The organism is Haloplanus rubicundus (assembly GCF_003342675.1).
GTDB lineage: Archaea > Halobacteriota > Halobacteria > Halobacteriales > Haloferacaceae > Haloplanus > Haloplanus rubicundus.
Genome location: NZ_CP031148.1, coordinates 111,972 through 165,989, shown reverse-complemented (window position 1 = coordinate 165,989; position 54,018 = coordinate 111,972). Strand labels below are relative to the sequence as shown.

General features: G+C 66.5%; 63 protein-coding genes and 2 tRNA genes (2 of these 65 running past the window's edge). 32 read left to right on the top strand and 33 right to left on the bottom strand.

The annotated features are described in order from the left end of the window. The 4 genes from DU484_RS01735 to DU484_RS01720 all read left to right on the top strand — a co-directional run. Window positions 1-398, top strand: the 3' portion of a protein-coding gene (locus DU484_RS01735; protein ID WP_114584475.1) for an energy-coupling factor ABC transporter ATP-binding protein. The gene continues 304 nt to the left of window position 1, outside the view; 398 of the gene's 702 nt are visible here — the last part of the coding sequence; its start codon lies off the left edge, out of view; it ends in the stop codon at window positions 396-398. Then, window positions 395-1,099, top strand: a complete 705-nt coding sequence (locus tag DU484_RS01730; protein WP_114604943.1) for an energy-coupling factor transporter transmembrane component T family protein — start codon at window positions 395-397, stop codon at window positions 1,097-1,099. The genes DU484_RS01735 and DU484_RS01730 overlap by 4 nt, the downstream gene beginning before the upstream one ends. Before the next feature lie 45 nt (window positions 1,100-1,144). After that, the gene (locus tag DU484_RS01725; protein WP_114604942.1) at window positions 1,145-3,259 is read left to right on the top strand and encodes a (Fe-S)-binding protein; all 2,115 of its coding nucleotides are present in this window, start codon (window positions 1,145-1,147) and stop codon (window positions 3,257-3,259) included. A gap of 111 nt (window positions 3,260-3,370) precedes the next feature. Next, the gene (locus DU484_RS01720; RefSeq protein ID WP_114584472.1) at window positions 3,371-3,721 is read left to right on the top strand and encodes a hypothetical protein; all 351 of its coding nucleotides are present in this window, start codon (window positions 3,371-3,373) and stop codon (window positions 3,719-3,721) included. A 24-nt stretch (window positions 3,722-3,745) separates the two neighbouring features. Here the strand turns inward: DU484_RS01720 and DU484_RS01715 are convergent, their stop codons facing one another. Continuing rightward, on the bottom strand, window positions 3,746-5,029 hold the full coding sequence (locus tag DU484_RS01715) for an MFS transporter (protein ID WP_114604941.1): 1,284 nt from the start codon (window positions 5,027-5,029) through the stop codon (window positions 3,746-3,748). Between the two features lie 88 nt (window positions 5,030-5,117). Here DU484_RS01715 and DU484_RS01710 point away from each other — a divergent pair, with 88 nt between their 5' ends. Further along, window positions 5,118-5,597, top strand: a complete 480-nt coding sequence (locus DU484_RS01710) for a cupin domain-containing protein (RefSeq protein WP_114604940.1) — start codon at window positions 5,118-5,120, stop codon at window positions 5,595-5,597. 85 nt (window positions 5,598-5,682) lie between these two features. Here the strand turns inward: DU484_RS01710 and DU484_RS01705 are convergent, their stop codons facing one another. From DU484_RS01705 to DU484_RS01695, 3 genes are all read right to left on the bottom strand, one after another. Then, a complete protein-coding gene (locus DU484_RS01705; protein ID WP_114604939.1) occupies window positions 5,683-5,985 on the bottom strand; it encodes a DUF7853 family protein in 303 nt (100 codons plus the stop codon). Window positions 5,986-6,068: 83 nt separating this feature from the next. Beyond that, window positions 6,069-7,229: an acyl-CoA dehydrogenase family protein gene (locus tag DU484_RS01700; RefSeq protein ID WP_114604938.1), complete on the bottom strand. Its 1,161-nt coding sequence runs from the start codon at window positions 7,227-7,229 to the stop codon at window positions 6,069-6,071. A gap of 35 nt (window positions 7,230-7,264) precedes the next feature. After that, window positions 7,265-7,612 carry a hypothetical protein gene (locus tag DU484_RS01695; RefSeq protein ID WP_114604937.1) on the bottom strand — a complete coding sequence of 116 codons (348 nt, stop codon included), beginning with the start codon at window positions 7,610-7,612 and terminating at the stop codon, window positions 7,265-7,267. Between the two features lie 123 nt (window positions 7,613-7,735). Between DU484_RS01695 and DU484_RS01690 the strand changes: the two genes are divergently transcribed. The 4 genes from DU484_RS01690 to DU484_RS01675 all read left to right on the top strand — a co-directional run bounded on the left by DU484_RS01690 (window position 7,736) and on the right by DU484_RS01675 (window position 12,720). Beyond that, the gene (locus DU484_RS01690) at window positions 7,736-8,848 is read left to right on the top strand and encodes a tRNA (guanine(26)-N(2))-dimethyltransferase (RefSeq protein WP_114584466.1); all 1,113 of its coding nucleotides are present in this window, start codon (window positions 7,736-7,738) and stop codon (window positions 8,846-8,848) included. A gap of 96 nt (window positions 8,849-8,944) precedes the next feature. Then, window positions 8,945-9,463 carry a hypothetical protein gene (locus tag DU484_RS01685; protein WP_114604936.1) on the top strand — a complete coding sequence of 173 codons (519 nt, stop codon included), beginning with the start codon at window positions 8,945-8,947 and terminating at the stop codon, window positions 9,461-9,463. A gap of 53 nt (window positions 9,464-9,516) precedes the next feature. Further along, entirely contained in the window at window positions 9,517-11,907 is a 2,391-nt protein-coding gene (locus DU484_RS01680; RefSeq protein ID WP_114604935.1) for an amino acid permease, read from the top strand. Between the two features lie 132 nt (window positions 11,908-12,039). Further along, complete coding sequence (locus DU484_RS01675) at window positions 12,040-12,720, top strand: class I SAM-dependent methyltransferase (RefSeq protein ID WP_114604934.1); 681 nt, start codon at window positions 12,040-12,042, stop codon at window positions 12,718-12,720. Window positions 12,721-12,797: 77 nt separating this feature from the next. Here DU484_RS01675 and DU484_RS01670 read toward each other — a convergent pair whose 3' ends face one another. Next, the gene (locus DU484_RS01670) at window positions 12,798-13,895 is read right to left on the bottom strand and encodes a site-2 protease family protein (protein ID WP_114604933.1); all 1,098 of its coding nucleotides are present in this window, start codon (window positions 13,893-13,895) and stop codon (window positions 12,798-12,800) included. Window positions 13,896-14,027: 132 nt separating this feature from the next. On the opposite strand from DU484_RS01670, the gene DU484_RS19860 reads away from it, so the two are divergent. From DU484_RS19860 to DU484_RS01660, 3 genes are all read left to right on the top strand, one after another. After that, window positions 14,028-14,180: a hypothetical protein gene (locus DU484_RS19860; protein ID WP_187347743.1), complete on the top strand. Its 153-nt coding sequence runs from the start codon at window positions 14,028-14,030 to the stop codon at window positions 14,178-14,180. Between the two features lie 69 nt (window positions 14,181-14,249). After that, the gene (locus tag DU484_RS01665; protein ID WP_114604932.1) at window positions 14,250-15,485 is read left to right on the top strand and encodes a YihY/virulence factor BrkB family protein; all 1,236 of its coding nucleotides are present in this window, start codon (window positions 14,250-14,252) and stop codon (window positions 15,483-15,485) included. A gap of 42 nt (window positions 15,486-15,527) precedes the next feature. After that, the gene (locus tag DU484_RS01660) at window positions 15,528-16,400 is read left to right on the top strand and encodes a phosphatase PAP2 family protein (protein WP_114604931.1); all 873 of its coding nucleotides are present in this window, start codon (window positions 15,528-15,530) and stop codon (window positions 16,398-16,400) included. A gap of 58 nt (window positions 16,401-16,458) precedes the next feature. Here the strand turns inward: DU484_RS01660 and glnA are convergent, their stop codons facing one another. After that, window positions 16,459-17,838: a type I glutamate--ammonia ligase gene (gene glnA, locus DU484_RS01655; RefSeq protein WP_114584459.1), complete on the bottom strand. Its 1,380-nt coding sequence runs from the start codon at window positions 17,836-17,838 to the stop codon at window positions 16,459-16,461. A 126-nt stretch (window positions 17,839-17,964) separates the two neighbouring features. Between glnA and lrp the strand changes: the two genes are divergently transcribed. The 4 genes from lrp to DU484_RS01635 all read left to right on the top strand — a co-directional run bounded on the left by lrp (window position 17,965) and on the right by DU484_RS01635 (window position 19,949). After that, the gene (lrp, locus tag DU484_RS01650; protein WP_114584458.1) at window positions 17,965-18,426 is read left to right on the top strand and encodes an HTH-type transcriptional regulator Lrp; all 462 of its coding nucleotides are present in this window, start codon (window positions 17,965-17,967) and stop codon (window positions 18,424-18,426) included. Window positions 18,427-18,497: 71 nt separating this feature from the next. Next, window positions 18,498-18,839, top strand: a complete 342-nt coding sequence (locus DU484_RS01645; RefSeq protein WP_114604930.1) for a DUF7347 domain-containing protein — start codon at window positions 18,498-18,500, stop codon at window positions 18,837-18,839. A gap of 104 nt (window positions 18,840-18,943) precedes the next feature. After that, window positions 18,944-19,642: an AzlC family ABC transporter permease gene (locus tag DU484_RS01640; RefSeq protein ID WP_187347742.1), complete on the top strand. Its 699-nt coding sequence runs from the start codon at window positions 18,944-18,946 to the stop codon at window positions 19,640-19,642. Further along, window positions 19,635-19,949, top strand: coding sequence for an AzlD family protein (locus DU484_RS01635; protein WP_114604928.1), 315 nt, complete (start codon window positions 19,635-19,637; stop codon window positions 19,947-19,949). Before DU484_RS01640 ends, DU484_RS01635 begins: the two co-directional genes overlap by 8 nt. Window positions 19,950-20,128: 179 nt before the next feature. Here the strand turns inward: DU484_RS01635 and DU484_RS01630 are convergent, their stop codons facing one another. Then, window positions 20,129-21,217, bottom strand: a complete 1,089-nt coding sequence (locus DU484_RS01630) for an aminopeptidase (protein WP_114584457.1) — start codon at window positions 21,215-21,217, stop codon at window positions 20,129-20,131. 108 nt (window positions 21,218-21,325) lie between these two features. On the opposite strand from DU484_RS01630, the gene DU484_RS01625 reads away from it, so the two are divergent. Together DU484_RS01625 and DU484_RS01620 are read left to right on the top strand one after the other, a co-directional pair. After that, window positions 21,326-21,619 (top strand): GYD domain-containing protein, encoded by a 294-nt coding sequence (locus DU484_RS01625; protein ID WP_114584456.1) that lies wholly within the window; start codon window positions 21,326-21,328, stop codon window positions 21,617-21,619. Window positions 21,620-21,729: 110 nt separating this feature from the next. Next, complete coding sequence (locus tag DU484_RS01620; protein ID WP_114604927.1) at window positions 21,730-22,746, top strand: threonine aldolase family protein; 1,017 nt, start codon at window positions 21,730-21,732, stop codon at window positions 22,744-22,746. Here DU484_RS01620 and DU484_RS01615 read toward each other — a convergent pair. Further along, window positions 22,743-23,684, bottom strand: a complete 942-nt coding sequence (locus DU484_RS01615; protein WP_114584454.1) for a cation diffusion facilitator family transporter — start codon at window positions 23,682-23,684, stop codon at window positions 22,743-22,745. The two genes, DU484_RS01620 and DU484_RS01615, sit on opposite strands and share 4 nt — an antisense overlap. Window positions 23,685-23,759: 75 nt before the next feature. Here DU484_RS01615 and DU484_RS01610 point away from each other — a divergent pair, with 75 nt between their 5' ends. The 3 genes from DU484_RS01610 (at window position 23,760) to DU484_RS01605 (ending at window position 25,882) form a co-directional block, all read left to right on the top strand. Further along, window positions 23,760-24,320, top strand: a complete 561-nt coding sequence (locus DU484_RS01610; RefSeq protein ID WP_114584453.1) for a metallophosphoesterase — start codon at window positions 23,760-23,762, stop codon at window positions 24,318-24,320. Window positions 24,321-24,483: 163 nt separating this feature from the next. Next, window positions 24,484-24,639: a DUF7859 family protein gene (locus DU484_RS19855; RefSeq protein WP_187347741.1), complete on the top strand. Its 156-nt coding sequence runs from the start codon at window positions 24,484-24,486 to the stop codon at window positions 24,637-24,639. Window positions 24,640-24,709: 70 nt separating this feature from the next. Then, window positions 24,710-25,882, top strand: a complete 1,173-nt coding sequence (locus tag DU484_RS01605) for an inorganic phosphate transporter (protein WP_114584452.1) — start codon at window positions 24,710-24,712, stop codon at window positions 25,880-25,882. 6 nt (window positions 25,883-25,888) lie between these two features. Here DU484_RS01605 and DU484_RS01600 read toward each other — a convergent pair whose 3' ends face one another. Next, on the bottom strand, window positions 25,889-27,268 hold the full coding sequence (locus DU484_RS01600) for a hemolysin family protein (protein ID WP_114604926.1): 1,380 nt from the start codon (window positions 27,266-27,268) through the stop codon (window positions 25,889-25,891). 103 nt (window positions 27,269-27,371) lie between these two features. On the opposite strand from DU484_RS01600, the gene DU484_RS01595 reads away from it, so the two are divergent. The 3 genes from DU484_RS01595 to DU484_RS01585 are packed head-to-tail and all read left to right on the top strand — an operon-like array spanning window position 27,372 to window position 28,784. Next, complete coding sequence (locus DU484_RS01595) at window positions 27,372-27,653, top strand: glutathione S-transferase N-terminal domain-containing protein (protein WP_114584450.1); 282 nt, start codon at window positions 27,372-27,374, stop codon at window positions 27,651-27,653. Continuing rightward, window positions 27,653-28,165 carry a redoxin domain-containing protein gene (locus tag DU484_RS01590; protein WP_114584449.1) on the top strand — a complete coding sequence of 171 codons (513 nt, stop codon included), beginning with the start codon at window positions 27,653-27,655 and terminating at the stop codon, window positions 28,163-28,165. Before DU484_RS01595 ends, DU484_RS01590 begins: the two co-directional genes overlap by 1 nt. A 40-nt stretch (window positions 28,166-28,205) precedes the next feature. After that, on the top strand, window positions 28,206-28,784 hold the full coding sequence (locus DU484_RS01585; RefSeq protein ID WP_114604925.1) for an L-threonylcarbamoyladenylate synthase: 579 nt from the start codon (window positions 28,206-28,208) through the stop codon (window positions 28,782-28,784). Here DU484_RS01585 and DU484_RS01580 read toward each other — a convergent pair. Then, window positions 28,770-29,426, bottom strand: coding sequence for a CRISPR-associated protein Cas4 (locus DU484_RS01580; RefSeq protein WP_114604924.1), 657 nt, complete (start codon window positions 29,424-29,426; stop codon window positions 28,770-28,772). The two genes, DU484_RS01585 and DU484_RS01580, sit on opposite strands and share 15 nt — an antisense overlap. Before the next feature lie 140 nt (window positions 29,427-29,566). Here DU484_RS01580 and DU484_RS19850 point away from each other — a divergent pair, with 140 nt between their 5' ends. Continuing rightward, window positions 29,567-29,728 (top strand): DUF7331 family protein, encoded by a 162-nt coding sequence (locus DU484_RS19850; protein WP_187347740.1) that lies wholly within the window; start codon window positions 29,567-29,569, stop codon window positions 29,726-29,728. 330 nt (window positions 29,729-30,058) lie between these two features. On the opposite strand, the gene DU484_RS01575 is transcribed toward DU484_RS19850, so the two are convergent. Further along, window positions 30,059-31,108 carry a tyrosine-type recombinase/integrase gene (locus DU484_RS01575; protein ID WP_114604923.1) on the bottom strand — a complete coding sequence of 350 codons (1,050 nt, stop codon included), beginning with the start codon at window positions 31,106-31,108 and terminating at the stop codon, window positions 30,059-30,061. Next, window positions 31,105-31,239 carry a hypothetical protein gene (locus DU484_RS20230; protein WP_262342820.1) on the bottom strand — a complete coding sequence of 45 codons (135 nt, stop codon included), beginning with the start codon at window positions 31,237-31,239 and terminating at the stop codon, window positions 31,105-31,107. Before DU484_RS20230 ends, DU484_RS01575 begins: the two co-directional genes overlap by 4 nt. Here DU484_RS20230 and DU484_RS01570 point away from each other — a divergent pair. The 3 genes from DU484_RS01570 (at window position 31,227) to DU484_RS19365 (ending at window position 32,220) form a co-directional block, all read left to right on the top strand. Further along, entirely contained in the window at window positions 31,227-31,409 is a 183-nt protein-coding gene (locus tag DU484_RS01570) for a hypothetical protein (RefSeq protein ID WP_114604922.1), read from the top strand. The two genes, DU484_RS20230 and DU484_RS01570, sit on opposite strands and share 13 nt — an antisense overlap. 226 nt (window positions 31,410-31,635) lie before the next feature. Continuing rightward, on the top strand, window positions 31,636-31,926 hold the full coding sequence (locus DU484_RS01565; protein WP_157969486.1) for a hypothetical protein: 291 nt from the start codon (window positions 31,636-31,638) through the stop codon (window positions 31,924-31,926). A gap of 30 nt (window positions 31,927-31,956) precedes the next feature. Further along, window positions 31,957-32,220: a hypothetical protein gene (locus DU484_RS19365; RefSeq protein ID WP_157969485.1), complete on the top strand. Its 264-nt coding sequence runs from the start codon at window positions 31,957-31,959 to the stop codon at window positions 32,218-32,220. Window positions 32,221-32,237: 17 nt separating this feature from the next. Here DU484_RS19365 and DU484_RS19360 read toward each other — a convergent pair whose 3' ends face one another. From DU484_RS19360 to DU484_RS01510, 15 genes are all read right to left on the bottom strand, one after another. Then, the gene (locus tag DU484_RS19360; RefSeq protein ID WP_157969484.1) at window positions 32,238-33,146 is read right to left on the bottom strand and encodes a hypothetical protein; all 909 of its coding nucleotides are present in this window, start codon (window positions 33,144-33,146) and stop codon (window positions 32,238-32,240) included. Between the two features lie 324 nt (window positions 33,147-33,470). Beyond that, on the bottom strand, window positions 33,471-34,259 hold the full coding sequence (locus DU484_RS01560) for a hypothetical protein (RefSeq protein WP_114604920.1): 789 nt from the start codon (window positions 34,257-34,259) through the stop codon (window positions 33,471-33,473). A gap of 47 nt (window positions 34,260-34,306) precedes the next feature. Next, a complete protein-coding gene (locus tag DU484_RS01555) occupies window positions 34,307-34,714 on the bottom strand; it encodes a type IV pilin (protein ID WP_114604919.1) in 408 nt (135 codons plus the stop codon). Window positions 34,715-34,977: 263 nt separating this feature from the next. Beyond that, a complete protein-coding gene (locus tag DU484_RS01550; protein ID WP_114604918.1) occupies window positions 34,978-35,940 on the bottom strand; it encodes a hypothetical protein in 963 nt (320 codons plus the stop codon). Further along, complete coding sequence (locus tag DU484_RS19355) at window positions 35,933-36,088, bottom strand: hypothetical protein (RefSeq protein WP_157969483.1); 156 nt, start codon at window positions 36,086-36,088, stop codon at window positions 35,933-35,935. The genes DU484_RS01550 and DU484_RS19355 overlap by 8 nt, the downstream gene beginning before the upstream one ends. Beyond that, on the bottom strand, window positions 36,088-36,213 hold the full coding sequence (locus DU484_RS20225; RefSeq protein ID WP_262342819.1) for a hypothetical protein: 126 nt from the start codon (window positions 36,211-36,213) through the stop codon (window positions 36,088-36,090). Before DU484_RS20225 ends, DU484_RS19355 begins: the two co-directional genes overlap by 1 nt. Beyond that, window positions 36,206-37,051 (bottom strand): hypothetical protein, encoded by an 846-nt coding sequence (locus tag DU484_RS01545; protein ID WP_114604917.1) that lies wholly within the window; start codon window positions 37,049-37,051, stop codon window positions 36,206-36,208. Before DU484_RS01545 ends, DU484_RS20225 begins: the two co-directional genes overlap by 8 nt. 88 nt (window positions 37,052-37,139) lie before the next feature. Further along, on the bottom strand, window positions 37,140-37,574 hold the full coding sequence (locus DU484_RS01540; RefSeq protein WP_157969482.1) for a hypothetical protein: 435 nt from the start codon (window positions 37,572-37,574) through the stop codon (window positions 37,140-37,142). A gap of 161 nt (window positions 37,575-37,735) precedes the next feature. Then, window positions 37,736-37,879, bottom strand: a complete 144-nt coding sequence (locus tag DU484_RS19350) for a hypothetical protein (protein ID WP_157969481.1) — start codon at window positions 37,877-37,879, stop codon at window positions 37,736-37,738. After that, the gene (locus DU484_RS01535) at window positions 37,876-39,174 is read right to left on the bottom strand and encodes a hypothetical protein (RefSeq protein WP_157969480.1); all 1,299 of its coding nucleotides are present in this window, start codon (window positions 39,172-39,174) and stop codon (window positions 37,876-37,878) included. The genes DU484_RS19350 and DU484_RS01535 overlap by 4 nt, the downstream gene beginning before the upstream one ends. 187 nt (window positions 39,175-39,361) lie before the next feature. Next, window positions 39,362-39,760, bottom strand: a complete 399-nt coding sequence (locus DU484_RS01530) for a hypothetical protein (protein ID WP_114606690.1) — start codon at window positions 39,758-39,760, stop codon at window positions 39,362-39,364. A 5-nt stretch (window positions 39,761-39,765) separates the two neighbouring features. Next, window positions 39,766-40,104, bottom strand: a complete 339-nt coding sequence (locus DU484_RS01525; RefSeq protein WP_114604914.1) for a hypothetical protein — start codon at window positions 40,102-40,104, stop codon at window positions 39,766-39,768. A 64-nt stretch (window positions 40,105-40,168) separates the two neighbouring features. Next, window positions 40,169-42,052, bottom strand: a complete 1,884-nt coding sequence (locus DU484_RS01520) for a hypothetical protein (RefSeq protein ID WP_114604913.1) — start codon at window positions 42,050-42,052, stop codon at window positions 40,169-40,171. Continuing rightward, window positions 42,052-42,315, bottom strand: coding sequence for a hypothetical protein (locus DU484_RS01515; protein ID WP_114604912.1), 264 nt, complete (start codon window positions 42,313-42,315; stop codon window positions 42,052-42,054). Before DU484_RS01515 ends, DU484_RS01520 begins: the two co-directional genes overlap by 1 nt. 820 nt (window positions 42,316-43,135) lie before the next feature. After that, window positions 43,136-43,241: transfer RNA gene (locus DU484_RS01510), tRNA-Ile, on the bottom strand. Between the two features lie 156 nt (window positions 43,242-43,397). Here DU484_RS01510 and DU484_RS01505 point away from each other — a divergent pair. Continuing rightward, window positions 43,398-44,828: a sulfatase-like hydrolase/transferase gene (locus DU484_RS01505; RefSeq protein WP_114604911.1), complete on the top strand. Its 1,431-nt coding sequence runs from the start codon at window positions 43,398-43,400 to the stop codon at window positions 44,826-44,828. Window positions 44,829-44,836: 8 nt separating this feature from the next. Beyond that, window positions 44,837-45,259 carry a GtrA family protein gene (locus DU484_RS01500; protein ID WP_114584445.1) on the top strand — a complete coding sequence of 141 codons (423 nt, stop codon included), beginning with the start codon at window positions 44,837-44,839 and terminating at the stop codon, window positions 45,257-45,259. Window position 45,260: 1 nt separating this feature from the next. Here the strand turns inward: DU484_RS01500 and DU484_RS01495 are convergent, their stop codons facing one another. The 3 genes from DU484_RS01495 to DU484_RS01485 form a co-directional block, all read right to left on the bottom strand. Then, a complete protein-coding gene (locus tag DU484_RS01495; RefSeq protein ID WP_114604910.1) occupies window positions 45,261-46,823 on the bottom strand; it encodes an ABC transporter permease in 1,563 nt (520 codons plus the stop codon). Further along, complete coding sequence (locus tag DU484_RS01490; protein ID WP_114604909.1) at window positions 46,824-47,942, bottom strand: ABC transporter substrate-binding protein; 1,119 nt, start codon at window positions 47,940-47,942, stop codon at window positions 46,824-46,826. It lies immediately after the preceding gene. A 186-nt stretch (window positions 47,943-48,128) separates the two neighbouring features. Further along, a tRNA-Asn gene (locus DU484_RS01485) sits at window positions 48,129-48,201 on the bottom strand. Between the two features lie 169 nt (window positions 48,202-48,370). Between DU484_RS01485 and cca the strand changes: the two genes are divergently transcribed. Beyond that, window positions 48,371-49,720 carry a CCA tRNA nucleotidyltransferase gene (gene cca / locus DU484_RS01480; RefSeq protein WP_114604908.1) on the top strand — a complete coding sequence of 450 codons (1,350 nt, stop codon included), beginning with the start codon at window positions 48,371-48,373 and terminating at the stop codon, window positions 49,718-49,720. Here cca and DU484_RS01475 read toward each other — a convergent pair. Next, window positions 49,717-50,724 carry a histone deacetylase family protein gene (locus DU484_RS01475; RefSeq protein WP_114604907.1) on the bottom strand — a complete coding sequence of 336 codons (1,008 nt, stop codon included), beginning with the start codon at window positions 50,722-50,724 and terminating at the stop codon, window positions 49,717-49,719. The two genes, cca and DU484_RS01475, sit on opposite strands and share 4 nt — an antisense overlap. Next, window positions 50,725-51,156: a histone gene (locus DU484_RS01470; RefSeq protein WP_114584440.1), complete on the bottom strand. Its 432-nt coding sequence runs from the start codon at window positions 51,154-51,156 to the stop codon at window positions 50,725-50,727. A gap of 321 nt (window positions 51,157-51,477) precedes the next feature. On the opposite strand from DU484_RS01470, the gene DU484_RS01465 reads away from it, so the two are divergent. Further along, window positions 51,478-53,502 (top strand): SipW-dependent-type signal peptide-containing protein, encoded by a 2,025-nt coding sequence (locus tag DU484_RS01465; protein WP_157969479.1) that lies wholly within the window; start codon window positions 51,478-51,480, stop codon window positions 53,500-53,502. A gap of 43 nt (window positions 53,503-53,545) precedes the next feature. Here the strand turns inward: DU484_RS01465 and DU484_RS01460 are convergent, their stop codons facing one another. Beyond that, window positions 53,546-54,018, bottom strand: the 3' end of a protein-coding gene (locus DU484_RS01460; RefSeq protein ID WP_114584438.1) for a single-stranded DNA binding protein. It continues 967 nt past the right edge of the window; the window shows 473 of its 1,440 coding nt (coding positions 968-1,440); the start codon falls outside the window, past its right edge — the gene reads right to left on this strand; its stop codon occupies window positions 53,546-53,548.

Genomic DNA, 54,018 nt, shown 5'->3' with positions numbered 1-54,018 from the left:
CGGAGAACCTCGGGCTGGATCGGGCGGAGATCGACCGCCGCGTCGACGACGCCCTCGACGCCGTGCGGATGCAGGGGCGGGAGACCGACCGCATCGACGAACTCTCCGGCGGCGAGCGCGAACGCGTCGCCATCGCGGGCGCGCTGGCGATGGCGCCGGACCACCTCGTCCTCGACGAACCGTTCACCGGCCTCGACCTGCGTGCGCGGGAGTCGGTGCTGGATCGGCTGGCGGCCCTCGACGCCGACGGCGTCAGCGTCGTCGTCGTCACCCACGACCTGCGGGACCTCACGTCCCTCGCCGACCGGGTCGTCGTCCTCTCGGACGGCTCGGTCGCCCTCGACGCCGCCGACCCGTCGCCGGCCGCGCTGCGCGAACTCGGCGTCCGCCCCCCATGATCACCTACGCCGCGGGCGACACCCTCGTCCACCGCCTCGACCCCCGGAGCAAGCTGTTCGTGCAGGCCGCCGTCGCCGTCGCGGCCTTCGCGCATACGACGCCCCGCGGGCTGGTCGCCCTGACGGCCTTCGTCCTCTGTGTCTGCTGGCTGGCGGCGACGCCGCTTCTCGCCAGCCTGCGCTCCTACCGCGCCTTCCTCCCCTTCCTCGTCGCCGCGCCCCTCGTCGAGGGCGCGACGCTCGGGGCGCCGTGGTTCGTCCCCGCCGACGCCGTCACGCCCGCGCTGGCGAGCTATCGGGTCCTCCTCCTGCTGCTCGTCTCGACGGCGTACATCCGCACCACACGGGTCCGGGAGTCGCGGGCGGCGATCCAGTGGCTCCTCCCCGGCCGCGCGGGCGTCGTCCTCGGCGCCGGCGTCGGGTTCGTCCTCCGCTTTCTCCCCCTCCTGCGCGACGACCTCGCCTCCATCCGGTCGGCGATGGACGCCCGTCTCGGCTCCGAACGGTCGCTCCGGGAGCGGATTCGGCTGATCGGCGTCACCGGCCTCCGGCGCGTGTTCGCCCGCGCCGACCGCTTCGCGCTCGCCCTGCAGGCTCGCTGTTTCGCGTGGAACCCGACGTTGCCGCCGCTTTCCGCGACGTGGCGGGACGCGCCCGCGGCGCTGGTGGGCGTGGGGCTGGTGGTGTGGGCCGTTCTCTGATGCGGTGTGACAACCTTTAACCCCCACCTGCGCCGCCCACTACGTATGCCCGTCCTCCAGACGACCGTCACGCGGGAGACGTTCTGGACCATCGGTCCCGTCGGCGAGGCCGCGTTCTACTACCTCGCGGCCGTCGCCATCCTCGTCTTCGGCTACGGCGTCTACGCCCGCATCACGGAGTACGCGTCGGCGCCGGCCGACCCGTTCGACCGCCTCGACGACCTGCCCGGCCGTATCGCCCACGCGACTCGCCTCCTCCTCTCCAACGAGGCGCAGTTCGACCGCGACACCTACGCCGGCGTCATGCACACGTTCATCGTGTGGGGCTTTCTCACCCTGCTCATCGGGACGACCATCCTCGCGGTCGACATGGACATCTGGACGAAACTGCTGGGCCAGCCGTCCTTCTTCGTCGGCGACTTCTACCTCTCGTACTCGCTGGTGATGGACGCGCTCGGCCTCCTGTTCGTCGTCGGCGTCGGCATGGCGCTCTGGCGGCGCTACGGCGTCCGCGACCCGCGGCTGTGGGGGAAACACACCGATCTGGAGGACGACGCCTTCGTCCTCACCCTCTTTGCCCTCGGCGTCGGCGGCTACGTCGTCGAGGCGCTCCGCATCCTCGGCACCGGCTTCCCCGACTTCGAGACGGTGAGTTTCGTCGGCTACGCCCTCGCCCTCGCGGGGCGGGCCGCGGGCATCTCGCCCGCCATGGCCGAGGCGGCCTACGCCGCCGTCTGGTGGAGCCACGCCCTCCTCGCGCTCGGCTTCGTCGCCCTCCTCCCCTACGCCAAACCCGTCCACATGCTCACGTCGATGGCGAACATCGTCACCCGCGACGAGAAGGCGGGCAAGCGCCTCCCGGGCGTCCCCGCCGACCTGCCGCCGGACGAAATCGGCACCGGCTCCGTCGACGACTTCACGTGGCGCGAACGCCTCGACCAGGACGCCTGCACCACCTGCGGTCGGTGTTCCTCCGTCTGTCCGGCCAACGAGGTGGGCCGCAACCTCGACCCGCGGAACGTCATCCTCGACCTGAAGGCCTACCGCGAGGGGCGGGCGGCGGGCGACCGGGAGGAGGTGCCCATCGTCGCGGACGGCGGCGAGAGCGTGATCGACGCCGAGTCGATGCACGCCTGCCTCTCCTGTATGGCCTGCATGGACGCCTGTCCCGTCGATATCGAGCACGTCAAGCAGTTCACGGGGATGAATCGCCGGCTCACCGAGTCGGGGGAGATGGACCCCCACGTGCAGGACGCGATGATGAACGCCTTCCAGCAGGGCAACGTCTTCGGCGACCCAGCCCGCAAGCGCCCCGAGTGGACCGAGGACCTCGACTTCGAGGTGCCCGACGCCCGCGAGGAGGCCGTGGACCTGCTCTGGTACGTCGGCGACTATCCCTCCTACGACGAGCGGAACCGGCGCGTCGCGCGGTCGCTCGCCCGCATCTTCGAGGCCGCGGGCGTCTCCTACGGCATCCTCTACGAAGACGAGCAACACGACGGCAACGACGTGCGACGCGTCGGCGAGGAGGGCCTCTACGAGATGCTCGTCGAGGACAACGCCGCCGCCTTTTCCGACGCCGAGTTCGAGGAGATCGTCTGTACCGACCCGCACAGCTACAACACGTTCACCCACGAGTACCCCGAGATGAGCGAGGAGTTCGACTACCCCGTCTCCCACTACACGGAGGTGGTCGAACGCCTCGTGCGCGAGGGTCGCCTCGACGTGCCCGCCGCCCTCGACCGGACCGTCACGTACCACGACCCCTGTCACCTCGGGCGCATGAACGACGTGTACGAGGCACCGCGCGAACTGGTGCGCGCGACGGGCGCGACGCTCGCGGAGATGCCGCGCAACCGCGCGGACTCCTTCTGCTGTGGCGGCGGCGGGGGCGGCGTCTGGACCGAAGTCGAAGAGGAGATGAAACCGAGCGAGGAGCGCCTCCGTGAAGCCGTGGCCGACACCGACGGCGACGTGGAGCAGTTCGTCGTCGCCTGCCCGATGTGTACGACGATGTTCGAGGACGGGCGGAAGACGGGTGGGTTCGAGGACGACCTCGAAATCCTGGATCTGACCGAGCTGTTGGTGGAAGCGATGGACGCCGCGGACGACGGCGCGGCGGCGAATGCAGACGGCCAGCCCGGTACGCCGGCGGACTGAGACTGCCGTCGCCGTTCTCACCGCGTGCGGCGTTCATCGGGGGCGTCGCCGACGGCTTCAGTCGCCCAGCGCCGCCGACGGACCTACAAGCGTGGAGGGACACGCCGAGACATGGCCCAGCCGAATCTCGGCGAGGCGATCATCGTCTACGACGACCCCGACGAGGGCACCGTCGAGCGGACGGTCGACAACGAGCGCATCGCCTACTTTCAGGACCACTGGATCGTCAAACTCGACGAGGACGAGGCGGGCAACGACATCGTCCGTCGCATCCCGTACCAGCGGGTCCACTACGTCGACCGCTCCGTCGAGGCGTTCGAAGACGAGATGCAGACGCTCCGACACCAGGTCGAGTCGTTCGCCAAGGACATCCAATCGACGCTTCTGGGTGGAAGCGACGACACCGACCGAGACGGGCCACACCACATCGACGTCGAGCCCGGATCGGACGACGACGGCTAGGACCGCATTCCCGGACGGCGGTCGTCAGTCGTCGACGTTGCCGTGGCGTCGGTCGCCGCCACGGCCATCCTGCGACGGGGTGAACAGCCCGAACGCCCCCGAGCCGAGCGGCCGCCGTCCCCGACCGACGAGCTGTGCGCCGACGAGCGCGACGGCCGCGAGCGTCAACACCCCTGCGAGCAGGCCGAAGCCGACCCCCCACCCCGCGCCGTCGGCGAGGGTGCCCACGACGACGGGGCCGAGCGCCCCGACGAGGATGTAGCCCGTGCGGACGGCGCCGAAGCCGACGCCACGTTCCGCGTCGGCGAGGGCGTCGACCGCCCGCGACTGGACGGGCGGCCCCCACGCCATCGCGATGCCGACGAGCGCCACGGCCGGCACGGCGGCGGCGAGTCCCGATCCGAGCGCGAGCGTCGCGTAGCCGACGGCCCCCGCGGCGAACAGCGCGGCGGTGACGGCGTCGCGGCCGAACCGGTCCGAGAACCACCCGCTCACCGGCTGGAGCGACGCCACGACGACGAAGTACGCCCCGAAGAGCGCCCCGGCCGTCGGCAACGGGAGGCCGTGGTGGTCGACGAGGAAGGTGGGGAGAAAGGAGACGGTCGTCAGCGCGGCGAACTCCCCCACGGCGGCGAGGATCGTCGAAAAGGCGACCGCCGGCCGCGAGAGGACGCCCACCAGCGTGCGTGGCCGCACCGCCGCGCCGCCGTCCGTCCGCGTCGTCGGTCGCGGACGTGAACGCGACCGACCGCCGACGAGGACGGCGCCGAGGACGACGACGGCGACGATGGCGCCGCTCCCGAGGGCGACGCGCCAGCCGAACCGGGCGCCGAGGAGCGCGGCCAGCGCGGGCGCGACCAGTCCCGCGGCCTGACTGCCGACGCGGTGGACGCCGATGACCCGTCCCACGTCCTCGAACCGCGCCGCGAGCAGCGCCGTCGCCGGGGTGTAGTAGAGGCCGGCGCCCATCCCGAGCAGGAGCGCGAAGGCGCCGAACGTGAGCAGCGACGGCGCCGCGGCGAGTGCGAGCGCCGCGACGGCCGTACAGCCGAGCGCGACGAGGACGACCCGCCGGGGACCGTACCGATCACCGGCGGCACCGCTCGGTGCCTGCGAACAGGCGTACACCAGCCACATGCCGGTGAGTATCGCCCCGACGGCTCCCCGAGAGACGCCGAACGCCTCACGGAGCGACGGGACGACGGGGCTGACGAGCAACTGCGCGAGCCGTACCGCGAAGTACGACCCCACGCACACCGACAGCGCGGCGTAGCGCTCGTTCCACCGCCCTCCCGAAAACCGTGACATAACTTGTCATGCATAGCACTCAATAGCAATATATATTTCGGGGCGCCGGACGCCAACCCCTAACCGGCCGGGCGTCCGAACGGGTGCCATGCGCGTCAACGAGGCCGACGTGGACTGGACGACGACGGAGCACGGCGAGACGGCGTTCCGGCGGAAGAAACTCGCGGCCGCGGCGGGCGGCGAGCGCCTCGGCTGTTCGCTGTACGAACTCCCGCCCGGCAAGAAGTCGTGGCCTTTCCACTACCACACCGGCAACGAGGAGGCGCTGTACGTCCTCGCGGGTTCGGGTCAACTCCGCACCCCGGACGGCACCGATTCGCTCGCCTCCGGCGACTACGTCACCTTTCCGGTCGGCGAGGACGGCGGCCACCGCGTGATCAACGACGGCGACGAGTCGCTTCGCTATCTCGCGCTGTCGACGATGGACGACCCGGACGTGACGGTCTACCCCGACTCGGACAAGATCGGCATCTACGCGGGGTCGGCGCCGGGGAGCGACGACGAACGGATCGTGGAGGGTTACTACCGCCGCGGCGACGACGTGGACTACTGGCTCGACGAGGGCTGATGGGGACTATCGGAAGCCAGCGGAGATTCTCGCCGAGACGGTCCGGCCTGGACAGTGACGATACCTCCTACGAGACGGGTCGTCGTCACCGGCGGGACGCACACCCGTCCGTCCGACGCGCCGGGAGGGCGGCCCGAATCGCCTCGACCGACGCCCGGTCGCGGTCGGGGGCGTCGTACGTCGAAAGCGCCTCACGCACGACGTCGCGGTCGGCCGCGTCGAGGGGCGCACACGACTCGATCCGGTCGAGGACCGTCAGGGAACGATCCGGCGATCCGTCGGCCGCGACGACCCGTTCGACGTGCTCCAGCACCGCGGCGTGGAGCACCCACGCCTCCTCGCGGGACAGGTCGACGCCGTCGGGACCGTGACAGGTGGTCGGGGACATGACTGTTCACCTCGATTGGCCGTAGGGGTACGAGACCTTTGTGGCTACGCCCGCTGGGTGCCGGCTGCGCACGACCGCGTCACTTACTCGAACGCCGACAGCCCCGTCAGATCCTCGCCGAGGATCAGCGAGTGGATGTCGTGGGTCCCCTCGTAGGTGTAGACCGTCTCCATGTTGGCGAGGTGGCGCATCGGCGGATAGTCGGCCGTGATGCCGTTGCCGCCGAGGATTTCGCGGGCCACCCGCGACCCCTCACGGGCCATCCGGACGTTGTTGCGCTTGGCCATCGACACCTGCTGGGGGCGCAGCTCACCCCGCTCTTTCAGGTCCGCGAGGCGGTGGGCCAGCAGTTGGCCGGTCGTCACCCGCGTCGCCAGCTCCGCGAGCTTCTCCTGCTGGAGCTGGAAGCCCCCGATGGGCCTGCCGAACTGCTCCCGTTCCGTCGCGTACTCCCGGGCCGTCTCGAAGCAGTCGCGCGCGGCGCCGACGGCCCCCCACGCGATGCCGTAGCGCGCCTGCGTGAGACAGGAGAGCGGCCCCTTCACCCCCGTCACGTCGAGGACGTTCTCCCCGGGCACCCACGCGTCCGAGAGGCTGATCTCGCCCGTGATCGACGCGCGGAGGGAGAGTTTCTCGTCGATTTTCGGCGTCCGCACGCCGTCGCGCTCTGTTTCGACGAGGAAGCCCCGGACCGGGTCGTCGGGGTCGCTCCGGTCCCGCGCCCACACCACCGCCACGTCCGCGATGGGCGCGCTCGTGATCCACGTCTTCGACCCCGTGAGCCGGTAGCCGTCGCCGTCGCGCTCCGCCCGCGTCGCCATCGACGAGGGGTCCGAGCCGTGTTCCGGTTCCGTGAGGCCGAAACAGCCGACGGCCGCACCCGTCGCCAACTCGGGGAGCCACCGCTCTTTCTGCCCCTCGGTGCCGAATCGGTGGATGGGGTACATCACTAACGCCCCCTGCACGCTCGCCATCGACCGCACGCCCGAGTCGCCGGCCTCCAGTTCCTGCATCAGGAGGCCGTACGCCCGCTCGCTCACGTTCGGCAGGCCGTAGCCGTCGAGATTCGATCCGTAGAAGCCCAGTTCGCCCATCTCCGGGATCAGGTCGGTCGGGAAGGTGCCGTCGAGGAAGTGATCGCCGATGTCCGGGCGCACCTGCTCGTCGACGAACCGACGGGCGGTGTCGCGGATCAGCCGCTCCTCCTCGCCGAGGTCGGCTTCGAGGTCGACGTAGTCGAGCATGGCTGGGGTCGGGGCGGGTCGGTGAAAGACCTTCCTCAAATGAACTCCCGCACTTCGGAGTACCACATGTCGTGGTAGTCGACGGCACCGACCCGTTCGGCGATGTCGACGGCGAGGGCGTGCCAGCACCGCTGGGACGGATCGGCCGTATCGAGGTTGTACTCCGCGTCCTTGCAGGTACAGCCGCCGTCCTCGATGATGTACTCGTCGTCGTGGCCGACGACGACGGTGAAATCGCGGTACTCCTTCACCCGCTCCTCGGAGACGGCCTCGATGGCCCGGCTCCCGCGGTCGCCGTGGGTCGCGAGGATGGCGTCGACGATGGGGCCTGATAGCTCTCCGGCCGCCGAGAGCGCCTCGCGCCAGTCCTCGACCTCGCTCACGACGCGAACCGTTGGGCCTCCGCGTCTAAAGCGGTTCGGTCGGTCGGACGGCCGTGCGACGGGCGTCCGCCGTCCGTCACGCCGAACCGCGGCGTTTTTCGGCGCTCACCGTCCACTCGATCCATGCGCGTCACCGAGGGGAGCATCGAGTTCGCAGTCGAGGACGCCCGCGACGGCGCGAGCCAGGGCCGTGGCGAGGGCGTCTTCTACAACCCCACGCAGGAACTGAACCGCGACGTGACGGTCGCTGTCCTTCGCGCCTATCGGGAGCGCGAACCCCGCGCCGAGACGTATCTGGACGCCATGACCGCCAGCGGCGTCCGCGCCTGTCGCGCCGCGAGCGAGGGCTGGGACGTGACCGCTCTCGACACCGACCCCGACGCCGTCTCGCTCGCCCGCGAGAACGCCGACCGCAACGGACTGGCCGTCGACGTGATCGAACGCGACGCCAACGTCCATATGCACGACTCGACGACCGACGTGATCGACCTCGACCCCTTCGGTACCCCCATCCCGTTCGCCGACGCCGCCTTCGCCAACGCCCGCGATCTCGTCTGTGTCACCGCCACCGACACCGCGCCGCTCTGTGGCGCCCACTTCGAGAGCGGCGTCCGCTCTTACGGCGCCGTCGCCCGGAACACCGACTACCACCCCGAGATGGGGCTTCGGGTCCTGCTCTCGGCCCTCGTCCGCACCGCCGCCCGCTACGACACCGCCGCCCGCCCCATCTGCTCGCACGTCTCCCGCCACTACGCCCGCACCTACCTCGAACTCGACGGCCGGGCGACCGAAGCCGACGCGTGTCTCGACGAACTCGGCTACGTCCACCACTGCGAGGACTGTCTCACCCGGGAGGCGGAGTGGGGGCTGATCGCCCACCCACCTGACGACTGTCCTGCCTGCGGAGGAAATCGCGTCGTCACCGCCGGTCCCCTCTGGCTGGGGGCGATCCGCGACCGCGAGTTCGTCGCCGCCGTCCGCGAGGGCGTCGACGACGGGATGGGCGAGGCGGCCCGCGCCCGCCGGATGCTCGACCGACTGGCGACGGAACTCGACGAACCCACTCACTACGACCAGCACCGCCTCTGCAAGGAGTGGACCCGGTCCGCGCCCGCGATGGACGAGTTCCTCGCGGACCTGCGGGCGGCCGGGTTCGAGGCCTCCCGCGCCCACTACCACGGGACGGCGTTCAAGACGGACGCGTCGGTCGAGGAGATTCGGGACGCGACGGCGTGACGGCGGGACCGCGCGCCCGCCGACCACCACGTCGCGAGTATCATCGCTGAGACGCCAGCCCAAATCCACAAATACGCCGGCCGCGTCCGGTACGGTATGGTATCGCTTCTCGCCCGAACCGCGGTCGCCGTTCTCGTCACGCTCTCGTTCGCCGCTGCGGGGGTGCCAGTCGCCGCCCAGTCGTCACAGCCGGCGTGGGCCGACGACCTCTTTGCCGACCTGCAGGACATGCAGCCGCGGTTCAACTCGAACGTCGGCGACGTCGAGATGAACTTCGCCGAGCGGCAGGTGTACAACCAGCTCACGGGCAACGTCGTCAACGTCTACTTCGTCAACACGGACGTCGCCTTCTCCTTTTACATGCGTCCCGATGGAACGATCACCGACCTCCGGCAGTCCCGGCGCGACGACGCGAGCCTGAAGATGCTGATGACCCGCGACACCGCCGAGAACTTGGTCGCCCTCGACAACCCCGTCCCACAGTTCGTCGAGCACGTCCAGAACGGGCGGCGGACCGGGAACACCGTCCGGGGTATCGTGATCAACGGCGAGGACGGCAAACTCGTCAAGCAGGCGACGTGGACGGTCATCAACACGGTCAAGGGGCTGTTCTAACTCCGCGTAACGACCCCCGTGATTTTTGACGACTGACGGGGCAGGAGGACGTGATGGTCGAGCACAGACGCACGCTGGATTTCAAGATCGCCTTCGCGATCGGGCTGGGCACCATGATCGCGGCGGGCATCTTCTCGCTGTCGGGCACCGCCGTCGCCGCCATCGGCAGTAGCGCCGTCGTCGCCTTCGTCCTCGCGGCGGTCGTCGCCGGCCTCACCGCCGCCTCCTACTCCGAGTTCGCCTCCATCTACGCCGAGAACGGCGGCGGCTACCTCTTCTCGACGCGCACCTTCGAACACGAGACGCTCGTCTACGCCGTCGGCGCCATGCTCTTTCTGGGCTACACCGGCACCACCGCCTTCTATCTCGCGACGATGGACGAGTGGTTCGTCCGCTTCATCCTCCCCGACTCCCTGCACTTCCTCCCGCACGGGACGACCGGCGTCGTCGCGGCCGTCCTGTTGGGCACGCTCAACGCCCGGGGCACCGAGGAGAGCGGCACCTTCCAACTGCTCGTCACCGGCGCGAAGGTGGCCGTCCTCGTCGCCTTCGTCGCCGGCGCGTTCACGTTTCGCGGACCGACCGTGGCCGTCGACACCTTCACCACCCGCTTCACCGCCGACGCCGTCGGCATCGTCACCATCGCCGCCCTCGCCTTCATCACCTTCTTCGGCTTCTCCGCCATCGCCGCCAGCGCGGGCGAGATCATCGAACCCCGCAAGACCGTGCCGCGGGCCATCGCCGCCAGCATCGTCACCGTCACCGTCCTCTACGCGTTCGTCATCGTCGCGATGGTCAACTCGCCCGTCCCGGCCGAAGTGATCGCTCAGGAGGGCGAGACGGCGATGGGCCGCGTCGCCGCCGGCTTCCTCGGTCCGCTCGGCCGGTCGCTAATCGTCGCCGGCGCGGTGTTCAGCATGGTCAGCGCCTCCAACGCCAGCGTCCTCGCCGCCAGCGGTATCGGCTCCCTGATGGGCCGGCAGGGACAGGCGCCGCGTCCCTTCGCCCGCATCCACACCCGCTACGGCACTCCCTTCTGGAGCGTGATGGCGACGACGGCCACCATCGTCGCCATGATCGTCGTCTTCATCGGGCTGTTCCCGGCTGAGGGCGGCATCGTGCCGGTCGACCTCACCGTCACCCTGCCTGCCGTCGGCCCACTCACCCTGACCGAACTCGGTCTCACGACGCTCACCGGCTTCGCGACGCTCAACCTCCTGCTTCCCCTCTCGGTCGTCAACGCCGCGCTCGTCTACTCCCGACGGCGCTTCCCCGACCTCGAACGCGGCTTCCGCGTCCCCGGCGTTCCGGCCGTCCCCGTCCTCGGCATCCTCGCCAACGTCGCGCTCATCTACAATCTCCCGGTCAAGGGCGTGATCGTCGGTCTCCTCCTCGTGGTCGGGATGCTCGCCGCGTACCTCGTCTGGGGCGGCGCGCCCGGCGTCGAGGAGCTGTTCGAGCAGGTGGTGGCCCCGTCTAGGCCGACGGCGGCCGGCGAGACGACGGCAGCCGCCGGGGCGGAAGCGGAAGAAACGGCGGGCGAGCGCCACCGCATCCTCGTCGCCGTCGCGCGTCCGGAGCGGGCGCCCCAGTACACCCAGCTTGCCGCGACGCTCGGCCGCCTCCGCAGCGACGACCCGCTCGTGCAGGTGGTCACCGTCACCCACATCCCCGACCAGACGCCGTGGGAAATCGTTGAGGACACCGCCAGACGGCGGACCGAGCGCATCGAGTCGCAACTCGCGGACGCGGATATCGACGTCGACTACACCGTCGAGGGGCACATCTGTCAGGACGTCGCCTTCGACATCGTCCAGACCGCTCGCGACGACGGGGCCGACCTGATTCTCATGGGCTACCCCGAGGAACACACCCGGATCGCGGAGCAGGTGGAGTACTCCGCGCCCTGCGGCGTCCTCTTTGCCAGCGGCGTCTCCGATCCGGACATCGGCGTCGTCAACATCGGCGCCGGCGGCGGCCCGCACCACCTCGATCTCCTCTCGCTGATCGAACGAATGGGACAGGAGGGGACCGAACTCCACGTCATCAACGTCACGCCGGAGGGTGGACAGGGACGCCCGGAGAACGCCGAGACGACCATCTCGCGACTCGCCGATGCGCCGACCGTCGAGGTTCAGAACGTCGCCGCCGCCTCCGTCGCGGAAGGCCTCGTCCGGACTGCAGCGGAGAACGGTGGCATCCTCGTCATCGGCGCCACCCGCACCCGGCGACTCCGGCGGTGGGTGTTCGGGAGCACGCCGGACCGCGTCATCGAACTCGCGAAAGGCGCGGACCTGCCCGTCCTCGTCTACGCGAGTCCGCGCGGCGTCCACGGCCCCATCGAGGACTACGTCTACCCCGTCTACCGCGCCCTGACCGGGCGGCGGCGCGGCCCCGTCGACGAATCCGAATCGTCGTCATCGGCCGAGAACCGGTCGCACTGACCGCGTTATCCGGGGCGTATCGTCGCCACCGGCTTCCGGGTTCGTCGTTGCGTGGCGTCGCCGAGAATCTCCGACCACCCCCGATACGCCCTATCAGTAGCGATTAGTGGGCCCGCTCCCTCCCCATCCACAATGAGCGTGCAAGCCGAGTTCGACCGGTGGGCGAGCGAGGGGAAGGATCGGGGGATGGAGGAGCGACACTGGCACACGGCGAAGGAGGCCCTCGCCCGGATGCCCGCCGAAGCCGGCGAGACGGTGCTCGACCTGGGCACCGGCTCCGGCTACGCCCTGCGGGCGCTCCGCGAGACGCGCGACGTCGGTCGGAGCGTCGGCCTCGACGCCTCCGGCGAGATGGTGCGGAACGCACGGAGCTACACCGACGACGACCTGCTCGATTTCCTCCGCGGCGACTTCGGCCACCTCCCCTTCCGTGATGGGAGCGTCGATCACGTCTGGTCGATGGAGGCCTTTTACTACGCCCAAGACCCCGACGCCGTCCTCCGGGAACTCCGCCGAATCCTGCGCCCCGGCGGCACGTTCTTCTGTGCGGTCAACTTCTTCGCGGAGAGCGTCCACACCCACGAGTGGCAGGAGACGGTGGGCGTCGAGATGCAGCTGTGGGACCGCGAGCGCTATCGCGAGGCCTTCCGCGACGCCGGCTTCCACGTCGCCGAACAGGACACCATTCCGGACCGCGAAATCGACATTCCGCCCGCCGACGCGTTCCCGACCGAGGACTGGGACTCCCGCGAGGAGATGGTGGATCGCTACCGGACGTGGGGGACGCTCCTGACCGTCGGCGTCGCGCCGTAGCCGACTCGGACGGAGCACTGTCCCTGTTTTCCGGACCGCCTCGGCGACCAACCGACACTGACTCACCGTCCCCCGTCTCACCCCGCGAACGCGATGGGGACCGGCGTGAAACACAGCACCCCGAGCACGAGCGTCAGAGCGCCGACAACCCGCCGTTTCGGGCCCACCGGCGTCTCGTCCATGGGCGTCGCGCTCCCGGCGCGGGAAAACAGGAGGGTCAGCACGCCCCAGAACGCCCAGATCTGTGCGCCCCGGCCGCCCTCGACCACCACGAGATAGCCCGCGAGCCCGAACAGCGCGAGTGGGATCACCCGCTGGATCGAGTCGAGGCGCTCCCCCACGAGCGCCCGCGTCACGTGGGCGCCGTCGAGCTGGCCGACCGGAAGCAGGTTGAGGAACGTGACGAACGCGCCGACCCACCCGCCGACGACCACCGGGTTGACCGTCCGTCCGGCCCCGTAGCTCAACGGCTCGCCCAGGAGGGCAGCGATGCCCTGCACCAGGAGCGGGTAGCCCAGTTGAAGGTCGGCAACGAGCGTCGACCCCGACGCGACGGGCGGGAGCGAGACGCCCACTGCGGTGACGACGACGGTCGCGCCCAGCCCGGCGAGGGGGCCGGCGACGCCGATGTCGAACAGGGCGCGACGGCTCGGAATGGTGTCGTTCATGCGGATCACCGCCCCGAGCGTGCCGAGGACGCTCGGAATCGGGATGAAGTAGGGCAGCGACGCCTCCACCTCGTGGTGGCGGCTGAGAACGTAGTGGCCGAGTTCGTGGACCGCGAGGACGCCCAGGACCGACAGGGCGAAGGGCCACGCCCCGACGACGGCGAGCGGATCGGCGCGCAGGTCGATGCCGTACCACTGCGAGCCGGCATAGAGCGTCGTCACGAGCGTCGCCCCGAACAGCGCGACGTGGGTCCACGGCACGCCGTCGACCCCCGTCGACCGCTCCGTCGCGACGAGGACGTACTCCCCCATCTCCCGGGTGAGGGTCACGCGGTAGCCCCGCTCGCGAAACGCCGGGGCGAGCGTCCGCAGGACGGCCTCCCTCGCCTCGGTGAGTTCGCCGTAGTATCGAACCCCCTCCTCGGCCGCCTCCACCTCGTATACGAGAAACGCGTCCGTGAGCGACTCCGGGTCGGGGAGATCGCCCGAAACCGTGGGTTCGTCCATCGTCGTCGGTAGGGCCTACAGCCACTAGTATCCCGTGGCCGACGCCCTCGTGATTGCGGTTCGTGGGCCGTCACGCGGTCGAATCGGGCGGTTCGGCGTGTCGCTTATGCTCCCGCGTCACGAACGACAGCCGTGCCCGGACTCCGGTTTTTCGCCTGTGAACGGTGCGAAACGGTGTACGCCGCCCCCGAAGAGCCGAGCGGCTGCGACCGGTGTGCGGACGGGCGACTCGCGGAACTCGGCGACGCCGACGGCGCCGCGGCGTACTTCGCCCCCGTCGACTGAGACTGTACCGACTCGCAACAACCTACGAACGGGCACGGGCTTTTGTCGCCGCCGCGCGAACCGGGCGGCGTGTCCGCTCGATCACGGCTCGCCCTCGTTCGGACCGTCGTCCGCGAGGTCCAGGCGCGGGACGCCACCCTCTTGGCCGCCAGCATCGCCTACTACGCCTTCGTCTCCCTGTTGCCCCTGCTCGTCCTGACGACCGTCGTCGCCACGGTCCTGGGCGGGACGGGGCTTCGGACGGCCGTCCTCGGCCTCGCCGATCGGTATCTCCTCCCCGTCGGGCAGGATCTCGTCGGCGAGGCGCTGGCGAACACCACGGGGCGGGGCGGCGTCACGTTCGTCGGCTTGCTCCTCCTCCTCTGGAGTTCGCTCAAGCTCTTCCGCGGCATCGACACCGCCTTCGCCCGGATCTACGGCACCCCCGCCCGCGACTTCCTCGGGAGCCTCCGGATCGGCGCGACGGTGCTCGCCGCCGTCGGCGTCGGCTCCTTCGGCGGCGTCGTCCTCGTCGGCGTCGTCGCCCTCCTCCGGACACCCGTCGCCCTCCTCGCCCCGCTGGCCTTCTTCGTCGTCCTCGTCGCCGCGCTCTTTCCGGTCTACTACCTGACGCCCACGGCCGATCTGGCGCCGCGCGAGGCGCTCCCAGGAACGCTGTTCTGTGCCGGCGGGTGGACGATCTTCGGGACGGCCTTCGCCCTCTATGCCGCCATCGCGACGACGAGCGGCCGGTTCGCGCTCTACGGCGCCCTCGGCGCGATCTTGCTGCTCGTGACGTGGTTCTACCTCGCCGGCCTCGTCCTCCTCGTCGGCGCGACGATCAACGCCGTCCGGGCCGACCGGCTCACCGACTCGGATCGGCAGGTACAACACCCGCCGGACCGAGACGACGTGACGACGGCAATGACCGGCGACGACAAGGATCCATCCCCGGCACCGGACATCGAGGACCTCGCCGACCGAGTCGACGAGGTTCGCGAGGATCTGGACGCCTTCGAGGCCGACGTGGAGGACCGAACGGTCGACCGGCCGGCGCTGGAGTCGGAACTCAAGGCGTACGTCCGCCGGCGGATGCGTCGCGGCCACGCCCGCGGCTGGGGTCCCTATCTCGTCCTCCTCTACGGGACGGTCATGACCCTCGGCGCCTTCTACCTGCTCTCCGATCTCGTCGCCCTCGTCGCCATGATCGTGATCTTCCTCTCGACGCTCGGGCTGTACGTCCTCTTCGTCATCTTCGGGGCGGGGCTCTCCCTGCTCGGCAAACCGGGGCAGGCCCTCGACTCGCTCCGCCGGTTCCGGCGCTGACCGTCCGGGGAGTATAAACTGATTCGCCCCCATCGGCCACCCATGCTCCGCGTCGCCCGTCCGGTCGCCGACCGCGGCGTCGGCGAAGCGAGCGTCGTCGAGGCGCTCCCGGACGCGGTCGTCGCCCTCTCTCACCTGCTCACCCATCTCGGCGACCCGGTGACGCTCCTGTTGCTCGTGACCGCCGGCTACCTCCTCGCGGACCACCTCGACGTCCCGTCGACGCGGATGGCCACGGCCCTCGCACTCGCTCTCGGGGCGCTCGCGCTGACGCTCGCGCTCAAGCACGGCTTCGCGCTCCCGCGTCCCCCCGACGCCGGGACGGACGGCTTCGGCTTCCCCAGCGGCCACGCCATCGGCGCGACGGTGGTGTACGGCGGCCTCGCCCGACTGGTCGCCCCCGACGACCGGCGCGCGACGGGCGTCGCCGCCGCCCTCGTCGTCCTCGTCGCCGCCTCGCGGGTGCTCATCGGCGTCCACTACCTCGTCGACGTGATCGTCGGCGTCGCCGTCGGCGTCGGCTACCTCGCCGTCGCCTTCCGACTCGGTCCCGGGTGGGGGGCCGAGGACGTATCCACCGCCGCCGCGGCTCGGACGTTCGCCCTCGCCGTCGGCCTCGGTCTCGTGGCGGTGGGCGTGACGGTCGTCGTCGACACCGTCGTCGCCGTGGCCGCGGCCGCGGGCGGCTGGATCGGCTGGCGCGTCGTCGCGGAGCGCGTGACCGAAACCGCCGGCACGACCCGACAGCTCGTCGCGTCCGTGGTCGTCCTCCCGGCCGTCGGCTTCGTCGCGACCCTCGTCGCCGAGGGCGACGTCTCGCTCGCCGTCGCCGCCGTCCTCGCCGGGAGCGTCGTCGCGCTGGTCGTCGTCGCGCCCGGCCTGTGGGTGCGCGGCGCGCGGACCCGTCCGCCGTAGGTCGGCCGCGTCGCTCGCCGTCGTCGCGTGCGCGAAAAAATAGTCGGTGGGGCGGTCCTCAGAACTTCTCGAGGTAGCGGTCGAGCTCCCAGTCGGAGACTTCGACGATGTACTCGCCGAACTCCTGGGACTTGGCCTCGACGAACTTCTCGGCGACGTGGTCGCCCATCGCGTTCTTGATGACCTCGTCTTCCTCGAAGGCCTCGACGGCCTCGCCGAGGTTCGACGGGAGCGTCGTGATGCCGTACTCCTCGCGTTTCTCCTCGTCGAACTCGTAGATGTTCTCGCGGACCGGGTCGGGGCAGTCGAGGTCGTTCTCGATGCCGTCGAGACCCGCGTGGATCATGGCCGCGAAGGCGAGGTAGGGGTTACACGACGGGTCGGGCGACCGAAGCTCGATCCGGGAGGCCGCGGGGACGCGCGCGGCGGGCTTGCGGACGAGCGCCGAGCGGTTGCGGTCGGACCAGGCGACGTACACCGGCGCCTCGTAGCCGGGCACCAGCCGCTTGTAGCTGTTCACGGTCGGGTCGGCGATGGCCGTGATGGCCGGCGCGTGTTCGAGGATGCCCGCGAGGTAGCTCTTGGCCGTGTCGCTCAGGTTGAACTCGTCGTCCTCGTCGTGGAAGGCGTTCTCGCCGTCCTCGGTGAACAGCGACATGTGGGTGTGCATCCCCGAGCCGTTGATCCGGGCGATGGGCTTGGGCATGAACGTCGCGTGGAGGTCGTGTTCCGCCGCGATGGCGCGCACGACCGAGCGGAAGGTGGCGACGTTGTCCGCCGTCGAGAGGGCGTCGTCGTACGTGAAGTTGATCTCGTGTTGCCCCTCGGCCACCTCGTGGTGGGAGGCCTCGATGTCGAAGCCCATGCTCTCGAGGCCGTAGATGATGTCACGGCGCACGTCCGAGGCGAGGTCCTTGGGTGCGAGGTCGAAGTAACCGCCGGCGTCGTTCGTCTTCGTCGTCGCGCGCCCGTCCTCGTCCTCCTCGAACAGGAAGAACTCTGGCTCGGGGGCCATGTTGACGTTGTAGCCCATCTCTTCGGCGCGCTCGATGGCGTTTTTCAGGACGCCACGCGGGTCGCCCGAGAACGGCTCGCCGGTCGACGTATCGACGACGTCACAGATGAGTCGCGCCGCCGCGCCGCCGTCGGAGTCGCCGTTCCGCCACGGGAGGACCGCGAACGTCTCCGGATCGGGATCGAGACGCATGTCGGACTCCTGAATCCGGACGAAGCCGTCGATGGAGGAGCCGTCGAAGTAGATGCCCTCGGTGAACGCTTTCTCCGCCTGCGTCGCCGGCACCGAGACGTTCTTGACCGTCCCGAGAATGTCGGTGAACTGGAGCCGGAGGAAGTCGACGTTCTTCTCGTCGATTTCGTCGATCACGTCCTGTTCTGTCGCCGTCAAACCGCCGTCAGTCGCCGTATTTTCGTCCGTCATGTTCTGGACAGGGTTAATCTATACTCCTAGTATTAAGCCCTTTTTGTTGTCTGCAATTTCCTCCCCGCCTCGACCGGAATTGGATATTCGTAAACTTCTATACCCCTCGATACGTGCGTAACTGCCATGACGTACGAAAATCTCGACGCCAAGCTCATCAACGCACTCCTCGGCGACGGACGCGCCAGCCTTCGCAGCCTCGCCGAAGAACTCGACGTCTCCGTCACCACCGTCTCGAACCACCTTCGCGACTTGGAGGAGGAGGGCGTCATCGAGGGGTACACCCCGCGTGTCAACTACGGCGCCCTCGGCTACGACGTGACCGCCATCCTCCAGTTGAAGGTGGAGGGGAGCGCCCTGCCCGACATCACCGACCGCCTCAAAGAGCAGAAACAGATGATCAGCGTCTACGAAGTCACCGGCGACTACGACGTCATCGCCGTCGGCAAGTTCATCGACACCGACGGCATGAACGAGCAGATCAAGACCCTGCTGACCGACGCCGACATCCGCGAGTCCAACACGAGCGTCGTCCTCAACGCCGTCGTCGAGAACAAGCAGTTCGACCTCGACATCACCGACGAGTAAGCCCCGCGAGCACCCGGGGCGACCGACGGGGGTCCAGAACTATTTTTTCGCCGCCCGTTCGAGAGCCGAGTATGGCGATTCCCGACTGGACGTGGGACGACGCATCCGCCCCCGACGCGCCGCCCGGGCAGCCGTCGTCGCCGCCGGCGGACCCGCTCGCCGAGACGCTTTCGACCCTCTCTCACCCCCTCCGCCTCGAAATCCTGTTCGCGCTCGTCCGGTCGGAGGACGCCCTCGAGTACTCGTCGCTCCGCGCGGCCACCGCCGTCGAGGACAAGGGGCGGTTCAACTACCACCTGCGACAGCTCCGGGACCGATTCGTCGTTCGCCGTGACGACGGCTACGCGCCGACGCCCGCCGGCCGGTCGGCCGTCCGGACGCTCTCGACGGACGCTCACCTCCGCGACGACTGACCGCTCATCGCGTTGGGAGAAACGCGCTTCTCCGAGCGTTTACCGTTCTCGACGTCGTTCGAGGGGACGATGTCGACTACCCTCCAACGGAGAGGTGTCGCCCCGTGACCACCGCTCCGCCGGACGTGCAGTTCGGGTGGGCGGGCCTCCGCGACGGCTTCGTCCAGTGTGTCCCGGTCGCGCTCGGTGTCGCCGGCTACGGCGTCGTCTTCGGCGTCCTCGCGCGCGAGGCCGGCCTCAGTGTGGCCGAGGCGACGCTGATGAGCGCGACGGTGCTCGCCGGCGCCGCCCAACTGATCGCCATCGAACTCTGGGCCGACCCCGTCCCCGTCGTCGCCGTCGTCGGGACGACCCTCGTGGTCAACCTCCGATACGTGCTGATGGGTGCCGCGCTCCGCCCGTGGTTCCGTCGGATCGCCCCGCGCCAGGCGTACGCGAGCGTCTTCTTCACCGCCGACGAGAACTGGGCGCTGACGATGGGCGAACTCCGATCCGGCAGCCGTCTGGGCGCCTTTCTCCTCGGCTCGGGGCTCGCCATCTGGTCGTTCTGGGTGGCTGCGACCGTCGTCGGCGCCACCGCCGGCGGCGTCGTGGGTGATCCGTCGCGCTACGGTCTCGACTTCGCGCTCACGGCCGTCTTCCTCGCCATCGCGGTCGAACTCTGGGAGGGGCGGTCGACCCTCGCCCCGTGGGGTGCGGCCGCCGTCGTCGCCGTGGCGACCGAGGCGCTTCTCCCCGGCCGCTGGTACGTCCTCTGTGGCGCGCTTGCCGGGGTGTTGGCGGTGGTGGTCCGCCGTGACTGATCCGTTCGCCCTCGCGCCACGGACCGTCGGCGTCGTCCTCGCGATGGCCGCCGTCACCTACCTGACCAAGGCCGGCGGCCTCTGGGCGCTGGGTCACGTCGACCTGCCCGACGACGCGGAGACGGCGCTCGACGCCCTGCCGGGTGCCGTCGTCGTCTCGATTCTCGCACCCGCCGTCGCCACCGCCGGCCCGCCGACGTGGGTCGCGGCGGGTGTCGTGGTCGTCGCCGTCCGCCGGACCGGCAACGTGCTGGTCGCGCTCCTCCTCGGCGTCGGCGCGGTGGTGCTCGTGCGTGGCGCGCTGTAGCTGGACCAAAAACCCCGTTACTCGAACCCCTCGCTCCCACCTTTTTCCCGCTCGCTCCCACCGATCGCTCGCGGCAAAAAGCTGGACCAAAAACCCCGTTACTCGAACCCCTCGCTCCCACCTTTTTCCCGCTCGCTCCCACCGATCGCTCGCGGCAAAAAGCTGGACCAAAAACCCCGTTACTCGAACCCGTCCTCGAACACGAACGTCCCGTTCCGCTGGACGACTTCGCCGTCCACTTCGATCACCGAGTCCTCGGACATGTCGACGATCATGTCGACGTGTTCGGCGCTCTCGTTGCGCTCGTTTTCTTCGCCCACGGTGTCGGCGTAGGCGTTGCCCACGGCCATGTGGACGGTGTCGCCCATCTTCTCGTCGAACAGCATGTTGTACGTGAACTGGTCGATGGAGCGGTTCATCCCGATGCCGAGTTCGCCGAGGTAGCGCGCGCCCTCGTCCGTCTCCAGGATGCCGGTCAGCACGTCCTCGTTGCGCTCGGCGCTGTGGCCGACCACCTTCCCGTTCTCGAACCGGAGGCGGGCGTCCTCGATCTCCTTGCCCTTGCGGTACAGGGGCATGTCGAAGTGGACGTACCCCTCGACCGACTCCGTGACCGGCGCCGTGAACACCTCGCCGCCGGGGAGGTTGTGCTCGCCGTAGTCGTTGATCGTCGGGTTGCCCGCGACGGACATCGTCACGTCCGTCTCGTCGCCGCTCTCGATCCGCACCTCGTCGGCGCCGTCCAGAATCTCCACCATCTGGGCCTGGTGGTCGCGCTGTTCGTCCCAGTCCAGCGTCACCGCGTCCCAGACGAAGTTCTCGTAGGCCTCGCTGCTCATCCCCGCGAGCTGGGCGTGGCCGGAGGAGGGGAACTGCGTGAGACACCAGCGCTTGCCCAGCCGCTCGTCGAGGACGGGCCGCATCGCCCGCCGGTAGGCGGCGTTGGTCTCGGGCGTCACGTCGCTCTGTTCCGAGACGTTCTCGCCGCCGCGGGCGATGACGAACGCGTCCGCCTCCTCGAACATCGCGAGTTGGTGGCTCGGCGTCTCGAAGTCCTCCTCGTCGCTCGCACGGAGGTACGCCCGCGCCGCGCGCTCGGAGTTGTTCACGTAGACCGGATTGGCGCCCCGGTCGCCCAGCACCTCGTGGAGCGCGACGGCGAGGTCCTCGGCGGCCGCCGGCATGCTGATGACCACGTTGTCGCCCGACTCGATGCGCGTCGAGTGATCGACGATGATCTCCGCGTGCGTGCGAATGCGCGGGTCCATGCCACGGTCTTCCGGCGCGGCGGGCAAAGCCTTTCGGAGTGTGGGGATGATTTCTTATACTTGGCTGACAAATAACGGGCGGTCGTTCACCCGGACGACCGATCCAACATGGAGACGTACATCAGCCTCGTGAGCTACACGGGCGAGGGCGTACAGCACATGGACGAGAGCCCGGACCGACTCGACGACGCGCGGGGGGTGGTCGAGTCGATGGGTGGGGAACTGACCCACTTCTTCCTCACGATGGGGCAGTACGACGCCGTCGCGATCATGGAGATGCCGGACGCGGAGACGGCGACGCAGGCCGGAATCACCATCTCCGGCGGGGGTGCGATCCGCACGGAGACGCTGCGGGCGTTCCCCGAGGACGAGTACCGCGAGTTGATCGCGGGGCTCCCGTAGCGTCGGGTTCGAAACTGTCCGCACAGTCCTGTGGTCGGGTGTGCGATGACGTTCGAACGCAACGACGACACGACCTACCTCTTTTTCTCGTGGCCGGTCCGAAGGCCAGTATGTTCGATATCGACCTGCGATCCGACACGGTCACCCGCCCCTCCGACGCGATGCGCGACGCCGCACGCGACGCCGACGTGGGCGACGACGTGTACGGCGACGACCCCACGGTGAACGACCTCGAACGTCGTGCGGCCGCCCTCGTCGGCTGCGAGGACGCCCTCTTCGTCCCGACGGGGACGATGGGCAACCAGATCGCAGCCCAGGTTCACGCCGACCCCGGCAGCGAAGTCGTCGCCGACGCCGACGCCCACGTCGTCCGCTGGGAACTCGGCGGTCTCGCCCGCAACGCCGGCCTCCAGACCCGCACCCTCGACGCCGAAAACGGGATTTTCACCCCCGAGCAGATCCACGCTGTCTGTCACGACGCGGACCTCCACCGCCCCGGCACCGGTCTCGTCTGTCTGGAGAACACGCACAACGCCCGCGGCGGCCTCGCGGTTCCGGTCGACCGGATTCGCGCCGTCGCCGACGCCGCGGGCGCCCACGACGTGCCCGTCCACCTCGACGGCGCCCGTCTGTTCAACGCCTGCGTCGCCCTCGACGTCGACCCCGCGGAGATGGTCGCGCCCGTCGACTCCGTCCTCTTCTGTCTCTCGAAGGGTCTCGGCGCCCCCGTCGGCTCCATCCTCGCCGGGAGCGAGGCCTTCATCGACGAGGCGCGTCGGCTGCGCAAACTCCACGGCGGCGGGATGCGGCAGGTGGGCATTATCGCCGCCCCCGGCCTCCTCGCGCTGGAGAACCGGGACCGGCTGGCCGAGGACCACGCGAACGCCGCCCGCCTCGCCGCGGGGCTGGACGCCCTCGACGACCTGTCGGTCCCGACGCCGGAGACGAACATCGTCGTCGTCGACGTCTCTGCCGCCCCGTTCGACGCCTCGGCGTTCGTCGACGCTTGCGCCGACCGCGGGGTGGGCTGTGGCGCCATCGACGACGCGCACGTCCGGTTCTGTACCCACCGCGACGTGGACCGCGCGGCCGTCGAGACGGCGCTGGATCGGATCGAAACGATCTAGAGCTCCGGTTCGACGTAGACGAACCGCACCCGGTCGTCGCGCGCACGCAGTTTCTCCTCGATCCGGCTGATGTCGGCGTCGATGTCGTCGGTCACGAGCTCCGGGTCGAAGCTCACGTCGGCGGCGACGAGGATACCCTTCGGTCCGACGAACATCGTCCGGAAGCGGTCGACGTGGGTCACGCCCGGGTGGTCGCGCATGATCGACTGGAAGTCGGCTTCCAGCTCCTTCGGTGCGCTCTCGCCGAGCAGGAGCCGCTTGTTCTCCCACGCCAACGCGAGCGCGAAGCCCATCAGGAGGAGGCCGATGAGCGCCGCGGCGACGGCGTCGTAGATGTGGTTCCCCGTCACGCGTGTGAGGACGATGCCGACGAGGGCGAGCGCCGCCCCGCCGAGGGCGATGGCGTCCTCCGTGAAGGCGGTGAGCGTCGTCACGTCGCTGGTCGACCTGAACGCCTCGACGAGGTTCGCCCAGCCGTACGCCTCCATCTGTCGCCGGAGTTCGGCGTTCGCCTTCACGAACGCGTACGTCTCGAACGCGATGGCGCCGAGCAGGACGGCGACGCTCACGTAGACGGTGTCGAAGGTGACGCCCGCGAGGGTGACGGTCCCCGGGCTGGCGGCGTGGCCGGAGCGGATGGCCTCGACGCCGTGTTTCAGGCTCTCCCACCCCGCGATGCCGAACAGGAGGACGGAGACGAGAAAGCTGTAGAAGAACTGCGCCTTGCCGTAGCCGAAGGGGTGCGCACGGCTCGGCGCCTTCCCGCTGTAGCGGATGCCGATCAGGAGAAACACCTGGTTGCCCGTATCGGAGATGGAGTGGTACGTCTCCGAGAGCATCGAGGGGCTCCCGGTGAGGAGAAAGGCGAGGAACTTCAGGACGGCGATGGCGCCGTTCGCGACGAGGGCGGCCAGAACCACCGACTTGCTACCAGCCATGGTCGCTCCGTCGACCGGGCGCCGATTCAACCTTCCGACCGAAACGGAGTTGCGGATGGGCCGACACCTCCCCCCATGCTCGTCGTCTGCTCCGACACGCACGGCACCGACGACGCCCGCCTGACCGGCCGCACCCGCGAGGCCGTCGACGCCGCGGACCTCGTGATCCACGCCGGCGACTTCACCACGACCGCTGTCCTCGACGAGTTCCGGGACCACGCCGCGCGACTCGTCGCGGTCCACGGCAACGCCGACACCGCCGCGGTGCGGGACCGTCTCCTCTCGGCCGCGACGACGACGTACGCCGGCGTCCGGGTCGCCGTCACCCACACCGAACGCGGCGGCGCGACGGCCCTCTCCCTGTTCGGCCGGCAACGTGGGGCCGCCCTCGTCGTCTCCGGGCACACCCACCGGCCGACGGTCGACACGCCCGAGGCGGGGCCGGCGCTCCTCAATCCGGGGAGTCACGCCGATCCACGGGGGAATCGTCCCGGCCACGCCGAACTGTGGCCGGCGGGGAGCGACGACGCGCCCGACGGGGTCGACGCTCCCGTCGACGCGGAGACGGGTCTCGTCGGCGTCGTTCGCACCCCGGACGGCGAGGTGATTCGCCGGTTCCGCGTGCCGCCGGTCTAACGAGAAGTGGAGGGCCGAAGCGAGGTCGGGGGACCACGCACTCTCACCTACAGCGGTGAGGATATTATAAACGACGTAGACTCAAAACGCCGTTGTAGCTTTCCTCACACGCCGTCGTCCGGACCCCGAAACGGCTTTGTGCGCGCCGGGCCACGTCCCGACCATGCAGGCGTCCGTTCTCCAGCTCTCCGGCCTCCTCGAGGACCCCATCTTCCTCGGGTTGGTGGCGCTGATGCTCTTGCTCGTCTTCTTCGGCTACCTGCTCGTCCGCCGAACGCTCCTCTCGCTCCGCGAGGGGTACGACGAGGGGTATCGCTGATCGCTGCCCCGCCCCGTCGCCCGCGCCCGACACCCCTTAGTACCCCCCTCGCACAGTCGGATACAGTCTGATGGTCGCCACCGGCACACTGCTGACGTTCGTCGTCGCCGCCCTCGCCAGCCTCTTCATGGCCTGGGCCATCGGCGCCGGCTCCTCGGGATCGACGCCTTTCGCCGCCGCCGTCGGCGCGAACGCCATCTCCGTGATGCGGGCCGGCTTCGTCGTCGGCTTGCTCGGCTTCGCCGGCGCGGTGTTACAGGGAGCGAACGTCACCGAGGCGGTCGGCACCCAGCTCATCGGGGGCGTCTCGCTCACCGCCACCGCGGCCATCGTCGGCCTGCTCACCGCCGCGGGGCTCGTCGCCGTCGGCGTCTTCACCGGCTACCCCATCGCCACGGCCTTCACCGTCACCGGCGCCGTCGTCGGCGTCGGTCTCGCCCTCGGCGGCGACCCCGCGTGGGCGAAGTACCGACAGATCGCGACGCTGTGGGTCCTCACCCCCTTCGTGGGCGGCGGCATCGCGTACACCACCGCCCGGCTCCTCCGGTCGCCGCGCGTCCCCGAACGCTACGCCATCTCGGTTCTCGGCGGCCTCGTGGGCGCCCTCGTCGCCACCATCGAGTTCAGCCTCCTCGGGCCGGCCGGCGAGTCGGCGTCCATCGCGGCCGCCCTCGGCGCCGACCTCCCGGTCGGGGCGAGCGTCGTCGCGGCCGTCTGTGCGCTCCTCGTCGTCGCCGTCCTCTACCGCGGTCTCGTGACCGATCCGGAGGCCACACAGCGGCGCTTTCTCCTCTCGCTCGGCGGCCTCGTCGCCTTCTCGGCCGGCGGGAGCCAGGTCGGCCTCGCCATCGGCCCGCTCGTGCCGCTGCTCGACGACTTCGCGGTTCCGCTCCCCGCGGTGCTCGCCGGCGGCGGGATCGGACTCCTGCTCGGCTCCTGGACCGGCGCCCCGCGCATGATCAAGGCGCTCGCACAGGACTACTCCTCGCTCGGCCCCCGTCGCTCCATCGCGGCGCTCATCCCCTCCTTCGCCATCGCGCAGGCGGCCGTCGCCTTCGGCATCCCCGTCTCGTTCAACGAAATCGTCGTCTCGGCGATCATCGGCTCCGGCTACGCCGCCGGCGGTGGCGGGGTCAGCCGCCGGAAGATGCTCTACACGGTTCTCGCCTGGATCGGTTCGTTGGTCCTCGCACTCGCGCTCAGCTACGGCATCTTCACGGCTATCGACGTCGTGGTCGCGTAACCCCGCTCACTCCTCGGGCTCCGGTTCGTCGACCGGTTCCTCGGCCTCCGTATCGTCGTCGTCGTGGATCGTGAGCCGTGCCTTCATAATACGGGTGTTGTCCACCTGCTCGATCCGGATGGTGATGCTGTCGTACTCGATCTGCTCGCCCTCCTCGACGAGGCGGCCAGCGCGGTTGAAGATGAAGCCCGCGAGCGTCTCGAACTCCTCGCCTTCCGGCAAGTCGAGATCGAGCGTCTCGTTCACCTCGTCGATGTTGACCTCGCCGCGGACGATCACCACGTCGTCCTCGACGAACTCGAACGGCTCCTCCTCGTCGCCCTCGAGGATGTCGCCGACGATTTCCTCGACCATGTCCTCCAGCGTGATCAGCCCCTCCGTCGTGCCGAACTCGTCGATGACGATCACCATGCGCATCCGGTTGTCCTGGATCTCCTCCAGCAGTTCGTCGACGTTCTTCGACTCGGGGACGTGGAGGGTCGGCTGGACGACGTCCGTCAGGTCGGTCGCCCCCGCGCCGTAATCCTTCTCACGGATGAGGTCGCGAAGGGTGACGATGCCGATGATGTTGTCGAGGTTCCCCTCGTAGACGGGGATACGCTCGTGATCGCTCTGGACGCAGGTCTCGATGGCCTCGTCGAGCGTGGCGTCTTTCGGCACGGCCGTCATGTCGAGTCGGGGGGTCATCACCTCCTTGGCGATGGTGCGGTTGAACCGGAAGATGCGCTGGAACATCTCGCGTTCCTCCTCCTCGATCACGCCCTCGCGCTCCCCGGTCTGGATCATGTTCTGGATCTCGTCCCGGGTGACGTACGTCGTCTCGATGGCCGAGCGCCCGCCAGTCACCCGGTTGACGATGCGGGTCAGGTGATCGAAGACGACGACCAGCGGGAGCAAGGCCAGCTCCGAATACTTGAGCGGGCTCGCGATCCGGAGCGCCCACGACTCCGTGTTCTCGACCGCGTAGGACTTGGGTGCGCTCTCCCCGAACAGGAGCACGAGCGTCGTGATCCCGAACGTCGCCGCGAGGACGGCCTGCCCCTGCGAGAGGTAGATGGCGAAGAGTCCGGTCGCGATGGAGGACATCGCGATGTTGACGATGTTGTTGCCGACGAGGATCGTGATCAGGAGCCGGTGTGGGTCGGATTTCAGTTCCTGGACTACCGCGGCTCCGGGGACGCCCTCCTCGACGAGCGACTCGACCCGGTGGCGGGCCAGCGAGAACATCGCGATCTCGGAGGAGGAGAAAAACGCCGACAGCGCGATCAATACCAGGATCGCTAGCGAGCCGGCGATGGTGACGGTCGTGTCCGTCAGTGGCACGAATTCGGTGAGTTGCGCCACGCTTCCGGCTCCGGCGGCGCTCGCTGTCGACGACAAACCCATGTAAGTACTGGCCCTTATCACGGCCTTGAATTAAGCGTTGCCCTCACGAGCCCCGCATCACCCGAACGAAGGGCTTAGGCCGGGGGCTTCCGTACGGAGTCACATGCCAGCGAGCGATCCGCCGATCACCCTGTATCGACTGCAGGCCTGTCCGTACTGCGAGCGTGTCGTCCGGGTGCTTCAGGACCTCGACCTCGACTACACCTCTCGGTTTGTCGAGCCCATGCACTCCGAACGGAACGTCGTCAAGCGGGTCGCCGGCTCCCGCCCCGTCCCCGCCATCGTCGACGAACGCACCGGCGTCACCATGTCCGAGTCGGCGAACGTCGTCGAGTATCTCGAATCCACGTACGGCTCCGGGCTCGTCGACGGGGGTGCCGACTGATGGTCGAGTTCGACGTCGTCCCTCTGCCCGAAACCGACCACGTCGCCGAGGGCGACCGCGCCCCCGACTTCACCCGCCCGCTCGTCAACGACGAGTTCTGGGAGGACACCTCCCTCTCCGAGTTGACCGACGAGGGTCCCGTCTGTCTCGTCTTCTACCCCATGGACGGCGCCTTCCCCGCGACGTACATCTGGAACGAACTCCGTGACCGCGCGTTCGACGACCTGCTCACCGTCGTCGGCGTCTCCATCTCGACGCCGTACGCCCACAAGCGACTCGTCGCCGAACGCGGGATGAACTACGATCTCTTTGCCGACCCCGCCAACGGCGTCGCCGAGGCGTACGGCATCGCCCACGACCTCGACGGGATGGCCGGGGTCTCCGAACCCCGCCCGGCCACCTTCCTGCTCGACGAGGATCGCACCGTCCAGTACGCGTGGGTCGCCGAGGAGTGGCCCGACTTCCCCCCGTACGACGACCTCGAACGCGAGATTCGGGCGCTCGTCGACTGACGACGCCACGCTTTTCTCACCCCTCGCCCGACTGTCTCGCATGAGCATCACCGACGCTGCGGCCGCCGTCCGTCGGGGTGAAGCCGTCGTCTACCCGACCGAGACGGTGTACGGTCTCGGCGCCGACGCCACCGACCCCGACGCGGTCGAACGCGTCTTCGACCTGAAGGGCCGGCCGCGGGAGAACCCGCTCTCGCTCGGCGTCTCCTCCGTCGACGCCGCCCTCGACTACACCCGACCGACGGAGCGCGAAGAGCGGTTCATGCGCCGCTTCCTCCCCGGCCCCGTGACCGTCGTCGTCGAGCGCCGCCCCTCGCTCCCCGACGTCCTCACCGCCGGCCGGGAGCGCGTGGGCGTCCGCGTCCCCGACCACGAGACGGCGCTCGCCCTGCTCGAACGGGCGCCGCCGCTGACCGCCACCAGCGCCAACCGCTCCGGGGCGCCGAGCGTCACCCGCGTCGCCGACCTCGACGACCGGATTCGGGAGGGCGTCGCCGTCGTCGTCGACGGCGGCGAGACGCCCGGAACGGAAAGCACCGTCGTCGATCCCGGCGAGGGCGTCGTCCACCGCCGCGGCGCGATGGCCGACGAGATCGAGGCGTGGCTACAGGCCCAGTAACGACCGGAGCGACCGCGTCCGCACCCCACACTCCTCGCGGTAGTCGCAGGCCGCACATTTGGCCTCGTCGTCGACCCGCGGCGGCGGGCCGTCCACTTCCCGGATCGTTCGCACCGTCTCCCGGTACGCCGCCCGGTTGCGCGTCGTCAGCCGCACCCGACGAACGACGCCGTGGGCCGGATACTCCACCAGCGCCGCCGGAACCTCCCGCTCCAGCTCCCACGCCAGTGCCTTCGCCATCGCCACCGCCCGCACCCGCTGTGGTCGCCACACGCCCCGCTCCGGCGGGCGCCCCGGCGAGACGAACGTCGGCGTCGGCGGATCGCTGGCCAGTATCTTGTGTGCGACCCCCCGACACTCCCGACCCGCCAGTAACACCTCCCGACGCGACGGCGCGACCAGTTCGGCCCAGTCGTCGCGTGCCGCGAGTCGGTCGAGCGCCGCCCGGTACGCGTTCGGCGTCCGTTCGATCGGTTCGGCGGCGAGTTCGGCGTCGCTCACCCCGCGCAGTTCGGGGTACCGAAAGGCCAGGTCGCGGCGGGCGCGGGCCTCGGGCGGCGGCTCGTCGTCCCCGTCCCGCTCGGCGTAGTAGTGCTGTCGCGGGCAGTAGGCGGCCCGGGCGAGCGATCCGAACGTGAGCACGGGCAGTCGTGGTCCCGGTTCGGTACTTGAACCTTCGGCGTCGTCCCTCTCTCAGTTGATAATTGGATGCTAGTATTTACCATGGTGTACGTCGGATCGCCGAACGGAGGCACCCACGGTCGACGCCGATCTGAACACGCATGAACACGGACCACAGCGACTCCGGCCCTGTGCCGGCCGACGACCGACGACGATACGGCGAGTTGACCATCGACACCGGCGAGTGTATCATCTACGACCGCGAGAACTGTCGGGCGTGGATTCAGTCGACGGTGGCGGCGTCGTTGGGGGAGTTGGACTGAGACGGATTTTGTGACCGCCGCCGACCACGGCCGGCGTCGACTGACGGCAGGACGGCGGGGTGTGGATAACGAAGTGACTGTGGAACTGTGGGTCCTTGGCGGATTCGAACAACGCGAAACTCGTCGCTTCGCTCCGCGTTTCTCTCGTTCGAATCCTTCTTGCGGTCTTTTACCCCAAGCTTTCCCGAGGGAGCAGCGAGGGACCGCAGGTCCCTCGGGCAGCCGCCGCACTGCGCCGGCGACGAAGCGACCGAGGAAAAAGTGGGGTGGGCACTGCCGGTACTGCGCGCCGCCGTCTGTTGCGCGGACTATTTTGTCGTGTGTCATCGGTCAGAAGTCGGGGAGATATTCGGAACGCTGTTCGGCCTTTTCAGGCTCGCTACGACGATCATAGTGCTTATCCAGAATGTTCTCGCTCGCGTTCAGCCGATCCTCGACGATCCGTCGAGGGACGTTCTGTCGACGGTAGAACGTGACTCGGCCACTACGGAGATCGTGAGGTGATCGAGACGAAGGGCACCTGGTGGCCTTCTGTATATTCGTCGCTTCACAGTCCTCGATATCCCGATCATGCGGGCACGGTTCGTTTCTCCAGCAGGGACGCGTCACTCGATAGAGCGACTCCCGAATCGTCGACGGAACTGGACGACCGTTTCGCGTCGTGAATAGCGGCTCCCGTCCGTACTCGTCGGTCACATCATCACGGGTTTCCTTGAGGTAGTCGCGGATGACCTCAGCGACGTACTCGCTGATTCGATTCCAGCGCGTACTCTTGTCCTTGTTTTTCAGCGGCGTCCCGGTTTCCGGACGGTGGACGAAATGGACGGCCGGTCCCGAAACTCGGGGATGGTCGCCGTCGAGATCCACGTCGCCCAGGTCGAGCCCGCGAAGGCCGCCGAGGCGGGCACCGGTGTGCCAGCCGAGTAGGACGATCAAGTGATCGCGGGTCGCGTACTTGAACTGACTCAGGTAGTCGAGGATCGCCGCGACATGATCGGGGTCGAGCGTACTGTCGCTCACCTCTTCCCCGTTGCTCAGAGTCGGCAGAGGAACGCGGTCGTAGAGATCGGGAGGGACCGCCTCGATATCACCACAGAACCGGAGGAAGGCGCGCGCCGTTGCCAGCTGTCCACGAAGCGTGATCGGGGCAACCGATTCACGGCCTTCGCCTTGGCCTTCCCGACGCCACACACGGTAGGCGTACACGTCACGACCAGAGAGTTCGTTCAGGTTCTCGATGCCCTCCTCGTTGCACCATTGAACGAACGCATTGAGGCGGTACTCCTGACTTTTCAGCGTCTCCGCAGCGAGATCATCCTTCTTCGCGTCGAGGTACAGTCGAACACCCTCCTCGGGCGAAAGCGGATCGAGATCGCTCACTCCGAATCCTCCTCCGTTTCCTCTTCGTCCTGGTCGTCGTCGTGATCGTCACCGAAGCGATCCCACGACGCGCGGCCGAGGAATCCGAGCAGGAAGCAGAGCGACCCCCACACTTCGTATGGAATCGTCATCGACGACCACCCCGGTCACCGACAGCGAGGTGATCGAGCAGGCATTCGAGACACCGATTCCCGTCGCCCGCTCGAATGACGAGCAGGTTGCCACACTCGAAACAGCGATCATCGGAGGGTGTTTCAGTATTCGGTTCGTCCAGTCGTGCGCGGGCTTCTACGCCCGCTAGGGTTCGCTCGTCCATTCGTGATCCTGCGAACCCCTCACCGCGGCGGTGTTGGCGCACCGACCGCGGTTCTCACGACGATCACCGGGAGTGGTGACGCCGTGTTGGGGCTGCAGACTACAATAGAACGTAGCGTGTCATATAGTTTGTGACGAGTGAGATAGTTTGTTGCAACTGATTATAAAACAAACCACGTTCTATTCGAATTATGAGAAAATCGGGGAAGTGGATGGTACTCCTCGATGAACGAATCCTCGAACTCTTCGTGGAGAGTGAGGAGGAATTCATGGCACCATCCGATATCGGAGAACACGAACGCATTCCGTACAGCGGGGCATACGTCGCGAAGAGGTGCCGGAAGTTGGCAAAGCACGGCTTACTAAAAGCGGTCGGCAGGGGCCTCTACACGATCACGGATGAAGGCCAAGAATATCTAAAAGGGGAATACAACGCCGCGGAGAATGGAAATGCAGGGGTATCGGATACTAACGACGCTGGCGAGGCACAAGACCAAGCCTAATCCATGCCGATTCGTCGAATGGGGAGATGGATGTACCCGGTCGACGAGCGGATTTTAGAATATCTCGATGAAGAATCGTGGGGTGCTCCAGCGTCGATGGCTTCCGACCCTCGATTTCAGCAGTTGGATGCCGATGAGGGATACATCAGGCAGCGATGCGAGCAGTTGGTTAAGCGCGAATTAGTTGCTCCGGTTGTTGAAGGAAGCAGTATGTACGAGATCTCGACGTGGGGACTGGCGTATCTGCGTGGCGATCTCGACGCGGGGCATTTGCCTCGTTGGTCAGTTGGTTAAATCTCAGTGGAGCCTAATTACAGAACTGATTCATCTGGTGTGAATTCAGAGCCGTCGTACTCTTCAAAGGGCGCTTCTTGTAGAGACAATGAGAGTTCAACGACAAAATCTTTACAGAAGTGATATTCCTCTGGACCAATTTCATCGAACTTATAATTTTCAAAATAAGGGCGATATTTTTGATATTCGTCGATATCGTTGTTGATTACTATTGAAGGAGTTAAATGTTTAAAACGTGAGTATCGTCGGTAATCTATACCTAAACTAACATACATTATTGCTTCACTAAGGTCTTCAAAAAACTGGTCCAATTTTCCAAACCGGTCTCCCTCAAATTCGAAGCCTGGGTAATCCGGAAATGATCGATATTCTATCTCTCTGATTGTGGCATTCTGGTGTTCAGAAAGCAAGTCGTTATGTGCAAGCGCCAGATGACCCATTGCTTCTTTTATATTCCCAAATTTGTATTTCTCACTCGCCCTAACAAGCGATTCCCGTGTTCTGTCGAATTTGACTAAATGTTCTACCCCAACCTCTGAATATTCCACATCAAATATTTTGGGCGTATTTTCAACGAAAAAATTAGATACTGTGGACTGAAATGCATTTATTTCCAACTCATCGGGTAATGATGCTTTGTGTTTGAGATTTTTTCTCACCTTGTTTAGTCTCTTTACACCCGCTTTTCCCACTAAGTCCTCTCCAATTTCTCTCTTTATTTCTTCAAAATATTCTGTTATATGATTCGGGTCTGCATTGATTCCCAAATATTCTGCAGATGTATAGAAGAAAATTTCCACAGAATCATGGAAAGATAAGACTGAAGAAGCCGCCATTGGCTGCGGTTTGTTGGATTTTTGAACGGCTTCTTGCTGGAGACTCTTCGCAAACGCGAGACGCTCCATGATCTGTTTGTCAAGCTCCATATACCTGCAAAAAGAAGTCAACCCCTGAAAATCTATTGGGAAGTTATCATTATGCCAGCCTCGCGGAGAAAAATAAGCTTGAGGTGATGCAACCATCGAAAACGTGTAACTCTACAGGCGGTGGACTATTCCGCAAGGTTTCGGCTCCGCAAACGGTCAAGCAATTCGGGCCAGTCAAGATCACGAGCGAACAGTTCGGCTTCGAGATTCCACTCCCACGGCGCCGCATCGTTGGGATCAGGCTCTTCGAGTGCCGGTTCGAGTTCCTCGACAGTCCCTCCGAATAGCCGAGTAGCCGGTATATTTACATCAGCAGGCCAATACTCAAAGCGACAACTCTTCACGAGCGCTTGCAGAAACATAGATTCCATTTTCACCGACAGTTACGCTATTAGAGTCAGTAACGACCTCTGTAATGAGATCTGCGAGACTGTTATGATATGATTTACTACGGTTCTCTTGAATACTAATTGTCCGCTGATTTCCGCTCTGCCTATACGTCAAATAAATATAAACGAAAGTTCGCTGAATCAAATGAGGAAGCTCAAACAAATACTCTGGAAGCTGATCAACAGAGGATTTATTCTTATCCTCGATGGGTGCACCCAAAACAAAAAGCGATCGCCCGAGAAGGCTGCCATCAGAGCTGGGAACAAGTTCGGTCGCCCGCTGAGAATCATGGATGTGGATACGACGGTACTCTATACCCAGGGTTCGAAGCGACCGCCTGATTTCGTCGATGGGACCATCACTCGTCCAGTGCGGTGTCCATCCTGAGGTTCGGATCGACCCGCCGGCGTAAATCCCAGCGAGCAACCTAACGAACGCACCGAGAAGTGGATCTGACGGATCGGTGGCGTCAGCGTCGAACCAGTCCAACTCCTCCGCGCGCTTGACGGCCGAGAGGGCGTCGGGCTTCGCACCATCCATCCAGGCGCGGACCCGACCGCGCGGGAGTTCGAGCGCCTTCGAAACGTGGTAGTTGCTGGCATCCGGGTGTGTCTGTCGGTACGACTGGACGCGTCGGTAGTCAAGGATGGACTCGTAGGCGTCGTCGTAAGAGGACTGGTATGTTCGCGCGAGGGACTGTTCGGTGAGCGGCCAGCTACTCATCGGTTGGTGGTTCTACGCATCGAATAAAATATGATCGCGAGACGTTATTACGGTGCCGTCGCGCGAGCGATAGTGTTGGTGCCGCCACCAGCCGGATTGATCCAAATGACACGGACCGTTTCACCGGATGGTGCGATATTTGTGTGTTGGGCGGTATCCCCAGCAGTTACCGTGTCTTCTGGGAAGTTCATCGCGACCGATGCGGATGAGTTGGAGACGTTCAGATTGCCTTTCTCTAGCGTCTCACCACCCTCATGAGTGATATCCACCCCGTCGCTATCATTGAAATCGAAGCTGAAACTGGCTTGTGGTGCGCTCTCGCTGACCTGGTCGCCCAGGCCAAGCACGAAGGTGCCGATCACAGCGGCGAGAATGACGGTAATCGCGACCATCAAAATCACGCCGATGACCGGGCTGACTGCCGATTCGTCGGTGAATAGTTCTTTCAGTTGCATGGTTTCTCCGCCGAAAGACCAGAACGGCCGCGGCCGGGTCTGGCATGTCGCGTCCGGGGGGGCCGCTACGCGTTCTTATTCGGCGCTACCTACCCTTCCCTTGGGCGAGATGATAAATTCGGTGGCCGAATTATTGTAATTGAGAATTAGAGCATGATTAATGGTAATTATTAGTACAAAAATGACAGGCTATCGCCCTCACACCTGGTAAAATGGATGTAGACGGGTCGACTCATTGGCAATTTGAGTCGGTCGGTGGTTGATTAGTCGGCGGGGCCACGGGTTCGTAGTCGGTCAAACAGTTCGGGCCAGTCAAGATCCCGAGCGAATAGTTCGGCTTCGAGATTCCACGCCCACGGCGCCGCGTCGTCGGGATCAGGCTCTTTGAGCGCGGGTTCGAGTTCCTCGACAGTCCCACCGAATAACCGATCAGTCGGCATATCAGCATCAGCAGGCCAGTTTCCGTAGAAGTTGGCGCTCTTCTTTGCGGTCTTGAAGAACGCAAGCGTGAGCAGACGCTTCACCTCAGGATGCAGGTCTTTTCCGGTGTGGCCGACCGTGGCGAACACGTCGACGCCGATCTTGGCGAACCGCTTCGCCAGCGGGGTGAACTGGACGGCCACCTCTCGGCTATGAGTTCGCGCGTCGAAGTGCGTCGAGCCTTCGTCGATGAAAACGAACTTCGGTCGCTCCCGGTGTTTGAGACAGGTCACGGCGAGATCGTGGGCGCTGGTGACGAGTTCGTCCGTGCCGGGCCAACTGCGCGAGTTCGAGACCACCAGGAGATCGTCGACGGTCGCCCGTCGGAGTTCGGCCAGCAGCGCGACGAGGTTCGTCTTCCCGGTGTTCGGGTTTCCGGCGCCGCCGATGAAGGCCGTCGCGTCATTGTTGTCCATCGCCGCGTTCAGTTGGAGCGGCAGTCGGAGCGACGAGCCGTCGAGTTCGCGTTCGGTCACACCGACGAGATAGGAAAGCGCGGTGGCGTCGCCCTCGCTAACTGCGCGGGACGCTGCGCCCGAGGCAATCGTCGCCTCTGACGCAGCTGCAAGTCTCGACGACGACCAGTCTTCCTCGATTGTGGATTCGAGAAACGACAGGTGTTTGCTCGTACTGTCGTCGACGGGGAGTCCGGCGTGATCGAGCAGGCGCCGGTCACCGTCGAGATCGCCAGCGACCTGTTCGTACAGCTTGGCCGCGGTGAACAGTTCTTCGTTCAGATCAGGCATCGGATCGAACCACCTCCCAGTACGCTTCTATAGAGAGCGCAGAACCGCCAGCGACGAGTGCAGCATCAGCCGTCGCAGTATCGGTCAGAAACAGCACGAAGCAGGCGACGATCAGACCGTGCATCAGCGCGTCCTCGATGCCGGACATCAGTATCCGCGCCTCCGTTGGGCGTAGCGAGCGAGGTGGTAGGCCACGATCAGGAACGAGCCGGTCATGACGAACCAGCCGGCGGCGACCTCCTCGGCGAAGGTCATGGCGACGACCTCAGTCATCGGCGGATGCCTCCGGGCCGTTTTGGAAGCCGTCGAGATCATCGAAGCCGATATTCAACTCGTCTTCGTCGGGATTCTCTTCACGGACCTGCCGAATGCGGTCTTCGAGTCCGTACTGTTCGATGGCCGTCTCTATTTCGTCAGAGAGTGAATCGCCTTCGTCGGGAAGCGTCCAGCTTTCGAAGTTCGAGACGATCTGTCGGACGACATTTCGAGTGGCACGACGGACGATGCCGAACGCTTGGACCTCGATAGCGAACCCTCGCTTGGCGTCCTCTTCGAGCGATTCGCGGCACTCATGGACGACAGAGAGCGCCCGGAGCAGGTCACGGTCGGAGAACGTCCCGCGCCACGTTCCTTTGAGTGTCTGTTCGTTCAGGTCGACCTCACGGGCACAGGCGAGGTTCGGCGAGAGCCAGTCGAGTTTACCCTCAGTAACCTCCAGTTCTCGGAACTGTTGAGACGGCCACCTGAAGATAGCGCCTTTCTGGTAGCGGGCGTCGAGATCGACGACGTAGATCCAGTTCGGGTCCCACAGCCAGTCTTTCGCCTTTCCACCGACCCAGCGGCCGGCCGTCGGCGCGGCGATGGCGAAGGCGATGCCAACGACGTGGACCGGTCGCGGAATCGTGAAGTCCAGAATCTCGGCGGCGATGACGACTGAACCGGCCACGCCCGCGAGCAGGATCGGGGAAACAACGACGAACCACGTGAACACGCGAAACAGGGTCGAGTCTCGGGGAACGCGAGTTCCGGAGTCGTCGACCGTTTCGCGCCGATTGAGTGCGTCGTCAGTCTCGTACTCGTCGAGGGGAACGTCCTGGTCGTCGGCACTCATCGGCCGAGCCACCTCCAGACGAGGATACCGGAGATGTGGGCGGCGAACATCGCGCAGAAGATCAACAGGAACAGTTTGAACTCGAAGGTCATGCCAGCCGCTCACCTCGTTGATCGGCGCCGAGTTTGGCACGGGCGACGACGTAGAGAACAGCGAAGCCGACGCCGGAGGCGCCGCCGATGGCACCGTCTCGAACGTCCGAGCCGTCGAACGGACCGGATAGCAGGGATGCCGAACGGCCAGCTTCGAGATAGTGAACCGTTCCAGTCTCGGCGGAGCGAGACGAGAAGATCCAGACCCGCGCCCGACCGTCGGACTTGGGAACGTCGATACGGACGACCGTCTCGGCGTTGGGCTGGACGAACCGCTCTCTGTAGTTGACCGTTCCCGACGACTCGCCGGAACTCGACGATTCAGGGACTGCAGTCAGGGATACCGACTGGTAGGTGTCGGAGTGGAACGTGATGACGAACGTCCCTCCGCGGTAGGACCACTCGGTGATCTGCAGGGTCTTGTCGATCACGAGGGCAGCCGACGAGTTCGAGGGCGTGGCCGTGGTCGTTGGCGCCGGCGTCTCGGTTGCGTTCGTGTTCTCCTGTGCGACGACAGGCGCCGCAGTAGGGGCTATACAACTCAGTATCAGGATCATGGTAATTGCGTGTCTCATAAACGGAGGTTGTGATGTTACAGCGGTAGCCAGTCGATTCCGAACCCGGAGAGCAGATCGGCCACGGTCGCGTAGACCGGGACGCCGAGCGCAGTCACCCCGGCAGCGGCCAACACGAGTAGGCCGATCAGCAGTTTCGGGCGGAGCAAGAGCCAGATCATCGACGGCCCCTACCTTGACGACCACCTCCGTTCTGGGAGCCGAGGGCGATGGCGGCGGCGGCGACAGCGGCCAGCACGATTAGCATGGTGTTGCCACCGATGCCGCCGGAGCCCCCACCGGCTCCGCTGGAGGTTTCACGCTCCTCGATTTCGGCGCGAAGCGCTGTTAGTTGCTCCTGAACTTCTTTCAGTTCGCTCGCGTTTGCAGTTTTGTAGTTGTTGACTGTGGTGTTGACAGACGAGATCGACGAGCCATCTTGAGCGCGGATCGCCTCGATGGTGAAGGTCTCTCCCTCTGGTATGTCTACCTTGGTTCCGTCAGTCGTTGTGATGAACACAGGGCCGTCGATATTCGACGTGTTGTACGTCGAGTTCACCGACCACGAGCCACCGGGGACGTTGTGAGCCATGACGAGACCGGTGTAGGTCTGATTATCATAGCGCACGTCCATCGTGCCGGTTCCGTTCAGGTTCGGCGTATCGTAGCCCGAGAGAGCAAGCGCACCAACAGCGTCATACAGCGACGACGACTCATTAGTGCCGACAGTCCCGTACTCGAACATGGCAGTCTGCGACGAGATCACGTCGGAGGCGTTGATGTTGCCGGACTCGTAGTCGTCGTACGTCGCATTGACGTACGTTTGAACCTCAGCGACGAGGGAATCCCGCTTATTCTCGATCTCCGCGAATCGAGCGGTGTAGCCGGCGGCGTCTATCGCGGTTGTCTGATTGTACGCGGACGTAGGGGCATCTACGTAGATTTGATCCGGCGAGTAGCCGTTATTCGTGTCCGTCGTCAGACTAACCGTGTCCTCGGGGTTTCCGCTGAAGGTGCCACGGAGAACGCGGGCGTCGATGCTGGTCCCGTTGACCAGCGTGACGGTCCCGTTTTGGAACATCAGATCGTAGTCAGCGCCTAAGTCCTGACTGAAGAACCTCGGTTGATCGATGCCGCTCTCATTTTCAGCGGCGTCGTGGAGATACTGAACCCGATCAACGTGCACATTCCAGCGAGACGCGAGATTACGCTGTTTGACAGCGTAATACTCCTCGATGGCCTTTTCAGCCTCATACCGAGCCGTTGCTTGGGTCGAGCCGTTCTGATAGGCCTCAGCAATTGCGACCTGTGCCTTACTCCAAGCAACCGTTTCGGAGTCGTTGAGGTAGTTGTCGACAGTCTTGAAGTAAACATCCTCTTCGGCCTTCATCGTCGTCGCCTCCGAGTAGATGTCTACCTTGGTTTGTTCAGCATCTCCGCCGTCGATGCTGGGCGGATTACTGAAGTAATCTCCCACGCACAGAATACCCTCGGCTCCCGCTTTCAGGGGACTGACGAGGAATGCAACCTGACGGTCGAGCGGATTGCATTGCTCGGTGACCGATTGGGCCTGAGCCGGTTGGGACAACGGGCCAGCAACGCCAGCCGTCACGAGCAGGCAGGCGAGCAGCGCGGAGACAATACGAGATCGGTTCATCGTGGAATCACCTCACCGTGACCGTCCACGCCAAGATCGTGACGACGAACGCGATCTGGTAGCCAAGTGGGTCGCCAAGTTGCATGAGCAGGTCGGTGACTTCGGTGGTCAGATAGTCACCGAGGATCACGGCGAACCCGAGGCCGATCATCAGCTGCTCCCACGTCTCGTAGTATTCGAACGACTTGGTTTCGCTCGACAGGAGCGCGACCACGTACGTGGCGAGCGAGGCGATTGCCGCGTGTTCGGTGGTGAGTGTGTAGTTCGAAAGCCACACGAGTTCGACTGTTGCGATCCCACCGAACTGATAGAGGGATGCGACGGCGAACACGACCGACAGCATGGCCGGGATCGTGCGGATGTTCGCGTAGTTACTGACGAGTTCCGACGGTGAAGAGTGGTTCATCGCCATTAGGCGAACCTCACTTCAGTCGGGTTGTAGACAACTTCCTCACCGGTGTCGTCATCGGTGAACGATTCCTCTTCGTCCAGCTTGTGGATGCCCATCGTCGAGCCGACGACGAGCGAGGCGATCAGATCGTCCCGCTGGCTCCAGTTGAGGGAGTAGGGCCGACCCTCGATTTCGACCACTCCAGCGTTGCCTTCACCTCCTGCACCGGGATTGAATCCGGTGATCTCACCGACGAACTTCTCGCCGGTTTCAGGATTGATCCAGTCAGAGCCGGACGTTTCAGGGGTCGATTCTACCGGGTCGAGTTCGTCGAACGACGGGGTTTCGTTCGTTGACATACTACAATGAACTGTTATTCTAGACTAGACTTAAGCGGGCAATCTACCCGGGTGAAAGTGAAAATCAGGAGCGTGGAGGCCGGTCTACGAGCAGCACGTCATCAATGATTTCGAGATCGAGATGACGCCAACAGTTGAGGCATTCGACGAGGTGTCCGGCCATCGTATCTGGATCGTAGGTCGCAAAGTTGCACTTTCCACATCGCCACTTCGTTCGATCAGCGTCCTCCCTTCCGAGCTTCGTCTCACGCCGAATCTTTTCCCACGGCTTTCTGACGCAGATCATTTCGGGACCCCCGCCATCGCAGGCGACAGTATGCTCCTCACCGTTCACCTCGACACTCGTCAGGTTCCACGACGGTTCGGATGGATTCTCGAAGCCGACCACTTCATCCGGATCGGTCCCACGGCGCTCCTCTTCGAGCAGGTCCTCGACGAGATCGGGCGGCTCACCGATACGACCAGCGAGACGAGGCGCAGTAATCGACGGTTCGTGTTCCAGAATTCGGCGAATGTGTGAACGAACCCGAGTTCGTTTCAGCGATTCACCGAACGTCGCCGCGGAGTCAGCCGAAGGCCATCGCTCGCGCAGTTCCTCTTGACGCGACTGATCGTCCTCTTCTTGATCATCAATCTCGGCGTGGCCGCCGCGCGGGGGTAGGTCGCCATCGTGACCTTTGTCAGCGTCGAGTCGGGCGCGAGACAGCGTCTCTTGAGGTATATCGTGCGCCGACCCACACTCAGCACATTCTACGTGATGGTGGGCGCCGTCGGCCGCTTTCACGACCTCTCCCCCGTGATCGTGTTCCTGTTCCGTTTTCGGATCTTCGGCCCGCTGTCGACAGCGGTCAGCTTTCGCCGCGTGTTTCGCCGCGACCGAGCGCGAGATCGTGCGCGTGTTCGTCGCGTGTTTGACAGCCGCCCACGCTTGGTACTCCGTACTCCGTTCGAGCAGGTCCGTCGGCTGGATGGAACAGTACGACGCCACGTATGCGGCGATATCCTCCACGTCGTCGGGATCGAAGCACTCGACTGTTCCGACGGCATCGGGGTTTGCGTCCCAGTTCGGTACGTCGAGATCGTGGGCGTCGGGGCCGGCCGGTTCGCAGGCGTCGACGTGTTTCTCGACGACTTTCCGAAGGGCGCCCGGCGTGATCGAGCCGTCGACGACCAAGACGATGTGTTCGTGACCGTAGCAGGTATTCGTCCCGTGCGATCCTCGCTTTCCGGTGTGGGGTTCCTGCCGGCGGTCGTACTGCCAGTCTTCGCCGAGTTCGAAGCCGAGCGACCGCATGACGTTTCGGAGCGTATGATACACGTCCGACCAAGAGTCAGCGAGTGCCGCGTCGTGATCAGTTGGGGCGAGCCGGTCACCATCCGGCGTACTGGATGCCGACCGAGTGATGAGGCAGATCGTCGGATTTGCATACGACGGTTCTGTTTCCCCACCACTCGGCCGGGTTCCACCGGTCAGTTCACGGAGCCAGCCTTTCATCTGCGCGAAGTAGCGTTTCTGATAGCCCTCTGTCCAACGATTTTCAGACGGACGCGACCACTCGGTCCCGTCGTCGTGTTTGAAATTCAGCGTCGTATTCCGCATTCGTTCGTGCGATTCAAGCAAGTCCTCGACGGCCGCGCCCCAGGTCAGCGGGTCGATCCGACGAACCTCATTTACCGATTGCGAGTCTTCCATCGGAGACACCGTGTCGGTCGTCCGGGTGATATACTCGACCTCGACGAGCGAGCGTCGCAGGCGGCGGCCGTGGCGTCGAGTGAGCGGAAGCGATGACCGATTAGGAAACGTTCGGTCGAACTCTGCGGCTCGCTCCGAAGGGGTAGGTAACTCGTGAGTGGATTCGGGCAAGTTACCCGCCTCAGTCGGGGTTACAGAGTTAGTCCCGTTGGTGAGCCGAGAGCCGCCAGCCGGTTGTGAAGCTTCCTGACTCATCAGACCGAAGGCAAAGGTTCGTTCTGCAGGTGGTGACGGCCGTGGCGAACCGGTTCGACAGCGGTGAGGTTATCCGGTGTGTTAAGCCACGGAATCGGAATCTCGTGATGGACATGCCAGTCCGAGGGAAGGGCGTCGAGTCCGTGTTCAGCAACGAAAGTCAGCCGGTGAATGTAGACCGTGGCGTCGTCGTCACCAGCGCGACAGCGGACGTACTCGTACCCTTCCCCGGTGTGGTGGAGTGTCAAACCGGCATCAGTCATCACGGTCACCGTCCGCTGATTCGACTGAATCCCTCCGCGCGACGGTACGGCTTACCGGGCTGCCTGCCGGCGTAGCGGGCGGGCTGCCGGGCCGAGTCCGTTGCGTCGCGCTCCGGTCATGGTCACGACAACTCTCTCGTGACCGCCCCCCGGAGGGGGTCGGCTCCTCGGGTTGGGCTGGGAAGAAGGGATTTCCTGATTTCTCAGTCTCTTCGGGCAGGGATTCCGCGCCGGGTTCCGGGTCGACCCCCCATTGAGGGGGGATCGCTTCCGGTCCGGCGCTCGATGCACGGTCGAGATCGGGGATTTCGTAACAGGAACGACACTCGCGATTTTCTGTCCACGGTTTCCCGACGAGACTGATAGCATGACCGTTGCAGACAGAGCAGACGTATGCGACGGATTCGGGCCACGTCACAGGTAATCACCTCGAACCTGTGAGAGAGGTGGGTAGGTCGATGGGTTGCCATCGGTTCGGCAGACTGGACAGAGATCAGTACGGGGAGGATCACGCTCGACAATGCGAACTCCGCAGTCGTCGCAGAGGTATTCAGTCACGACGACCACCATCCCCGACGCGATTACGGAACTGATGAGCAGGGACGAACTCGACCGGGTAGGCCGTCGCCACGATCCGTCCGGAACCGACGGTGGTCCACTCTTCGACTATGAGTTTCGGGGGACCGCGGGCACCCGCAGGTGACTGACACTTGAACTTAGATTCGCCAGAATCGAACGATAAAACCGAATCGAGCAATTTCGGGCCGTAGAAGCGTTCTTCTACGGGTTCGGAAAGGTCACAAAACGAGTCTTCGTCAGATGGGCCCTGCCGGATTCGAACCAGCGATCACCCGGTGTCCCATGCCCGCGACGCGTATCGCGCCCACTATGAGCCGGGGGCTTTAACCAGACTAAGCTAAGGGCCCTCGTTCCCGTATCGACGGCCCGCCGTCTTGAACGTAGCGGACTCCCGGCTGTCGACCAAAAGGTTGAGTAGTGCCTTACGCATATAAGGGTCACAACAGCAATCGTCGACGGCGTCGGGATACGCTCCGTCGACGGTACCGTAGCCACCATCTCCCATGACAGATTCCCCCGTCTCCAACGCCGTTCTCGTCACCGTCGACTCCCTTCGGACCGACGCCATCGAACCGTACGGCGGCGAGTACGACACACCCACGCTCTCGGCGCTCGCCGAGCGGGGCACCGTCTTCGAGAATGCCTTCGCCCACGGCAACTGGACGCCGATGTCCTTCCCCTCGATTCTCGCCTCGCGCCCCGTCTTCGCCGACACGGGTCGCATCGGCGTCGACGGCGAGGACGTGACCACCCTCGCCGAACAGTTGCAGTCGGCAGGCGTCGCCACCGGCGGCTTCAACGCCGCCAACGGCTTCCTCACCGAACACTGGGGCTACGACGACGGCTTCGACGACTTCGACGCCTTCGTCGGCGGGAGCACCGACGGCCGCGCCGGCGAGTTCGTCGCCGCCCACCCGACGTGGGGCGCGTGGCTCCAACTGCTCACCTCGCCCTTTCGCCGCGCCGGGAACTTCCTGCGTGGCGGCGCGGACGACCAGCCCTTCACCGACGCGTCGCGGATGCTCGACACCGAGCGGGCGGCCACCTCCTTTATCGCCGAGACGGACGAACCCTTCTTCCTCTGGGTCCACTACATGGACGCCCACACGCCGTACGTCCCCGCCCCGCGATACCTTCGGGGCACCGACCGACGCGTCGGGAAGGTGCGCATGCTGGTCGCCCACGTCCGCACGGGCTTGGGGTGGTCGGTCGGCGACCGCACCCTCGCGGACCTCCGGACGCTGTATCAGGGCGCGGTGCGACAGGTCGACGCCAGTCTGGACCGACTGCTCGATTCCCTCGACGAGGCCGGCGTCGCCGACGATACCGCCGTCATTCTCGCCGGCGACCACGGCGAGGAGTTCATGGACCACGGCCACCTCGCTCACTACCCCAAGCTCTACGAGGAACTCGTCCACGTCCCCCTGATCGTCGACGTGCCGGGGATAGAGCCGCGACGCGTATCGGAACACGTCGGCCTCGACGCCGTCGCGCCGACGGTCTGTGACCTGCTCGGCGTCGCTCCGGCCGACGAGTGGGTCGGCGAGAGCCTCCTTCCGACGATTCGGGACGGCGTCGCGCCCCTCGACACCCCGGTGGTGACCGTCACCGTCCGCGGCGACGACGTGACCCAACAGCCCATCCCCCGATCGCTCGACGAGGGCGACCTGTTGGTGAGCGCCCGCGACGCCGACTGGACGTACATCCTGAACACGGAGACGGGAGCCGAGGAGCTGTACGACCGGCGGACGGACCCGATCGAGCAGTCGGATCGGTCGGCCGACGACGAGCCGACCGCCGCGGCCGCGCGCGAACACCTCCGGACAGTCGCCGAAGAGCACGCGTCGACGCTGGAGTCGGTCGAGCGCGAGGCGGGCGGCGACGGCGTCGACGACGACATCGAGACGAGACTGGAAGCGCTCGGGTATCGGTAGCCCCGAGGATGCTCCGGCGACTGCTGCGGGCGGTACTGGTCGGTCCCGAGGCGCCGCAACTTCGGCGGTTCTTCCTCGTCGGCGTGTTGGCCGCCGGCTTCCAGACCGCGCTGCTCGGCACGCTCGTCGAGTGGGGACGCGTCCAGTATCTGCTGGCCGCGGTCGTCTCCATCGAAATCACGATCATCCTCCAGTACGGCGTCAACAACCACTGGACGTTCCACGCCTCGCGCCATCAGGGTTGGCGCGAGTACGCCCAGGGTCTCTTGCGGACGAACGTCGTCCGGGGGACGGCCATTCCCATTCAGGTCGGCGTCCTGTACGCGCTCGTCTCGACGGCGGCCATCCCCTATCTGATCGCCAACGGCGTCGGCATCGTCGTCAGCGGCGTCTACCGGTACGTCCTCGACTCGCGGTGGACGTGGCAGTGAGCTACCAGTCGAGCCGCCGCTGCAGGAGCGTCGTCCCCCCGAACAGCCCCATCCCGAGCGCGAACAAGCAGGCGATGGCGGCGTACGTCAGCGTCGGCTGCAGGTTCCGCATCCCCTGGTTGACGAGGACGCCGAGGCCGCCGTTGGCGACGAACCACTCCGCGATGACGACGCCCGAGAGGCCGCTGACGAGCGAGAGCTTCACCCCGGCGACGACGGTCGGGAGCCCGTAGCGGAGGCGGACGGCCAGCCGCGCCCGGCGCGGGGCGTCCACCGAGTCGAGCAGCGACCGGTGACTCTCTGGGAGCGTCGTCAGCCCACTCGCCGTCGCGACGGCGATGGGGAAGAAGGTCGCGAGCCCGATCAGTACCGTCGCGGCGGTAAAGGAGATGCCGAGCCAGACGAGCAACAGGGGGGCGGCGACGATGGTCGGCGTCACGCGCGCGCCGACGAGGAACGGGCCGGCGACGGGCCGGGTTCGCGGGGCGAACGCGACGAGGGCGCCCACGAGGCCGCCGACCGTCGCGCCGAGCGCCCATCCCGCGGCGAGTTTCTGGAACGAGCCGACCGACGCGGTAAGGAACAGGCCGGGCGTCGCCAGCACCGACGCGGCGACGGCCGTCGGCGCGGGCAGGAACGCGTCCGCGTTCGGAACGGTGGCCGTCCCGGCCATCCAGACGCCGACGAGGGCGGCCAGGGCGACGGCGCCGAAACGGACCCGCTCCGGCGTCGACACGCCGTCCCCGCTTCGGGTCCCGAACCCGCTCGCGACGCCGTCCGACCCGTCGGTCCAGCGGACCCGCCGTTCGTAGCCCGCGACCAGGCCAAACAGCGTCAGGCCGAGGCCGACGATCAGCGCCACCTCGCCGAACAGGAGGGCGGTGTCGAGGTCCGCGGACGCCTGCAACACGGCGTGGCCGAGACCGCGCGACGACGCGAGGAACTCGGCGAGGAGGACGCCCTCGATCGCGAGCGGGGTGGCGATTTTCACGCCGGCGAAGACGCTCGGCAGCGCGTTCGGCAGGCGGATATGCCGGATGCGCGTCCACGTCGACGCCTCGACGGATCGCAGGAGGTCGAGTTGACTCGACGGCACCGACAGGAGACCGTCGAGGGTCGACACGGTGACGGGAAAGAAGGTGAGGATCGCTGCCATCAGGACCCGCGTCCCGAGCGTCGCGCCGAAGGCGACGATCAGGAGCGGCGCGATGGCGACGAGCGGCACGATCCGGATCGAGACGAGCAGCGGGTACACCGCGAGCCGCAGGCGCTTGGAGGCGGCCATGACGCCCGCGAACGCGACGCCGGCGCCGACGCCCGCGAGCCACCCGAGACCGATCTCGTACCCCGTGTACGCGAGGTGGCGAGTGACGTCGGCGCGGTTGCCGCGAATCGCCGCGAGCACCTCCGTCGGTGCGGGCAACAGGATGGTCGGGACGCCGGTGACGACCGTCGCCACCTGCCACGCGAGGACCGCGACCCCGAGGGAGACGGCGGCGATAGCTGGCCGGGAGAGGCTATCGAGCAACCGCCGTGCTGGAACGGGAACGCGGGCCGTCGACATTCAGACGGGGAGGTCGTAGTCGGTGGAGACCTGCGCGGCGTAGCTGCCGACGTAGTCGGTGTCCGTGTCGAGGTAGTCGTTGGTCCAGACGCCGTCGGCGGTCGTCCCCGACTCGATCACGTCGTTCTCCGCGAGGCTCGTGACCACGCGGTCCCAGGTGTCGGCACGCTGGTGGCCCCAGCCGTGTTCCCGGACCGTCTCGCTCAACACCAGGTTCTTGGCCGTATATTTCATCTTGAGCACCCCGATCTCCCGCGATTTCGACAGGCTCGGCCGCGCCTCGACCATCCGATCCATCGCGCCCTCGGGATCGTTCGACGCCCACGCCCAGCCGCGGGCGGTCGCGCGGAGGAAGCCACGGATGGCGTCTGGGTTCTCCGCGGCGTACTCCGGCCGGGTGAAGACGGTGCGACCGATTGCCGGCGTGTAGTTCGCCAGCCAGAGCATCGACGCGTCGTACCCCTTCCGCTGGAGGCCGAGCGAGTCGGAGAAGATGCCCACCGCGGCGTCGACGTTCCCCGAGAGGAGGTTGCTGGTCTGTTGCTCGACGCCGACGTTGACGAGTTCGACGTCCTCGCGGATACCCTCCTCCTCGAGGAGCATCTGGAGGTACGTCATCGTCTTGGCCGACTCGGCGACGACGGCGATCCGTTTGCCGGCGAGCTGTGACGGTTCGGTGAGCGTCCCCCCGAACTCCTCCTCGACCGTGTAGATGGCGGCGTTCGAGTCCTGAGCGCCGGCGTACGATCGGATGTCGAGATCACGGTTGCGCGCCTGCAACAGCGCGACGCCCGTCCCCAGTCCGAGATCCTGATTTCCGAGGCCGACCTGTTTCGCCGCGAACCCGCCGCCCTGCCCCGAGACGAGGTCGACGTTCAGCCCCTCCTTCTCGTAGAAGCCGTTCCGGTCGGCGACGAAGTAGCCCGCCTGCGTGGCGTTCGGCTTCCAGTTCAGGATGACGGAGAGATCGGTCGACTCCGTCGGCGTACTCGTCGCGCTCGCGCCCCCGCCGTCGCCGCTACCGCCCCCCGTCCCGCCGACACAGCCGGCGAGACCGAACACTGCCGTTGCACCTGCCGCCCCCAACATATCGCGCCGCGTCATGCGTTCCCGAGACATGCTTTGCAAAGGCGATAGGATGGTGGGTACTTAAACATTTCATCGTTATTTTTATTATATATCGGTGGTGCGTGGGCTCCGGGGGGCCGTCGGTGTGGTGGGTCCGGGCACACGACGCCGTCGCTCGGGGAGGAGTCGGTGGCGGAGAAGCACCGCCGCTCGCAGCGGGTGTCAGCGGTGAAGAAGCGCCGTCGCCAGGGCTCGAACCTGGGACCACCTCGTTAACAGCGAGGTGCTCTACCATCTGAGCTACGACGGCTCGGGTGGTGATAGTCGAACTCGGATGAAAGGGCTTTCGTTTTCACCCGCTCCCCGTCGGCCGGTCGCATGCCGTCGTGACGACGGGCCTTCGCCCGGGTGAGACGGTCCGACCGTGCGCTCGGCGACAGCCGGAACTGACTTACAACAGTCCGTCGGAGTGGTCGCCCATGAGCGACTTCGAGTCGGTCGTCGCGCGGGTGGCCGACCGTGTGACCCCGGACGCCGCCGAGCGCGAGCGGCTCCGGGCGGCCGTCGACGACCTGACCGCCCGGGTCCGTGACGCCGTCGCCGACCTCCCCGTCGACGCCGACGTGGTGCAGGTCGGGTCGACGGCCCGTGGGACGTGGCTCGCCGACGACCGCGACATCGACCTCTTCGTCCGCTTTCCGGCCGACCTCGCCCGCGCCGACCTGGAGCGACACGGACTCGCCGTCGGTCGCGCCGCCCTCCCCGACGGCCACGAGGAGTACGCCGAACACCCCTACGTCACCGGCGAGATCCGCGGGTTCGACGTGGACCTCGTGCCCTGTTACGACGTGGCCGACGCGGCGGCCATCCAGTCGGCAGTCGACCGCACCCCCTTCCACGACGCCTACTTGCAGGAACGCCTCGACGACGCCCTCGCCCGCGACGTACGCCTGTTCAAGGCCTTTCTCACCGGGATCGGTGCCTACGGGAGCGACCTCCGCACCCGCGGGTTCTCCGGCTACCTCTCCGAACTCCTCGTCCTCGAGTACGGCGGCTTCGAACCCCTCCTCCGCGCCGCCGCTGACTGGCACCCGCCGGTCCGTCTCGACCCCGAAGATCACGGGACGGCGACGTTCGACGACCCGCTGGTCGTCGTCGACCCGACCGACCCCGAGCGCAACGTCGCCGCCGTCTGCTCGGCCGAGAACGTCGCCCGCCTCCAGCATTACGCCCGCGAACTCCTCGATACCCCCCGCGAGGACCTCTTCGTCCCGAGCGATCCCGCTCCCCTCGACGCCGCCGCCGTCCGCGCCCACCTCGACCGCCGGGGGTCGACGCCCGTCGCCGTCGTCTTCGAGGCACCCGACCTCGTCGACGATCAGCTCTACCCCCAGCTCCGAAAGTCGCTCCACGGGGTCGCCGACGAACTCGACCGCCGGGGCTTCGCGCCGCTTCGCTCCGCGACCTTTGCCGCCGACCGCGCCGTCCTCCTCGTCGAACTCGCCGTCGGCGAACTCGCGAGCGTGGAGCGCCACGCCGGCCCGCCGGTCCACGTCCGCGAGCACGCGACCGGCTTCGCCGACGCCTACGCCGACCGCGACGTGTACGGTCCCTTCCTCGACGGCGACCGCTACGTCGTCGAACGGGACCGCGAGTTCACGACGCCCGCCGAGTTGCTCCGGAGCGACGCCCTCTTCGACGTGGCCCTCGGCGCCCACGTCGAGACGGCGCTCGACGACGGCTACGACCTGCTGATCGGCGACGAGATAGCGACTCTCGCCGACGACTTCGGCGTTCCACTCGCCCGGTACTTCGAGCCGACGCCCTAGTCCAGCCCGTGGATCGACCGCACCTCGTCGAGTAGCTCCGTCGTGTCGTCGGTCGGATCGCCGTCGTCCTCGACCGGCGCCCGACCGTCGAACGTCTCGTGGACCGTCGCGATGCTCTCCGAGAGCGTGTCGAGACCGTAGCCGCCCTCGAGGACGAACCCGAGGCCGGCGCCGACGTCGGCGGCCGTCCCCCGGACCCGATCGGTGAGGAGGGCGTACCCCTCGGTCGAGACGCGCATCCGCGAGATGGGGTCGTGGCGGTGGGCGTCGAAGCCGGCGCTCACGAGCAACAGGTCGGGATCGAAGCGGTCGAGGACGGGTTCGACCGCCCGCTCGCACACCCGCAGGTAGTCCGTGTCGCCCGCCCCGGCGCGGAGCGGGACGTTGAGCGTCGTCCCCTCGCCCGCCCCGGTACCCGTCTCCTCCACGTCGCCGGTGCCCGGATACAGTCCCTGTTCGTGGACCGAGACGTAGTAGACGTCCTCGCGGTCGTAGAAGATGTCCTGCGTGCCGTTACCGTGGTGGACGTCCCAGTCGAAGATGGCGACGCGGTCGGCGTCGCCGGCGTCGATGACGGCCTGTGCGGCCACGGCGGCGTTGTTGAAGAAACAGAAGCCCATCGCGTCGGCTTCGACGGCGTGGTGGCCCGGGGGGCGTCCGAGCGAGAACGGGGTCTCGCGGCCGTCGTCGCCCGCGAGGGCGCGTTCGGCCGCCCACTGTGCCAGTCCGGCGCTCGTGAGCGCGGCGTCCCACGTCCCCTCGGAGGCGACGGTGTCGGGATCCCACTCCCCGCCGCCGTCCGCGCAGAACTCACGGAGGTCGTCGACGTAGTCGGCGTCGTGGACGGCGGTGACGGCGTCGACCATCGCCGGGTCGGCGTCGACGTACTCGACGCCGTGCCGGCGGGCGAGCTGCTGGCGGATCGCCCGGAGTCGGTCGGCCGTCTCCGGATGCCGTTCGCCGGTGTCGTGGTCGAGACAGGTCTCGCTGTAGCCGAACTGCATCTATTCGAAGAGCGCGAAGTACGTCTCGATGTCCTCCGCCTGGATAGTTCGCCGGTCGGCGTGGTTGGCGAGGGTCGCCGCCGCCGCGGCGACGTTGTCGGCGTAATCCTCCAGGATGTCGGCGAGCGCGATCCGCGCATCCATCGAGACGCGGTAGTGCCCGTCGATTTCGAGGCGAGCGATGCGATCGACCGGCGCCACCGGGAGTTCGAGGTCGTCCCGATCGACCACCTGTTCGACGCCGAAGTCGGCGGCCATCAGCGTCTTTCGCCCGTCCGTCGTCGCCTGCTCGGCGGCGCCGACGGCGAGATCCGCCCCGTGGCGCTGGATACGGCGGGCGAGTTCCTCCGCCGCGCCCGCGCTCACCCGTAGCTCACCCGCGTTCCGACGGATGATCGTGTCTACCGGGGCGAACGGTAACTCGACACTCATACACCGATAGGCGTCCGTGGCGCGTATAATCCTTTCCGTCAGCGTGACCGAGACGCCGACGCCGGTGCCGGGCGGCCGGACTCCCCGAGACGGAGCCGAACGCGGGTCAGGTGGACGCGTTCCGTCGTGGTCACGACACGGCCCAGCGGTGCCGTCCGGTGGATAATGCCTCATTAGTCCGTGAAATAGTGGATTAACGCTCACAAAGTGGTTATTAGCTATGCGTATGTCCGACAGTGTTATCTCCGTCTCACTCGGGCGACCGGCAGTCGGCGGTGGTTCGACTCCACCGGTGGGCGTCCCCGAAAGGGGGTGGCACACATGCACGACGAATTCAACATCTCGCGGCGGAAGACGCTGGCCGCGCTCGGCACCATCGGCGCCGCCTCGGCGGGCGCTGGACTCGGGACGAGCGCGTACTTCAGCGACCAGGAGACGTTCCAGAACAACTCGCTCGTCGCGGGCGAGCTCGACCTCAAGGTCAGTTGGGACGAACACTACTCGGACTGGATGGGCGACGAAACCCAGTACGCGAGTATGCCCGAGGAGGGCGAGACGCCCGACCTCTCGCTGCCGGCAGCCGATCCGGGCGGGCGCCCCATCGAACTCGTCTTCTCGGACCGGGCGGCGTTCATGGACGCCACCCGACAGGAGCAGTTCCCCGAGGGCGGCCTCGGTGAGGAGGAAGACCCCTGCGAAGCGCTCGCCGACGTCGGCGACGACGACGTGGAGGCGCCGGTCATCACCGTCGACGACGTGAAACCCGGCGACTTCGGCGAAGTCACGTTCGACTTCGCCGCCTGTGACAACCCGGCGCTTCTCTGGATGAACGGCGGGCTGGTCGACGAGGCGGAGAACGGATTCACCGAACCCGAGGCCGACGACCCGGACGAGGACGGCGCGCAGGCGTCGCTGTGGCCGCTCGCGCTACTCGGGGCGGTGCCGGCGCTGGGTGGCGGCGACGGCGATGCGGTCGAGGCGACGAGTACGGACGGCGAGACGGACGCGACCGACGACACCAGCGACCGCCGATCGGCGCTCCGGAAGGGTGCCGCGGCGGCTGGTGCCGGGGCTGCCGGGCTGGCCGCCGCGTCGGAGGCGGCGTCGGCGGGCAGTTCGAAGGGTGGCGACGATCCGACCGATCCAGACGGACCGTACGACGTCGAAATCGACAACGGTACTCTGGACGTGACCGTCGGCGAACTCGGGTCCGGGACCAGCGTTCAGGGAGCGAACTGGTTTTTCACTGCCGGGGGCAGCACCGTTGGAACGTTGTACCGTGAGACGTACGGATTCCGGGACGGCACCGGACCCCACGTCGACGCGGAAAATAACGGCTCGCTCGTTTCCGGACAGGGGTTCCCCAGTAGCGTCAGCCCCGGAACCACCGCGTCGGGAGACGTAACGATCCCGGTCGAAACGCAGGGGGGGACGACCGTCACGCTGGAGGTCACCCGGAACGTCACACTCGATCCGAACGAACCGACGATTCGGGTCTCGTACGACGTGACGAATCCGGGTGGGAGCGGCGCGACGTTCGACGACCTCCGGCTCTCCCAGTACATCGACTACGATATCGGATCGATCAGCGACGATCAAGGAACGTACTTCCTCGACGAGAGTCGGGGCTGTGAGTTCATCTCCCAGAGCTCCAACCCGAACGATCCCGTCTTCGCCGGCTTCACCGGCAACCAGTTCAGTGTCAACCACGACCTTCGCCCGTATGGCACCTCCTCCAGCTTAGGTGAGGGCAACTTCCAATCGAGCGACATCGACTTCAACAACGACGATCAGTTCCCGGACTCGGGAACCGCGGACGTCACGCTTGCGATGGAGTGGAGTCTGGGGACGCTCGCGCCGGGTGAGACGGCGTCGCTGGAGACGGCATTCGTCTACAACGAGACGGAAGCCGAGTTCGAACAGGAACTGTGTGCGGAGAGCGTCGACCCCACCCCGTCCCCGGGCGGCCCCGAACTCGCCGACAAACTCCGTGCTCGCGCGTGGTACGACGACGGCGACAACGTCCACCAGGACGACGAGACGGTGTTCCTCGAAGGGTCGCTGCGGGACGTGCTGGACGCCCTCGCCTCGGGCAACGGCGTCCCCCTCTCGGGCAACGAACCGGCGCCCCAGGGCGGCGGCGCCGACACCAGTCGAGACTGCTACTCCGAAGCGCCCGACGTTCACTACGTCGCCTTCCAGTGGTGGCTCCCCATCGACCACGGCAACGAGGTGCAGGGTGACTCGGTCACCTTCGATCTCGGCTTCTACACCGAACAGTGCCGCCACAACGACGGCGCGGGCATGAACAACGAGGGCGTCGACCCGGACGAAGTCGATCCCTGATCCGGCCGTCCCCGCCACCCTCTTTCTGCACGCCCGCCGCCGTTCAGTACACCTCGTCCGCGTCGATCCGGCCGTCGTGGATCGGCCCGCGGACGGTCACTTCCTCGCCCAGCCGCAAGTCGGCGTCCGTCTCGACGCTCCGCGTCTCCGTCCCGTCGTCGAGGACGACCGGGTTTCCCGCCTGGACGACCGTCCCCGTGAACTGGACGGTTTCGCCGGCCGCGGGGTCGTCGTCGGTGTCGGCCGTCGCCGCCTCGGCTCCCGCGCCGCCGTCGCCGAACGCGTCGAGGCCGGGACTGCCGCCCCCACCCCCGCCGCCCGAACTCGCCGCCGCCTCGGCCGACGCCGCGTCGGTCCCCGCCGCGTCCTCGGGTGGATCGGTCACCGTCACCGTCGCCCGCCACCCCGCGGAGGCCTCCAGGTCGTCCTGCCAGCCCTCCTGTATCTCGACGTCGGTGACGACGACGTAGTCCGCGAGGTCGACGTCGAGGTCGGCCTTCTCGCCCCACAGCGCCA

Excerpts from the sequence above, each read along its gene's own strand:
- DU484_RS01730 (WP_114604943.1), top strand. The coding sequence starts at position 395 with ATGATCACCTACGCCGCGGGCGACACCCTCGTCCACCGCCTCGACCCC.
- DU484_RS01725 (WP_114604942.1), top strand. The coding sequence starts at position 1,145 with ATGCCCGTCCTCCAGACGACCGTCACGCGGGAGACGTTCTGGACCATC.
- DU484_RS01720 (WP_114584472.1), top strand. The coding sequence starts at position 3,371 with ATGGCCCAGCCGAATCTCGGCGAGGCGATCATCGTCTACGACGACCCC.
- DU484_RS01715 (WP_114604941.1), bottom strand. The coding sequence starts at position 5,029 with ATGTCACGGTTTTCGGGAGGGCGGTGGAACGAGCGCTACGCCGCGCTG.
- DU484_RS01710 (WP_114604940.1), top strand. The coding sequence starts at position 5,118 with ATGCGCGTCAACGAGGCCGACGTGGACTGGACGACGACGGAGCACGGC.
- DU484_RS01705 (WP_114604939.1), bottom strand. The coding sequence starts at position 5,985 with ATGTCCCCGACCACCTGTCACGGTCCCGACGGCGTCGACCTGTCCCGC.
- DU484_RS01700 (WP_114604938.1), bottom strand. The coding sequence starts at position 7,229 with ATGCTCGACTACGTCGACCTCGAAGCCGACCTCGGCGAGGAGGAGCGG.
- DU484_RS01690 (WP_114584466.1), top strand. The coding sequence starts at position 7,736 with ATGCGCGTCACCGAGGGGAGCATCGAGTTCGCAGTCGAGGACGCCCGC.
- DU484_RS01685 (WP_114604936.1), top strand. The coding sequence starts at position 8,945 with ATGGTATCGCTTCTCGCCCGAACCGCGGTCGCCGTTCTCGTCACGCTC.
- DU484_RS01680 (WP_114604935.1), top strand. The coding sequence starts at position 9,517 with ATGGTCGAGCACAGACGCACGCTGGATTTCAAGATCGCCTTCGCGATC.
- DU484_RS01675 (WP_114604934.1), top strand. The coding sequence starts at position 12,040 with ATGAGCGTGCAAGCCGAGTTCGACCGGTGGGCGAGCGAGGGGAAGGAT.
- DU484_RS01670 (WP_114604933.1), bottom strand. The coding sequence starts at position 13,895 with ATGGACGAACCCACGGTTTCGGGCGATCTCCCCGACCCGGAGTCGCTC.
- DU484_RS01660 (WP_114604931.1), top strand. The coding sequence starts at position 15,528 with ATGCTCCGCGTCGCCCGTCCGGTCGCCGACCGCGGCGTCGGCGAAGCG.
- glnA (WP_114584459.1), bottom strand. The coding sequence starts at position 17,838 with ATGACGGACGAAAATACGGCGACTGACGGCGGTTTGACGGCGACAGAA.
- lrp (WP_114584458.1), top strand. The coding sequence starts at position 17,965 with ATGACGTACGAAAATCTCGACGCCAAGCTCATCAACGCACTCCTCGGC.
- DU484_RS01645 (WP_114604930.1), top strand. The coding sequence starts at position 18,498 with ATGGCGATTCCCGACTGGACGTGGGACGACGCATCCGCCCCCGACGCG.
- DU484_RS01630 (WP_114584457.1), bottom strand. The coding sequence starts at position 21,217 with ATGGACCCGCGCATTCGCACGCACGCGGAGATCATCGTCGATCACTCG.
- DU484_RS01625 (WP_114584456.1), top strand. The coding sequence starts at position 21,326 with ATGGAGACGTACATCAGCCTCGTGAGCTACACGGGCGAGGGCGTACAG.
- DU484_RS01620 (WP_114604927.1), top strand. The coding sequence starts at position 21,730 with ATGTTCGATATCGACCTGCGATCCGACACGGTCACCCGCCCCTCCGAC.
- DU484_RS01615 (WP_114584454.1), bottom strand. The coding sequence starts at position 23,684 with ATGGCTGGTAGCAAGTCGGTGGTTCTGGCCGCCCTCGTCGCGAACGGC.
- DU484_RS01610 (WP_114584453.1), top strand. The coding sequence starts at position 23,760 with ATGCTCGTCGTCTGCTCCGACACGCACGGCACCGACGACGCCCGCCTG.
- DU484_RS19855 (WP_187347741.1), top strand. The coding sequence starts at position 24,484 with ATGCAGGCGTCCGTTCTCCAGCTCTCCGGCCTCCTCGAGGACCCCATC.
- DU484_RS01605 (WP_114584452.1), top strand. The coding sequence starts at position 24,710 with ATGGTCGCCACCGGCACACTGCTGACGTTCGTCGTCGCCGCCCTCGCC.
- DU484_RS01600 (WP_114604926.1), bottom strand. The coding sequence starts at position 27,268 with ATGGGTTTGTCGTCGACAGCGAGCGCCGCCGGAGCCGGAAGCGTGGCG.
- DU484_RS01595 (WP_114584450.1), top strand. The coding sequence starts at position 27,372 with ATGCCAGCGAGCGATCCGCCGATCACCCTGTATCGACTGCAGGCCTGT.
- DU484_RS01590 (WP_114584449.1), top strand. The coding sequence starts at position 27,653 with ATGGTCGAGTTCGACGTCGTCCCTCTGCCCGAAACCGACCACGTCGCC.
- DU484_RS01585 (WP_114604925.1), top strand. The coding sequence starts at position 28,206 with ATGAGCATCACCGACGCTGCGGCCGCCGTCCGTCGGGGTGAAGCCGTC.
- DU484_RS19850 (WP_187347740.1), top strand. The coding sequence starts at position 29,567 with ATGAACACGGACCACAGCGACTCCGGCCCTGTGCCGGCCGACGACCGA.
- DU484_RS01570 (WP_114604922.1), top strand. The coding sequence starts at position 31,227 with ATGGAATCGTCATCGACGACCACCCCGGTCACCGACAGCGAGGTGATC.
- DU484_RS20230 (WP_262342820.1), bottom strand. The coding sequence starts at position 31,239 with ATGACGATTCCATACGAAGTGTGGGGGTCGCTCTGCTTCCTGCTCGGA.
- DU484_RS01565 (WP_157969486.1), top strand. The coding sequence starts at position 31,636 with ATGGTACTCCTCGATGAACGAATCCTCGAACTCTTCGTGGAGAGTGAG.
- DU484_RS19365 (WP_157969485.1), top strand. The coding sequence starts at position 31,957 with ATGTACCCGGTCGACGAGCGGATTTTAGAATATCTCGATGAAGAATCG.
- DU484_RS19360 (WP_157969484.1), bottom strand. The coding sequence starts at position 33,146 with ATGGAGCTTGACAAACAGATCATGGAGCGTCTCGCGTTTGCGAAGAGT.
- DU484_RS01560 (WP_114604920.1), bottom strand. The coding sequence starts at position 34,259 with ATGAGTAGCTGGCCGCTCACCGAACAGTCCCTCGCGCGAACATACCAG.
- DU484_RS01555 (WP_114604919.1), bottom strand. The coding sequence starts at position 34,714 with ATGCAACTGAAAGAACTATTCACCGACGAATCGGCAGTCAGCCCGGTC.
- DU484_RS01550 (WP_114604918.1), bottom strand. The coding sequence starts at position 35,940 with ATGCCTGATCTGAACGAAGAACTGTTCACCGCGGCCAAGCTGTACGAA.
- DU484_RS19355 (WP_157969483.1), bottom strand. The coding sequence starts at position 36,088 with ATGTCCGGCATCGAGGACGCGCTGATGCACGGTCTGATCGTCGCCTGC.
- DU484_RS20225 (WP_262342819.1), bottom strand. The coding sequence starts at position 36,213 with ATGACTGAGGTCGTCGCCATGACCTTCGCCGAGGAGGTCGCCGCCGGC.
- DU484_RS01545 (WP_114604917.1), bottom strand. The coding sequence starts at position 37,051 with ATGAGTGCCGACGACCAGGACGTTCCCCTCGACGAGTACGAGACTGAC.
- DU484_RS19350 (WP_157969481.1), bottom strand. The coding sequence starts at position 37,879 with ATGATCTGGCTCTTGCTCCGCCCGAAACTGCTGATCGGCCTACTCGTG.
- DU484_RS01530 (WP_114606690.1), bottom strand. The coding sequence starts at position 39,760 with ATGAACCACTCTTCACCGTCGGAACTCGTCAGTAACTACGCGAACATC.
- DU484_RS01525 (WP_114604914.1), bottom strand. The coding sequence starts at position 40,104 with ATGTCAACGAACGAAACCCCGTCGTTCGACGAACTCGACCCGGTAGAA.
- DU484_RS01520 (WP_114604913.1), bottom strand. The coding sequence starts at position 42,052 with ATGAGTCAGGAAGCTTCACAACCGGCTGGCGGCTCTCGGCTCACCAAC.
- DU484_RS01515 (WP_114604912.1), bottom strand. The coding sequence starts at position 42,315 with ATGACTGATGCCGGTTTGACACTCCACCACACCGGGGAAGGGTACGAG.
- DU484_RS01505 (WP_114604911.1), top strand. The coding sequence starts at position 43,398 with ATGACAGATTCCCCCGTCTCCAACGCCGTTCTCGTCACCGTCGACTCC.
- DU484_RS01500 (WP_114584445.1), top strand. The coding sequence starts at position 44,837 with ATGCTCCGGCGACTGCTGCGGGCGGTACTGGTCGGTCCCGAGGCGCCG.
- DU484_RS01495 (WP_114604910.1), bottom strand. The coding sequence starts at position 46,823 with ATGTCGACGGCCCGCGTTCCCGTTCCAGCACGGCGGTTGCTCGATAGC.
- DU484_RS01490 (WP_114604909.1), bottom strand. The coding sequence starts at position 47,942 with ATGTCTCGGGAACGCATGACGCGGCGCGATATGTTGGGGGCGGCAGGT.
- cca (WP_114604908.1), top strand. The coding sequence starts at position 48,371 with ATGAGCGACTTCGAGTCGGTCGTCGCGCGGGTGGCCGACCGTGTGACC.
- DU484_RS01475 (WP_114604907.1), bottom strand. The coding sequence starts at position 50,724 with ATGCAGTTCGGCTACAGCGAGACCTGTCTCGACCACGACACCGGCGAA.
- DU484_RS01470 (WP_114584440.1), bottom strand. The coding sequence starts at position 51,156 with ATGAGTGTCGAGTTACCGTTCGCCCCGGTAGACACGATCATCCGTCGG.
- DU484_RS01465 (WP_157969479.1), top strand. The coding sequence starts at position 51,478 with ATGCACGACGAATTCAACATCTCGCGGCGGAAGACGCTGGCCGCGCTC.